Source organism: Paenibacillus tarimensis (assembly GCF_021532315.1).
GTDB lineage: Bacteria > Bacillota > Bacilli > Paenibacillales > Paenibacillaceae > Paenibacillus_I > Paenibacillus_I tarimensis.
In genome coordinates, this window is sequence record NZ_JAKGAO010000024.1 from 1 (window position 1) to 57,671 (window position 57,671).

The window sequence follows — 57,671 nt, forward strand, 5'->3', positions numbered from 1 at the left end:
TCCGGGACACCAGTCCCCATGCATCGTACTCGTAGCGTGCCGCTACCTTCCCGTCCTTGTCGGTCAGCGCCGTGACATCGCCATGCCCATTGTACACGTACCAGAAGGTCTGGCCCTTGTACGTTATGGACAGCGGCCGGCCGCTTTCGCTGAAGGTATAGGAGGCTGCCGTTTCCCCCGCACTATTCTTCTCATCCGTGATGACATACGTATCGCCCTTGTAGTGATACTTCGTCGTTTCCTGGATGCTGCCCGTGTGGTTGAACTGTGACTTGGTCATCCGGCGGCCGAACATGTCGTAGGTATACGACTCTCCGAAGCCGTCCGGGAACGTGACCTTCATCAGCTGGCCGCGCGCATTCCATTCATACTTGCTGCGCCCGTCTGTCAGCAGGTTGCCGTCTACGTCATACGTGTAAGCATAATCCTCCAGCCGGATCAGGTTCTCGCGCTTCTGGATTTCGTTCTTCTCGTTATACGTCCAGCGCGTACCGACGATGGTGTAGCCTGCCCCGACTTTGCGGATCCGCTCAAACAGCTTCGGATGCTCGCCTGCTGGCAGGTTTACTTCTCCGTTGACGACCTGGTCGATCGCGGCCAGCACATTCTCGAGCTGTCCCGTTTCCTTGCTGCCTGTTACGGACGAGCCATTGGCGGAACTGCCCGATCCCGATGCCGTACCCAGAACTTCGCCGAACTTCTTGTACAAACCATGCTTCTTGCCCTTGCCATTATTCAGGCCATTGCTGCCGGCATTGGTGGCGCACTCTCCGCTCTCCTTGTTGTGGCCGTTCGCATTACCTTTGCCATTGTTGCCCGGGCCGGAGCCATTATTGTCCTTGCTCTCATTCTTACCATTGCTGAAATTCGTGATTGCAGGGCTGCTGAGAACAGAGGACATCGAATTGCCTTTGCCTTTGCCATTACCATTACCGTTACCGTTACCGTTATTGCCATTACCATTACCGTTACCGTTATTGCCATTACCATTACCGTTACCGTTGCCATTGTTGCCATTACCATTACCGTTGCCGTTGCCATTACCATTGCCGTTTCCATTGCCGTTACTGCTTGGCGCAGTACAGCCGCTGGACGGACTGCCTCCTGCCTCTCCCGGCTCCTCAGGAGCTGTGTCCGGGGCGGTCGTCATCGGCATGCCGAGCACCAGCTCGACAAGCTGCTCAATGGTAATTTCCTGCTGCTTATCCAGCTTGGACCCCTGAATAACTGCCTTGCGGACCGTACGGTTGCCTGCCCCGTCGTACTCATAACGGATCAGATCGCCTTCGGGAGTCGTGACCTGCTGCAGCTGCTCGCGGTCATCATAAGCATAGCCCGTTGCATTCTTGTGTGTGCTGACTCCCGTTACGAAGTCCCGCTCGTTATGCTCATAAGCGCTTGAATCGAGCACCTCGCCGCCCGCTTTGGTCCGCGTCTGTCTGGTGCCGATCACATGGCTTGGTTTGAAGACCGTATCCGTTACCGTTCCATTCGGGTACTCGAGCGATTTTACATACCCGTCTGCATCGTAAGCATACGTATAGGTGTAACCCCTCGTATCCGTGTACGTTACCGGACGGCCTGCGGCATCCCGCGTTACTGCGGTTGACTTGCCGTTAATAAGCTCGGTCTCGATATCTCCGTTGGCATCATACGTATACTCGAGTGTATCGCCATTCGGATAAGTCGTCCGCTTCAATTGATTATTAGGATAATAGCTGAATGTGATCGTGCCTTCCGGCCCGGACTGCGTCAGCAGGTTGCCCGCTTTGTCATAGGTGTACCGGATGACGGTGCCGTCGCTGTACGTCTCGGAGATTCTGCGGTTCATGTAATCATACGCATACTCCGTCTTCAAGCCGCCCGGCTTCAATTCCATCGTCAGATTGCCGTTCGCGTCGTATCCGTACTTGAATACATCCTCTACCGTGCCGCTCGAACCCTGACGGGTAAATACCTCGCGGATCTTGTTGCCCGATTCATCGTATTCTATGGTCGTCAGCTGACCGTTCGGGTCCTTCTGGGAGGTCTTATTGCCGACCTTGTCATACGTATAGGTTGTAACAAGCGCCCCTGCGCCGCTAATATTCTCCTCCACGGAAATCAGGCGGTTACGGGTATCGTAATTGTACTTGACCGTTCCATACACCGGACGGCTCGCGGACCGGACATTGTTAACCCCGTCATACTGGTAAGTCGTCACGCCGTCTGCCGGACTCGTCTGCCGGATCAAACGGCCGTCCGCATCATACACATTTACCGTCGTGCCGCTGCCTTCTTTATCCGTCTCCGTCAGCAGGTTGCCTTCAAGGTCATACGTATACCGGATTGTGCCGCCTAATGCGTCGCTCTCGGTCAGCACCTGCCCACGGTAATTGTACGTCCACGACATGTCCCGTCCAAGCGGACGGCGTTCAGAGAGCATATAGCCCGCCGGGCTGTAGCTGTATGTGGTCCACTGGCCAGACGGGTCCGTCTTGCGGACCAGCTGCCCCTCGGTGTCATAAGCGTACCGGGTAATATGCCCGTTGCCATCCTTCTCCGAGATCATCTGCCCCTGCGGGTTGTAGACATAGGATACCGTAACCGACTCACCCTGCAGATCCGGGCCGCTGCGCGTCTCCGACACTGCCTGCCCCTCTCCGTCATATACGAAGCGGACCAGGTTGCCGTTCGGATCTCGGGCCAGCACCACATCCCCATTGGCATTGACCGTATAGTACGAGTGAATGGCTTCATTCGCCGCCGTCATGGCGGTGGCGCCCTTGCGGTATTGTATCAGCTCCGACATCGGTCCGCCCTGCTCGTAGACCATCTTCGCCGCATGGCCTGCCGCATCAATCACGATTACCGGATTGCCGCTGGTGTCATAGACCTGATACTCCTTGCTGCCATCCGGCAGCGTCCGCTGCACCTCGCGGTCCATCGAGTCATAACGATACGACGTCACGCGCAGCTCTGTCATCGCCCCGCCAGGCAGCGGGTTCTGTTCCGTCTCCTTGATCACCCGGCCGAATTCATCGTACTCGTATGTGATGACGAGCCCGGCAGCATCCTTGGACTGCAGCATAACGCCATCAGGTGTAAACTTGTAGGCATTCTCCGCCCACTTGCCGTCAGCGAGCTGGATTTTCTCATGAGTGGTATTGCCCCATGCATCCGGCGTGAACAGAATCTTCTGGGTCACGCCCGCCTGCACCTGCTCAACCTGCCCGATCAGCCTGCCATGCTTGTCATAGTCATAACTGATCCGCTGCCCCTCTTCGTTGACCCGTTCCTTCTCATTGCCAAAAGCGTCATAAGACGAGGTCACCGTCTCGCCCGCCGCATTGACCGTCTGAATCAGCCTGCCCTCGGGATCCGTCTTCTCCACAGTAGTAACGGTGGCTGGATGGCCGTTCTCGTTAAGCGTCTGCTCGGTTATGGTCGTCGAGTCGCCTTCATAGCGGTAAGTCGTGACATACCCGTTCCCGTCTGTGCTGCTCGCAATCCGGCCCAGCTTGTCATAGGAGAAGCTGCGTGTAACGACAACTTCATCACCGGCATTAACGCTGTCACCCGTTCCGGTCGGGAGAGCGGTACCCTTGTAGTGAGGAACAGGACCGCCGACTGTCTCCTTGACCCGGCTGCCGTTCTTGTCATAGGCATATCTCTCCCATGCACCGCCCGGCTTCGTCTCTTCCACCAGAGCGCCCAGTGAGTTGTAAAAGAAGGTGGTAACAAGCTGCTGCTCGGGCAGCTGTCCGGCTTGTACAGGCAGATCTGCCGGGACATTAGCTTTCACGGTTTCCGTGCGCTTCACTACCCGGTCCCGCAAATCATAGGCAAAAGCAGTCTTGCCGCCGTCAGGAGCCACCACAACGGTCTGTCGTCCGGCACTGTCATATTCAATCTGTGTTACGGAAGGATTCTGCTCCGGCGATTCGACCTGCTTGATCATGTCTCCGGCTTTATTGTAATACGTGCGGGTTACAAGCCCGCGGGCATCGGCCGATTCGGTAACGAGCCCGCGGCTGTCATAGACCGTCGTCTCCTTCAGGGTACCGCTTGTGCCTGCACCCAGCGGCTTGGTCTCCTGCGCCAGCACGCGCCCTTCGCCGTCCACCGTATAGACGGTCTTCGTCAGCTCGTCCTCTTCGCTGATCAGATGGCCCCCGTCATTATAAGCCATCGTGGTCGTACGCTTAACCGATGGATCAGCCTGGTCGAACTCTACACGCTTCGTGAGACGACCGAATATATCGTAGGCAAGAATCTCTTCCAGCCCGACAGCCGATACCTTGTGCGTGACCCGGCCAACGGCGTCATACTCGTTAACCGCCTCAGCTTCATCCCCGGTATCCGGATTGGTGATGATTCGAACGACATTGCCATTCTGGTCATTCTCATAACGGACAGGGGTGCCGTCCGTTACAAGATAGCTGTTGTCGTCATACGTGTACTCGAAGGTATGGCCTTCTCCGTCCGTACGCTTCTGCAGCAATCCGTTCTCCGTGAACTCTTCCTTCGTGACAATATCATATGGCGCATGAATGCCTGCCGGATCGCTGACCTTCTCGGTCTTTGTCCGGCTTACAATATGCCGGTTGTTCTTGATATAGCTGTAGCTTACTTCATAACCGCCCGGACCGGTCTCACCGGTCAAGTCTCCCTGCGCATCGTAGCTGTACGACAGAATTGCCCCGGATGGGCGGAGCTCCGCCTCGAGCCATCCCTGCTCGTTATAGCGGTAGGCCCGCTTGCGTCCGAGTGGGTCTGTCTCGGCTATCAGACGGTTGCGGTCATATTCATAGACCGTCTCCGCATCTGCTTCCTCATCACCGTCCGGCACCTTCTGCACGCGTGCGGCAGGACGGTTCGCTACATTCCAGCGCAGCGTATACGCACCGGAAGGACGCTCCACCTTCGCTTCCCGCTGTCCGTAAGCGATGCGGACGAATTCCTTCACATCATCCTGCTTGCGGGTCATGGATGCCTGCTCCATCCGGTTGGCATCGTCGTAAGACCATGCCGTTACAACCGACTCCTCCGTCACTCCGGTCTCTGCACGGTTGTTGCTGCCGTTATCGATGACGCGGTCAACCCGCTTCATGCTGTCGTAAGTGAAGCGAGTGATCTTGAGCGACGGATCGCGGAAGCCGACGAACTGGCCTTCAGCGTCGTACATGAAGAAGAACTTCCGCTTCTCCCCCGGTTCATTACCGATGCCGTCCAGCTCCGTAACGACGGTCGAATAGAGCTCTCCGTCCTGCTTGTACTGGAATTCCACCTTATGGCCAGCCGTGTCGGTTACCGATTTAATCCGGTAATCATGACCGCCGTGATAGTTCGGCCAGCTGATCCAGGAGAAGAATACCTGGTTATTATTGCGGTCTTGAATCAGCCAGAACCGCCCGTCATTCTTGAACCGGTAGCGGAGCTGGTCCGGCCACTCCATGATGAAGGCGTTCAAGTCCTGCGGGTTGGACGCATTCGGATCCAGCGTCAGCTTCGGATAATCCGTCTTCTGACCGTCCGCATAGCTGGTATATCCGCCGTTCTCTTCCTTGAACCAGTAGGTTGTTCCGTCAAAGCCCGTCCAGGTGATATCCCCGCCCGGCCACTTGTTCAATCTGGAATCCAGACTGAAGCTCCATCCGTACCCCAGCATGCCCTTATGGCGGTTCTGGTGGTTGTAGGTGAAATAGATATCGAGATCAATACCCGGCCCCTTCTGGGAGAAGCCCTGGAACACCTGATGGCCGTTGCCTGTATCCAGATTGATCGTCACTTCATTGCCGCCGATATCAGCCTTGGCCTGCGGCCGGTAGCTCTGATCGCCCCCGCCCGGAAGCAGCGGCTGCAGCGGAAGTGTCTCCGTCGATACATTGCCTGCCTTATCCGTCAGCTTAACGGTAAGCTCCTTGCCCTCTCCCGCGGTATAAGCGTAAGCAATCCGCAGCGGAGTGGAAGAGAAGGTCCGCTCAGCCGGCTGCGAACCGCCGCTGATCTCAAGCTTCTCCAGACCGCCTACCATATCCCGGGCTTCCACTGCTATTCTCCGCCCGTCAAGCGGATGAAGCGCCACAAGCTCGGGAGCTGTGCGGTCAATTAGAATGCGCTGATGCTGCCCCGGATACGCCGGGATGGTGCGAGTTACAGGCGCAGGCGCGGGTCCTGAGCCGGAGGCAGGCATGTTGTACGTGACCGTACCGCTCTCGGCACTTAACATCATGTAATAATAGCCTTCCGGCAGTTCCTTCCCCTGCGCGTCCTTGCCGTTCCACACGTATTGATTCGTTCCCGAGCGGTCCCGGTAGCCATCCAGCAGCGTGTAGACCGTACCCTTCTTGATATCCTTCAGCTTAACCGATACCGTATAGCCGGCCGGCGGGTTAACCGGAACTCCTGACTGCGCTGTTATCCATGCGGACAGATTATCCGTCCACTTGATCGTCATGCTCCCCTGTTCGTTATTGAATACGGGATCTATATCCTGCAGGCTGATATACGCCCCAGCCGAGCCGCCGCTCTCCTGGCCAGTGGCAGGCTGCTCCTCCAAGACCTGCAATCCGTTAAAGGTATAGTATTTGGGTGTCTGTGTTGCGTTCTGACTACTCTCCCACGCCTGCAACTCTTCCTGCACCTCGGCACTGCCTGACGCTTCTCCACTTGCCGTCAATGATACAGCAGCAAATCCCCCTACCACAGACGCCACACTCACAGCTGCACGTTCTGCAGCTGAGGCCGTCATCTGGCCGATACTAATCCATGTCGGCGCAGGCGCAAGGCCTGTAAACATTGATGCTGCCAGCAGGGTGGATATCCGGCGTTTCCATCTCTTGTTGAACATACTCTCTCCCTCTCCCTGCCGAAAAAAACAAAACCGCATGCCTGAACTAGGCATGCGGAGGAGCAGCGGCAGAACCATCATTCATGGTCCGGCCGCTTCATCTATGCAGTGTCTTCGTCTTCGGCAGTCTGGCAATCCATCAAGTTCAATGGACCCATGACTTTGCGTCCCTGCCTTACGACAGGTTTGCCCTTTTCGGTTTTTATGCGCCATTATGCCTAGCATAATTGGCTATTTGCACCAATTATACTAGTCATAGGCCCAGAAGAGTATAGTTCTATAGTCCCTTATTCACACAACAAAGATTAAAGTTTCCCGGTTGCATCCAGATCACCAATCCAGAGCCTGTTCGTTACCCCGGGCTTCGGCTGCTGCGTATAACCCCTTCGCCAGTTGGAACACTAACTTCAGAGGAGGGACTTTATGGATATCACCTGGCACATTGTATGGAAGAGTGCATTCATCGTTCTGTTCGGCATTCTGATGCTGCGGTTCTCAGGCCGCCGGTCAATCTCGCAGATGACGGCAGCCACAACGGTTATCATGATCTCAATCGGCAACCTGCTTGCCCAAGGCATTCTGGAGAAGGCCGTCTGGCGCTCCGCTGCCACAGTTGGACTCTTCCTCCTCTATTTAATGCTGCTTGAGTACCTGGAGTTTAGGGTTCCCTGGTTCGAACGGCTGGTGACAGGCAGAACGATGGTCGTGGTTCGCGATGGCATAGTGGATGACAAGGCACTTCGGAAGCTGCGGCTTACCCGTCACCAGCTGGAGATGCGGCTCCGCCAGCTTGGCGACCTGCAGATACCCGATCTGAAGAGAGCTACCATTGAAGTTAATGGGAGTATCGGATACGAGCTGATGAGGCATGCAAGGCCGGTAACCATCGGGGAGCTGGAACAGATGCTGCAGGCCCTTAAGGAATCCGGCAAGCAGCCTTGACCGCCGCGCTGCCTGTACGTCCCCCCTTTTATACTGGAAGTATATAGCCATTTATTCTGCACTAGGATGGACAAGTCTCCTGCGGGAACCTTCCACAGCATCACCGGGTATGCTTCTCCAGTGATGACCTGTGAATGCTGTTCTGAATTCAAACTGCCGCCGCGCAAGAAAAAGAGGGCCTCCGGGCCCTCCTTTGTGAACGCTGTCAATTGTTGAAGTTAAAGGTTACCGCAGGATTGCTCGCCGATACAGTGTATGCCCGGTTCGCTCCGCTCCCCCATACTACATTGTTATTAGCGTCCTTCTTAATCGCTTTAAACTCGATGCTCGTTCCCTTCGGCAGCGGGATGGTGATCGTCCAGGTTGGATAATTGGCGCTGCTGGCCGGACCAACTGCATTCGCCGGGTTCCAGCTGCCAAGCTGAGGGATGTTGCCAACGATGAAGACATTTTGTCCCACTACCGTAGTTGCATTCTGGATATTGAAGGTCACGTTTACCATCTCGTTCTCATTTCCATTGCCCGGCTGGTCTCCTGCGCCATACAGTACTGCGATTTGGCCTGCTCCCAGTGTTCCCGTGAGGCGGCCGTTCGCTACTGTGAACGTTCCGCCTCCGCTGGCTTTGTTCGTATATGTGCCGCTTGCGAGAGCCGTAGGCGAGTTAATCTGGGCTGTGCCCCCGAGGTTAACGATCGTCATGCCTTTCGTGCCGCGCTCGATGAGCATAATTTCATTGCCCTGCGTTCTTAGATACTCCGGCTGTCCAACCATAGCATTGCGGAATTTGTTCACCGCTGCAATGTCCGGATCCTTCCACCAGTCATTCCCGGGAGCACCGAGCGGGCTTCCGAATTTTCCGCTGCCAGCCGGACGGTTGAAGTACAGCGATGTCGTCTCTGATCTGCCGGCAATTAATGCCCAGCCCATCTCGATCTGCCACTGATTCATGTTCGTTGACTCTGCCGAATCGTTCGCGTATGTGTCATGCGACTCCACCCAAGTCACCAGCTTGGAGGGGCTCACACTGACGCCGTAGTGCTGTGCATAATTCACGTTCTTGCTGCTGTTGAAGCCGACCGCATTGCGAACTTGATGGCCGTAATTTGAAGGCGTTACGTTCATATAGTTGGCATAACCCGCGAAATTGTCTGCGCCGCCCTGTAGTACCTCGCCGTAGATATAGAGGTTCTCCTTGTTCTGAAGCGAACCCAGCACCCGTGTCCAGAAATTCGAACCGCCCGTCTCGTTTGGAAGCTCAATGTGCTTGGCTGCATCGAAGCGGAAGCCGTCCGCCCCGAGCGACACCGCATCGTTCAAGAAGGCAATGATCATGTCCTGGAGCTGCTGATTAGACGTATTCAAATCCGGAAGCCCGATGCCCCACTGTGTTACCTGCCAGCGGTTGCTCCAATCCTCAACACCTCTGGCTTCATGCCAAAAAGACGGATTATTCTTAATTGCCGGGTCGACATTGGCTGCTGGCTGATACTGAAGACTCCCTCCCCCTGCATTCCCGGTATGGTTCGCGACCACATCCACAATGATGTTAATCCCGTACTTCTCCGCCTCCTCGCAGAGTCTGCGAAAGGCTTCACGGTCCCCCAGCTGTGCGTTCCCAATCTTGAAATTAACGGGCTGATACAGCACCCACCACCTGCTGCCTTCCATAAGCGGCTCCTTGCTTCCCTGAATCGGAGACGTCTGAACCGATTTAAAGCCTGCGGCCGCAAGTGCCGGAAGATTGTTCCGGATGCTATCAAACGACCAGTTCCACGCATGAAAAATCACCCCATCCTTCGTCGCAGCCGGCAATCCATACGAATTCGCAGCACTGGCTTGCGGTACGACAGCGGCACCCACAGCCTGCAGCAGCAGCGCAGCAAGCAGCACATACTTCCACAACGGTCTTGCCATGTTTCTCATTATTACATCTCCTTTAGGATTATATTTTTACAGCATATCGCTGTAAATAACGAAACTCCGATAAACACCCGCTTCCCTTGAATGCGCTTGCATAACGTGCAGTAATGAAGAACCTCGGGATACATCTATGGGGCTGTATAATTCGTTGGCGGGGCAGCGCTGCGGCCGTATTTTTTGCATCATGGCTTAGAAGAGTGAGAATTCCATTCGCTGAGGAAGAGTTTATGTATGTACCGGATGTGCTGTGCAACATCAGTGCAAACGCTTGCATTTATAGGTACAATTATGGCATTTCTGTGAACATTCTGTCAACGGCTTTTGTTTAAGAAGCTCTGTGACGGCAGTCAGGCTCTTTGCGCTTATCATCCATACCCCGTGACACAGCACCTTCTGGCCTGCCTCTCATGTGGCGTGACACAACCGTTAGTCCCAAAAAAAGAAGGGGCTTTTGCTTGATAAAAGCAATAGCCCCAGCCCGTTAACAGTTGTCCTCCAGCCTTAGACTCACCCCTGACAAAATACTTCTGAGCCGGCAGGATATCTGGCGCTTAATCCCCGCCGCCTCCGCCTCCGTCACCTCCACCGCCGCTGCCGCTGTCTCCGCTGTAGCCGCCGTCTCCATAAGAGCCGCTTCCGCTATCTCCGTAGCCGCCCCCGCTATCTCCGTACCCGCCTCCGCTTTTTTCAGCGGATAATTTGCGATTTATGTATTTCCAGGATTGTATAAAGGCATAATCTATTGCAGCATGTGCGGCAGGATCAAACAATGGGGAAACGGGATGGAAGACGGAAACCTCCTGATTCTTCCTAATATGCGCTAAGAAGCGAGGCCCCACGCCAAGCAGCAGCGCATTCTCCAGCATTTGTTCGCAGCGAACCGGGGCGCACTCTCCGATACCCTTGCCTCTTGCCAGCTTCCGGCGATAACGCTTGATGGCGCTCCGGTATGCTTCAGAGGCTTGATCCGCGACTTTACCGGGGAGAAGCCATACAAGTAGGAGCGAAAGCAGCACAAAGTCGAAGTATCCCGAGACAACCGGTTCGTGTACAATCTGGACGACCACAAAAAAACAAGCCACCAAATATGCGGTTATGAAGCCTTTGCCACGTGGGCGAACCGAGAGCCAGACCGCACTGCCTCCAAGAACGAGGGCGAGTATAATGATCCATCCCCAAGGCTGTACATCCGCCAAATGCAAGTAAACCAGCACGGCCAGATGGGTAAAAGCCAAGGCAGAAATAATGAACCTTCCCGGCGCATAGTCCCGAGCCTTTCCAGCTTGTCCATTCTGTGCTTCCATTAGCTCCATCCACCCGGTGAATGCCCTTTTAAACCGCCGTATTCGCTGTATGTATTTATTCATCGGGTCCTTCTGTCTCCGCTCAGTTGCCGTCGGTCCGGAAATGCTCTCCACATTAAATACGCCTGCCCCGCGGAACAGCCAGCCGACCAGGTTCCGCTCCGCTTTTCCAAGACTAGAGCGGTGGCCCTTGAATTTAAACTGCGGCAGCTGCTTCGGCGCTTTACGGTCCTCCTGAAACCGTGGTCCTGCCTGAATCATGGTGACATCGACCATTCCTCTGCGGCGCAGTGCAAACACGCCGGCGAGCACATCCGGCATTCTGAGCCTTCCCTTCCTGTAAAGATACACAAGTCCGATCGGGTCCATCTGTTCGAGCTGCTCCAACGGGACTTGCCTTCCTCTCCACCAAGCTATAAGCCTGCGCAGCGGGATCGCATAGAGTATAGCACCCGCAGCTGTGATACAGGTGAGCCAGAGTATCGCCTGGCGTCCGGCATCCAGCAAGCGGTCCCGCTTTGCGAATTGCTGCTGCAGCGCCGTCTCCTCCAGCATCCGCTCCTCCAGTGGTGTAGAAGCTGTCACTTCCATCTCCGGTACCGCTTCCGGAGGGAAGAACACCTTCAGCCTGACGGTGTCCTCTTCCGGCAGCAGCTTGTTTTCATACCGGATCTGATGGTCTGCCGCCTCCACTAAGGAACCCCCGGAACGGTCATAGGCATAGCCGATAAGAGGCTCATTCACACGCTCCCGGGCAAGCACGGTAACGGATACGTTATGATGATCCGCCTCGTTATACTCCAGAACGGTCCAATCCAGCTCTGCCCCGTCCGGGTATTTCACAGCTTCACGATCTAGCCGGTAGCGGTAATATACCTGCACGGTTTCATCCTTTGCCTGTAAATCGACGTAATAGGAGCCTCTCTTAGTACTAAGGGAAACCGGGTAACGCACCAGTTCCTCATAGCCAAAGTTGCCGAGCTCCCTGTCAGTTGGGGGAGCATAAGCTTCGAAGAACTCAATATTCGAATCCCCGTAGTTATCCATATAGCGGCTAAACCTGTCGTACTCTCCCCGGACCGTATAGGTGTACAGCTCCTCCACATACAAGTCGCCGTCCGGCATGAGCACGGCCACAATGTCTGCTTTATCAATTGTCAATTCATTAGAGGCGCTGCACCCTCCCAGGAGCATCACCAGCAGTGATTCCGCTGCTGCAAGCATCACAGCTGTCAATCTCTTTCTCATCGACGTCCCCCCCATTGGCTAGGAAAATTATAACAACACATGAAGGAGAGCGCAAAAAAAAAAACCTTGCAGGCCACCTGCAAGGGGATTGAAATTACAGATTATAATAAGCCCAAGCCATTAATGACAAGCTCCTCTTACACTCATACGGACGCAAGGTCCGTATCAATGCGCGAAGAATGCAAGCTGGACGGCGAACAGAACGGCGAACAGATAGAAGATCGGATGGACATCGCGCCACTTGCCGCGGACCGCCTTCAATACCGGATAAGCGATGAAGCCGACACCGATCCCTGTTGCAATGCTGTAAGTCAGCGGCATTAATACGATGATCAGGAACGCGGGAAAAACAACCTCAAAATCGCTCCAGTCTATCTTCTGCAGCGTGCTGATCATCAGGAAGCCGACGATAATGAGTGCCGGCGCCGTAATTGCCGGGATAGCGGCCAATACGGAAATGACCGGCGTGAAGAACAGAGTCAGCGCGAGCAATACGCTCACGATTACTGCCGTCAGTCCTGTCCGGCCGCCTACCGCAACGCCCGCGCTGGATTCGATATAAGCGGATGTCGGGCTTGTGCCCAGCATGGCGCCAGTCGTCGTCCCCACCGCATCCGCCAGCAATGCGCCCCTTGAGCGCGGGAACTTGTTATTCTTCAGCAGTCCGGCCTGCTCGGCCACGCCCAGCATCGTGCCTGTCGTATCAAACAGCGTAATCAGCAGGAAGGTAAAAATAACCCCGTACAGGCCGTTCGAGATTACACCGCCGATATCCATCTGCATAGCCGTCGCGGACAAGCCGGTCGGCAGGCCCACCCAGCTGGACGGCAGCTCCATAAGGCCCATGAACCAGGCAATAATGCCTGTAATCAGCATCCCCACAAACAGGTATCCCTTGACCCTGTAAGACATCAACACTACCGTGATCGCAAGTCCGATGATCGTAAGCAGCGTCATCGGTTCCGTCAGATTGCCGATCGTGAGCAGCGTAGCGGGTGAATCCGCAACGATACCGGAATTTTGCAAGCCGATGAAGGTAATGAACAAGCCTATGCCTGCCGTGATGGCATGCTTCAAGCTTGGCGGTATTGCATCCAGCAGCATGAATCGGAAGGATGTAAGCGACAGCAGGACGAAGATAATGCCGGCCACGAAGACGGCGCCCAATGCCGCCTGCCAGCTGACTTCTCCTCCCCCTACTACCGTGAAGGCGAAATACGCATTCAGCCCCATCCCTGGCGCAATAACAATCGGGTAGTTGGCCCAGAGTCCCATAATAAGCGTGCCCACAATACTGGCAAGCACCGTAGCGGTAAAGACGCCGTTAAAATCAAGGCCCGCCTGGCTCAATATACCAGGATTCACAATGACGATATACACCATGGTAAAAAAGGTCGTTATCCCAGCCAGCACCTCGGTTCCCACCGATGTGCCGCGTTCCTTAAGCGCAAACCATCTGTCCATTTGTTCCCTGCCTCCATATTCTGAAATAAAAAAATCCCAACTACTGTATAGGATGCGTTAAAATACACGGATCCCATACTCGTAGTTAGGAATTATTGGCTCCTGGTAGAAACCCTCAAACCATATTATTGAGGATATACGAGTTTTTTCATGCCTTTGATAGAATACTGGATTAGTGGCAGGCTGTCAATGATTTTTCCGAACTTCCGAGCCATTTTCCCGAACTTTTGTAGATATATTAGACCGAATGTTCGCCTTTATTTAAGGAAAATAAAAAAACACATACTGCCCAGGACGTCAGATAACCTGCTCCTGTCCTGGCCAATATGTGAGTTGAGAATTCGGCAGCTAGCGAGCCCTGCCTAATTATTCTTGTCCTGCTTGTACTCTTCCTGGTCGTCATATTTGTTCAGATGGGAGGTCATCGCTTCCACAGCTTCGTCCGAGTCTGTGTTGGTGGGGACCTTCTTCACGGTATCATCCGTCTTGTCCAGAAAGTTCTGCTGGTCAGCCTTGATTTCCTCAATACGGTTGCTCATATCGGTATTCCCTCCCTCCGTCTGAACTCCCGTTACTATTTCCCAACCATCCGCAGGCTATGCTTCGGCCGTTCTCCGCTAAGGATTAATCGACAACTGCATATCATACTCGTGCATATAAACCACTCGCGGCATTGTTATCCACCACTTGGAGCTGCGGGAATCGCGGGCTCTGCGGGAGCTCCGCTCCGTGGTCGTCCCATGCCGGCACCACCGCCGCGGCCTCCGCCGAAGCCGCCGCCTCCCGGCCCCGCTGCCCGGGCTTCCGTCTCCCCCGTCTCCGACATATAGGTGACCGGCTTCGATATCGAGAAGCTGACGACCTCAGTGCCCGGTTCGTAGGAACCGTCTGCATATAAACCACTCGCGGCATTCCCCGATGCCGAGCCTCCGGTATAGATCATATACGTTTCATCCTTGCTCAGCTCTGGTGATGATATCATGATGGACTGATAGTCCTTTGACGGCGCGAAGGTCATGACCGTATCGCCGCCTGCATTTTGCACATGGGTGATCGTACCTGCCGGCTGTACCTGCGTGAATGTCATCAGCACGGAATACTGGCTGGATGCTTCGGAAGGAGCCTGTGTCATGCCCGAGCTGCCAGCTGCGATAAGCGTCCCCCCGCTGACCTCGAATACGCCGTCATAATCAAGAGCTCCATTCCCGCTATTAGTTGGACCATTAACGATAACCGTCCCGCCTGACATATACATAGAGCCATTCGCATCAAGCCCGTCTCCGCCTGCATCTACAGTAAGGCTTCCTCCGCTTAAGTAAAGCGCCGCGTCTCCGGTAGAACTAAAGCTGTTCTGTCCTGTACGGCCGTTCTGGGAGGAACCGTCTTTGCCGCCTGCCACATTAACACCGTCATCGCTTGCCGTGACATGCACCTCTCCACCTGTCATGCTCACCAGCTTGCCTTCTATCCCCTCGTAGCTCTTCGTAATGATTGTCCTGCCGCCGGCAATGATAACCTGCGAATCCGCGTGAATGCCATCATCGCCCGAAGTGATCGTGAGCGTGCCGTCAGTTATATGGGCCGTGCCATTGCTATGAACCGCATCATCGGCGGAATCCATTATGAAGCTGCCTCCGCTGATCGTAATATCCGAGGCAGCCTTAATCGCCTTCGCACTCGTGGAATCCGTGGTACTGGTCTGCGCCTGTGTGCTTTGCTGTACTTGTGTGCTCTGCTGCGCCGGCTGATCCTGCGGTTTCATTATTCCCGCTTGGCCCCGGTCGCCGCCCCACTGTCCCGCGTCTGCCTGCTTGCTGCTGTTCACACTGCCGCCGCCGGTAATCAAGGTATACTCCCCGCCGGTTACCAGCACCGATGTCTCGGCCTGAATGCCGTCTGCGCCTGCTATTACCCGGTAGGTGCCGCCCTCCAGCAGCACGAAGCCTTTGTCCGCATCCTTATCGTTGGTGGACTTCATCCCGTCACCGCCAGCATTAATTTCAATATCCGCTTCCGTTACCGCGAGAACGTCCCGCCCGACGATTCCATCATCGACCGCATGAATAACAAGCGTTCCGCCGGTGATTTTCAAGTCGTCCTTGCCCACGATGCCATTGTTATAGCGGCCTTCTACGATCAGCGCGCCGCTGCCGTTAATCGTCAGGTCATCCTTGCTGAAAACAGCTGCGTTCGGCTCGCCCTCCTCTGCATCGTCTAGCACATAATTTTCCCCGTCGGTTAACCTATTGCTTGTGCCCGGGGGGAGGGAAATAACCGTCTTATCCGCCTGCTTCACATAGATCGGCGCACTTGTTGAGCTGTTAATCTCCGCACCGTTCAGCACAATTCTAACCAGTCCGTCCGACTCCAGATCAACAACGATCTGTCCGTCATTCAACTGCCCGCTGACAACATAAGTACCCGGCAGCGCAATCGTTATCCTTCCTCCCATCATTACTGCTCCTTCCCCCTGAAGCGCTGCCGTATCACCCTGCAATTGAATGTAGCTCGGGCCGCTTCCCTCCCAATCGCTGTACTGATCCTCTTCTTCATAGGAGACCATATCCTCTGTAACGAGGAACGTACCGGATATTTCAGCTGCCGTCTCGGCCCCTTCCCTACCTGTCGCGGCTGTCTGTGCTGCCTCCGCAGTCGCTGTGTCAGCTGCCTCTTCAGTCACCGTGCTCTGCACGCCGCTGTTATCACTGCAGGCTGCCAGCAGTATAACCGCCAGCAGCGCTGTGCCAAGCCTCATCTTAATACCTTTGCTGTTCATTGCTGCTTCCCCCTTATAAATACGCTCCGCCGCGAATGCCAGGCCGCTTGAAACGTTTACTTTAAAACTAGCTCCACTTTATCAACCAAAACTGAAGCTGCCCTGAAGCATATCTGAAAGAACACTGAATGTTCATTGCGAAGACCTAGAATGCGGGGACCGAGGATTGCCAAGTAGGACAGGCAAACAACACCGAGCAAGCAGACCCAAGGAGTTATATACTGCTGCCGGAGGTGTTAAACGCATGTTAACGAATAACGGCGCTTCTTCCAGCAATACCGTCTGGATCGAGGCAGCCGCAGGTGAAGTATGGCGGTACGTCGCTACCGTGTCCGGCTGGAAACAGTTTCTGGCCGATATCTCCTCTCTGTCGTCACCGCGGGACGAGATCAAGGTGGGCGATACGGTCGTTCTGGTCATTGGCGAGCTGACTAACAAGGCTTCCTGCGTGGAGAAAGTGGAGCAGGAGCTGATTGTTTTTGATGAACAGTATGAGGTTGTGATGCCCGATGGCAGCCTGTGGCCTTACACCCTGCAAACATCCTTTCACTTCCAGGAGCTGGACGGCATGACGAAGCTGACTGCTGCAGTGGATGGTTATGGGCCGGATGAAGCGATGCAGTGGATCAGGGAATGCGGGGAGATGGGGTGGAGGCAGTCCTTGTTCCATCTCAAGACAGTTATAGAGCTGGGGATGGACCTTCGCAACGAAATTTTCAATTATCCCCGTCTCGGAGTCATGAATTATACCGCAGCCGCCGAACAACTGCGCAAGCAGGGTCTCGATTCCCGGCAGCCGGGCGGTAACCATATCGCGACCGTCTACTCCGGCGGACCCGCCTGGAAAGCCGGACTGCGGGACGGTGCGCTCATTGTAGAGCTGGGGGGACGGGCAGTTCCGACCTACCGGGACTTTGTTGTGGCTCTGGGACAACTGTACGGCAAACCGTCTGTTTCCGTTGAGGTGGTGTATTACAGGGACGGCCAGCGGTGCATAACGTACATCGAACCGACCTATGATGACCAGTTTACCGGTATGGTTGACCCTGAAGCCGAGCCGCTGAGTGAGGTGGCAGAGCGCCGGAAGAGACAGTCGGGGGTGTAAGGCAATTTCCCGGCTGTATCCTGCGAACAGTAAACAGACAAGATCTCATGGATCTTGTCTGTTCTTGTATATATGAATAGGGGCTGAGATGCGACTAATACCCTCTCGAAACTATAGGCACTTTATTCCCTCAGATGCCCTGCAAGCTTGTCCAGACAGTCAAATTCCAGCTCAGTCAATTGATTGATCATTCCCTTGAGGGTCGCCTTCTTGGTACTGTCCCTGACCGATATCTGCTTGAGGACAAAGTTTCTGATCACCGCTGCCTTCTCCTCTACCTTTTGGAACTGTACCCCGTATTGCCCGTCCAGCAAGCCGGCTTGATCCAGGAAGCCAATACGTTTGGACATCACCTGCTTATGCTCATATATAATATGAACCGCTCTCAACAACAGTAAATCAAACTCTGCCAGCTCACATAATGCGTCATATATAGACATGCCAAACTTAGGGTTAAGGCTTCCATGCAGCTCGGGTCTCTCCACAGGTATCCCCTGAATGGCACGGTATCTTGAAGCCGTGTTGGTCGAGCTCAGGTAATCGCCTAATGTCTGCCGGAAGTAGGGCAGATCAAATGAAAAGGATTTTAAGCCGTTGATCCCTATGAACTGCACACCATATACACTGTCCCAAGAATCATTCGTGTGATCAATCTCCAGGGATAATCCTCGGTGTATATCATGAAAGGATGCTTCTGATTCCGAATACGAGGGATAGGGAAGGGGAAAGAAGTCCGCAACGAGAAACACCTTTTTATCCGCATCATATCCATAGATAAACAAGTCATGCGGTGTACTTTCTTTCGTATCATAAGCAGGTATGTACTGTTTATCTACCAGCACAGATATGTAGCTGCCTGAGTCAATCGCTTTCATAAACAGATCACACACATCAATATTGGATAAGCGCAGCATCTGCTTTCTGATGCTGTGTATGTTGAGCAGGGGATGATATCCCCGCATGAGCGGCTGATAGAACTCTACAAAATAACGGTCACTCGGGATGAAATCCGGTCCTTCATATATATCCAATCTTAACTGCGTGTAATTTGTATATAGCCAATCCTTATATGAAGGATGCCCGGGAAGAATGGAGGTCATGTTGGCATGGATAGGGTAACCCGTTAACTCAGGTCTTTGTATAGGTAGAACTTTCTGCATATTTACTGAATCCCCCAAAGTTATTCTCTCGATTAATTCGCATACCAGTTCAGCTTAAAGCCCCAGCGCCCGATATCATAAGCAAATGCCAGGCCCCAGTAATAGATGAAATACGCTCCGCCGATCATTAGCGCCACGCTGCTGATCAGGCGAAGCTTCTCCGGATTGGCCGCTGTCCACGAAGAAAGCTTCCTGCCAAAGCCTCCGATCAGAATGGCGAATACGAGGATCAGGCCGACCGATTGTCCGATCCCCTGAACCACCATGGCCGCCATGACATAGAAAATGCTCCCCGATTCAGCCGCGTAGGCTAGAAAATCCCGAAAAACCGGATACGGTCTGCCAATCGCAAAGAAACCCGACATCAAGCCCATTAATCCGGCCTGGGTCATCGGTGAAGCAAAAAAACGTCTGATAGAAGCCGGCAAGCAGGATATAACACGATTCAAGAAGCCAAAGGTAATCAGGCTCCATAACACCATCATAGACCCCAGTATAGTAAAAGTAGTTTGGGCCTGGAATATCCGGACTGCCCGCTCATTGTACTGGCTAAGCTCCCCTGCCCCTAAAGCTCCGATGTACATGCCATACACCGCGCATACCACCATAACGCCTGCCAGAAATACGAGCAGCGCTCGCACGGCTGTGAAACGGCTCGCAGCCTTGGAGCAGGTCAAGCCGGGCAGCATGCTGAAGACAACACAATTACATGCCGTAAAAGTTGCCGCAAGCCCTGCAACCGCCGCAAACAAAAAGCCGAACCCTGCCCCCTTGTCCTCATAGCGCGCTGCAGCCGAGTCCCCGCCGATGATCGGCGCGGCTACGACATTTTTGCCAAAATCATCAACCACGTGGTAATTCCAGAAGCCGGCGGCCACGATTCCAATGATAACCGCTGCTGCTGCCCAGCTGATGCGCCTTCGTAAAGAATACGGTTGTTCTGCCACGTGCATCATCACTCCGTCTCCTGCATAGTCGTGTTCGCCGTCAGCCTGAATCTCCGGTAATGCTGCCGGTTTCCTGTCCGGGAACGGACGGTTCGCCACTCCACGAGGACGCCGCCCGCCTTCCCCCGCTCATACTGTCCAAGCATCTGCTTGAGGCGGTTCTCTGCCTCTGTCTTCCGGCGGAAAGCCGCTTTCTCCTCCGCTTCAGCCTCTCTATACTTCGCAATCCAATCCTCTGCCTCGCGCGGCAGAAGCTTGCAGCTGTCCATGCAGGAATCATCAGCCGGGAACTGCTTGCGCAGCAGCCTGACAGCCCCTTCGCTGCCGTCAAGCTCCGGTGGATGCCCGGCTTTGACATGGCCTTCCCAAAACTGCAGGCCCTGACGAATGATCCGCTGAATCGCAGCCTCATCCCGCTCAACACGTACGATCTTCAGCTTATTGCCGCCAACAAGAGCCGCCACCCACCAGTGATCGGCCCCCATGACAGCCATATAATGCTGGCATTGAAGCAGCGTTACAAGAGGAACCTTGCCCCCGTCCCATTCAGGATTGCTGTACTCACCTGTAGATTTACAGAGAAGACCCGCACCGTCACCAACAACCCAGCGGTCAACCGATGCAATTAAATGCCTGTGCTGCGAATGGGCATAAATCATATTGCGGCGAAGCGTCCGAAGTCCCGTCTGTTCGGAAAACTGCCGGGCAATAACCCCTTTCATTGAAAGGCCCAGCTTCATCTTCTCAGTTGGTTCTTCCCGCTGAGATTCGCCGATCTTCTCAAGATACACTTCCAGAGCGGTCTTCCACGGGTTCATTCCTAATACTGCAGCTATATCGCTGCCTCCAATTCCTGTCCTTCTCCATGCGGCCCGCTCTTCAGCAGACATTAATCTGGTGTGGGTCACAATGCTTGCACCCATCGTATCCCTCCTATCTCATAACGAGCTGGCGTGATTGGCGGCGATTATAAAGCCGATATGGCAGGCCGACGAACAGAGCAATCAGGAATGCTGAATAAAACGGGGAATTCGTGACCTCCATGACACGTAGTGCTGCATCTACGGCGGCGATTCCAAATGCGAATAACACCCTGGCCCTGCGCGTTGGCGGTGTGGTCTGAGGGTCCGTAATCATGAAGAAGCAGAACAGCTGGAAGGATGCACCGAGCATAGGCCCGAATGCAAAAAATAAGGGGGCTCCGAAGAGGAAGGAGCGGACTGCCGCAAACAGCGCAAATCCCGAGATAAAGGCAAGCACCGTGTCCAGTCTTCCGGCTGAATAAGCCGCGACAGCGCCGAGAAGCAGGATAAACGCCATGATTTCATACCCGTTCGTCCACTGCTTGGGCGTGCTGACAGCATACTGGGGGAGAAACCAGAGCATGAAGCACATGGCCACATTGTTGGGGTTAAACAAGTGCTTGCCACCGATCCGGACCGTATGCTTAATGCCGATAGACAGGACAGATGCCAGCGCATAAGGCCACAGCAGGTGGGAGCTCAGCAGCAGGCTCACGCCAAGACCGGTAATGAGGGCGCTGAGCGGGACGATCCATCGCCCGCGCAGCATCCGGGTCAGCACCAGTTCGGCCGCTACCGCCGCTGTAACGGCGGTAATCATAGTGTCCCACTGCTGGAAGAAACCAAGGAACAGCTGGCCTGCGGCTACGAAGCTTGTCAGAAATAAAAGGACATAATAGCGGGGATCTATCCGTTTAAGCTGCATGATCATTCAGCAGCAGCCCCTTCAACAATCGTCGTGATTCGGTCAATCGGCACTTCACTCAGCTCTTCCACCCGGCCGCTCGGCCACTCAATCCGGATGCTGTCCACAGCTGTTGCATCTTTCAGTCCAAAATGTATGCGCGGATCGCTCTGCCCTCCGTGACTGTTCCCGCCATCGCGTTCAATAACGGTGGAAACCCCGTTCACGGTAAATATCACTTTCGCACCGACAGCATCCCGGTTGCTCGGCGGCGTTCCGACTAGGTGCAGCTTGATCCAGTGATGGCCGGTTTCATTTTGATTCTTGTATACGCGCGCAGAGCCGTTCTGCACGGCGAAGACGAGATCGAGATTACCGCGGTTCCACAGATCGACCGCCGAGACACCGCGCGTATCCTCAGTAAACGTGAGCCCTACATCCTGAGCTACGTCCGTAAAGGTTGTGCCGTCGTTCAGGAACAGCTTCTTCTGCTCATGTCCCGACATGGACTTGTCCTCAAAGTCAGGCCAGTTCTTCGTATCTTCCACAATGTCACCAGGCGTTGTCGCCAGGATGCCCATGTCATACCAGTAATCTCGCTTCTTGCTGGCGGATATAAAGCCGTTGGTCACCATTAAGCTCATCTCACCGCTGTTGTTGACATCCAAAAATCTGGCCCCCCATGAGAAACCTGACTGCTTGAGTCCGAGGTCAGGCGCCCGGTCGCGGTACACCCCATCCTCGCCTTCATGCCACAGCTGATTACCTTCAAGCAGATACGTTTCCTTGCTGATATTGCTCACATAGAAGGCCAGCCTGCCGTCATGGAATAAATCTGCGAAGTCGACGTTCATTCCCTTGAAGGTATCGTCGCCAATGCCGCGTTTCTGGACAACTTTCTCAAATCCCTTACCCTCCTGATTCAGCAGCAGGGAATCCGGTCCAAAATCATTGGCATTGTACAGGTCCGGCCAGCCATCACGGTTCAGGTCAGCAGAGCCGGTTGCGAGTGTCCAGCCCGTATCGTCCACCCCAAGCTCAGCCGATACATCCGTAAAGGTGCCGTCTCCGTTGTTCCGATAGAGAACATTAGCCCCGCCATTGCGTGCTCGTTCGAAGTCGCTGTGCATGATTCGGGTAGAGTTCAGGTTCCATAGATCATCCGTTTCTCTGAAATAGCATCCCAGATAGAGATCCAGGAACCCGTCACGGTTATAGTCCAGAGTGATGACCTTGTTCACATACCCGTTATAGCCAACCCCGGCAGTGTCTGTTACTTCCGTAAAGGTGCCGTCTCCGTTGTTCCTGAACAGCTTGCTCTTGCCCCAGCTGCCGATGAACAAGCTTGGATAACCGCTGTTATTGTAGTCAAACCACACCACCGACTCGGACATCCCGTGCGTGTTAACATCCGCCACTCCCGCCGCTGCCGCAACCTCCTCAAAGGTGCCGTCTCCCTTATTGCGATAGAGGGCGTTGGGTTCCCCCCGCTTACTATTGATGAAGTAAAGGTCCATCCATCCGTCTGCGTCATAATCAGCCGCTGCCACACCTGCTCCAGTGGAAGCCAGCCACTGGAATATGTTCGCTACCTTAGGATCGAAGGTATCCTTGGCATGAACGAAGGCGATGCCCGATTCCTCCGTTACATCCTCGAACGAGAAGCCATGGGATACCGGCTTGCTCTGGCTTGTACAGCCGGAAATCAAGACAGACAATAGGACAACGGCGGCATAAACGACTCTCTTATTCCTGTTTAACAGCATGCTTCTTTTTCACTCCCATCCTGCGTCCCCCGCTGCTTAAGCAGCATTCTCATCTGATCCATCCACCTCGTATAATAAGAGTCGGGGTCCTCTGCTCTATGCTTCATGAGAACCTCCGCTTCGCGCACCCAATCTACATACCGCTCGGCACACTTCGCATATCGGTCCGTGAAGCTCTCCAGCTGCTCATACCAAAATCCCTCATTCTGCAGTTTCCTGGCTTCCCAGCCGAAGGCCATACCTTGACAGTAGGAAACACGGTGAGCGGACGGAATTCGGGCTTGCGATTCGAAGCCAAACGGGACGCGGTCGAATAAGCTGTAAGCAACCGCCAGACCCAGCCCGCTGTATGCATCCTGGCGGTAAGAGGCAGGCAGCTGTTCAATTGCCGCCATTGCAGCTTCCAGATTGAACTGGCTCACGAACCAAAGCCCCCTTCCGTAACCCTGAAGACACACCCGGCGGCAGTCCATCGGGAAATTCTCAAATTGCAGATGGACCGACGGGTCTTCCTGAGATTCAAACAGCGCAGCTCTAAAACCCACCCCATCGAACACAATATGGGCATAACGGGGGTCTAGCGTCTCCATCCATCTGCTATATCCGGCAAACCGGTAACGGTAGCGAATATGCAGCCACCAGCCAAGCCCGACATAATACTGATACAGGTATAGAGGGTCCAGCTCCCGGATATAACGTTCGAACCTGCGGCCTCTGCCCGGCCACAACGAAGCCTTAGCCCCGAAGCCCATACCTGTCCCTTCATAGGCAAATCCCTTGTAAAAAGGATCCTCCGATTCAAGCGATGCCCGGACCTTCTGCACACGCAGAAACGGTTTGATCACCCGGTTATTGCCGCTTAGAAAGGCACGTAGAATAATTGGAAACCGTGTACTGTACAGAAGATCCTCCGGAAAATGAAACCTTCTTGTCATACGGGGAATGTTGACTTGGAACAAACGGAGATACAGAAGCGGAGCAATAATAGCGAGTATTGCGGCCAGTGTCAGCCCTGTCACCAGCGTGGTAATCATTGATTGTGTCTGCCTTCGGCTTTGTCAACAATATCAGACAGTCTCGTCAAAGAAGCGAGTTCGTCCTCCTCCAGCCGGATTCCGAATTCCCGTTCTAGATGAACGGCGAGCTCCAGCGCCATTAACGAATCAACACCCAGCTCCTCCAGGGGGCGGTCAAGACAGGAAAGCTCCCATTCTTCACCCGTCAGCTGGTTTACCAGCTCAACCAGTCTTGTACTAAACTTATTGATATCCTGCTTCATATCCAATCCCCTCTCATCAAGATAGTGTCAAACCGCCATCTACGACCAGCACATGTCCGGTTATATAAGAAGCTGCATCCGACAGGAGAAATGCGGCGGCCGCAGCGGCCTCTGCCGGCTGTCCGAGCCTTCGCATCGGAACAGCCTGCTGAGCCCGCTTCTGCTTGGCCTCCGGCATGTGGCCAAACATATCTGTGGCCACATAGCCCGGAGCTACGGCGTTCACCCGTACGCCAAGACCCGCCGTTTCCTTGGCCATCGCCTTGGTGAGTCCGATAATCCCCGCCTTGGCTGCTGAATAGTTGACCTGTCCGGCTGCACCAGTAAGACCAGCTACAGAGGTCATATTAACAACGCTTCCCTGTGCTGTGGAGAGTGCGCGTATTAGACCCTGCGTCATCGTAAAGATCGAGGTGAGATTCGTATTCAGCACGCTATTCCACTGTGCCGATGTCATACGAAACATCGGGTTATCAGCGGTAATCCCCACATTGTTGACCACATAATCGAGGCGGTCATCCCACTCCTCCGCAATGACATCCCTGAAGCGGCAAATCTCGTCTTCTTCAGCATGATTGCATGGAACCGCCCGGACCAATGGGCCATGCGGGGCACATTCTCTCTCCAGGCTAATGGCGGCTTCTCTGCTGCTCCTGTACGTAAACATGACTTCTGCGCCTGCCTGGGACAGCAGCTTAACCATTTCCCGCCCAATCCCTCTTGAGCCTCCTGTTACAATCGCCCGCTTGCCTTCAAAGTTCCATTGGACTCCCAAGCACCCATCTCCCCCTTATCTGTCTACCTGCTCGAATACTGCCGCTGCCATGAAACCGCCGTATGCGGGAACAGCCTTCATCACCCTATCCAGCCTGCAGCTTCTGGCCTTTGTTACGACAGGGAGCTCAAGCTTCGGATCAGGCTCATCACAGCCGGCCGCTGCGGGTATCAGACTGTCTCTCATGCAGTGCAGAAGCAGTATGGTCTCAAGCAGGGCATTGGCACCCAGCGTATGGCCAATACAGCCCTTGAAGGCAGTTACGGGGGGAACAGTCCCGAACGCTCTGCGCAGCTGCGCTGCCTCATACTTGTCCCACAGCGCATTACCCGTGCCATGCGGAGCAATCAAGTCGATCGGCTTACCGCTGCCATCTTCCGCTGCCAGCCTGATCGTCTCCGCATAGGTATGTGAGACGGCATCCGGCAGGGTCAAGTGCCAGGTATCCTGCCTGAAAGCAGCACCGGCATAGCTTGCTATAATGCGGTCAGGACGCAAGCCGGCCTGTGATCCTGCTTCAAGCACAACTGCAGCGGCGCCGTCACCAAGGACCGACCCGTCGCGGTTGATATCGTAGGGCTTCAAGCTGCCGCAGGCGGAGCCGAAGCTCTTGCCCTCCAGCCACAGGTGCTCCGTAAGATGCGCATAATCGGAACAAGTTACAACCACCCTGGCAGCCCGGCCGGAACGTATCAGCTGACTGCCCGCTTCCAAAGCATACAGCCCCGTTGCACAAGCATTATTGATCACAAGTGTCATACCCCTGATCCTCAGTGCCTTGGCCATATAGAACAAGTAAGGAAAGGATTGCAGCCGGTAAAAGGAGTCACGGTACTCGGCGAAGGCCCCCTCCGGGTCCGTCGAGAGGAATGGCGAACCGGACTCGGCATAGGTTGAGGAGGTTAGGATACGGTCGATCAGACGGTTAACGCCAAGATTCTCATGACCGAGAATAAGCCCCGTATCCTGGCGGTCACCTTCTGTGAGCCCAGCCTCATCCATCGCCATGACGGCTGCCGCTACAGCCATGACAAAATCCCGGTCCTCATGCAAGCCCTCCCCGGACAGCCATCCATAGTCAGCCGGCAGCACCCAGTCACGCAGATCAAGCTCGGGGGCGGAATAAACCGGATACCGCCTCTCATTACCGTCGCCCATCAGATAAACACGGTCCGAACGTTCAATTCTGCCATCCCTTACCGATTCCCAGACAGCAGATGAACCGACTCCCGCGGAAGCCAGGCTGCCTGTTCCTGAGATGACCACCGAGGGATTACGCATGAACCTGCTCCCCCTTGTTCTTCAGACCGGCCATACAGAAGGAGTAGTACCCTTTCGCCCGGCCGCTTACCGTCCACCGCTGCTCCTGCAGCTTCCCGCTTATTACACCGTGATAAGCGGAAGCGGCCGCCAGAAATCCGTCAGCCGGTCTTACAACAGGCCCGCTGTCATCATGCATGCAGATGTCAGCAGCTTCCCAGCGGAGAACAGCACTTGTCGGTCCCGCATCACTGACGCGCCGGAACAAGAGTGCCACAATGGATTCAGCACCCGGTCCTTCTTCTTCCTGATACGTCACTTGGGCCATCATAGAGGGAGGATGGAGAGTGAGCATACAGCACATCACCATATCGGCTTGATTCGATGATAATAAGTCAGCGGCATACAAAAATGCGGATGGAGCGGAAGGAATTGCGTCGGAGAGAGTTACACTGGTACCTGTAATGCGGAAATAGATGGAGAGGTGGCCTGCAAAGGCATTCATGACCGTCTCGGGAAATAATCCGGGATTCACACGGCTTGCTCCGTATTGACGGGCATCCTGATACATGGCTACAATGGGCTCAAGATTGGAGTGGCTGGAGCAAACCACCAGACTGGTGCGCTTACTGGCCTCTCCTTCAAATGGAGTTTCGAAGCCCCCCGAGCGGAACGCTTCCCCTACAGCCAAGCTGCCATACTTTACGACTCTGGACATCCGTTTGAGTCCCGTCCAGCCGTAGTCGGCAGGATCAAGGTCGGGGAGTTTGGAACTGCCCCATGATGACAGACCGTCCGGTCTCGGCAGGAAAGCCGTTCCTACGCCGGAAGGGCTGATAACGCCTGCTCCCGTTAATGCTATGATACTCAACAGGCTTCCTCCTCTCTAGGCTGCTGCTGTAATTCATTGCCGGCTTCTGTCTCTGCCCTTCCAATAATAATGGAAGAATTTACGCCCCCAAACGCATAAGCGTTCGACATAATATAGCTCGTATGCATGGCAAGCGGTTCATTCGCAATGACACGAACCCGACAATCCGGGTCCTGCCTGCGCATGTTTATGGTGGGCGGCAGCCAGCCTGAGGCCAGTGCCTTGACACAGACTACAGCCTCAATAGCACTTGCAGCCCCCAGAGTATGGCCGATATGTCCCTTAATAGAGCTTGTAATGATCGAATCCTTGAATACGGAACGAAGGGCTACTGATTCCATGCGGTCATTGGCTTGTGTACCCGTACCATGAGCACTCACATAGCCGATCGCCCCCTTGTCAATACCTGCCATCTCAATTGCCCGTTCCATAGCCCGAATTGAGCCCTCTGCCCCCGGATCAGGCTGTGTAATATGGTGAGCATCACTGCTGAGGCCATATCCCATCAACCTGGCCAGCGGCCTTGCCCCGCGCCGCCGTGCATTCGATTCACGTTCCAGAATAATGGCTCCGGCTCCTTCACCGAGCATTAGCCCTCTGCGGTCAGCGTCAAAAGGACGGCACAAATCAGGTGTCATTGCCCGCAAGCTGGAAAAACCGGTAAATGCCACCCAAGACATTGCGTCCACACCCGCCGCCACCATCACATCGGCCCGGCCGGCCATGAGCTCATCCATCGCACGGGCAATAGCCAGATTACCTGCAGCACAAGCATTCGTTATCGTCCAGCAGCTGCCGCCGAAGCCAAAATAATCTGTCATGTGCTCCGCAATGATGCCTGGCCCCCCCGGACTTCCCGGCAAACGGCCGTTCATAACCTCCTCATAGGGAGATATCTCTCCCATAGTGGTGCCAATACAAATACCGATTCGGCGTTCAGCCTTAATTAATCCTTCCATGCTCAGGCGTGCCTCGTGGAGAGCGTCTTCAACAGCCGGGAGGAGCAGGCGCGTTGCCCGCCCTCCAGGTGCCGGGTGTAACGTCAGGTGTTCAATGTCATCCACTTCACACCCAATTTGGCAAGCATGCTCTGACGGATCAAAAGCTTTAATTCTTCGAGCTCCCGACACTCCCTGCAGCAGTGCCTGCCAGGTGCTCTCGGCCGTCATCCCCACAGGGGTCACTGCACCGACCCCTGTAATAACAATTGCTTCGTGGTTACCCATGCGGATTCTCTCCTAATTTATGTGCTTGTCCAGACAATACTTAAATCCGATATGGATGGATCCGGCCGGCGGAACTCGTCAATACCTCTTACCGCCCTAACCTCATCCAGGGCGCCCTGCTCATCCAGGGAGGCTCGCCGCTGCAGTTCCTTGTCCTCTGTGTACCTTGCGGCTCCATCCTTCCAGACCAGAATCCCTTCCTTCACCTGGCCGTCCTTCACGAGAGCGTCCCCATAAGCCGTATAGATAAGCGGCCACAACGGCAGGTCCATCGTCCCCTCAAGCTGCTTGGCCACGGCGAGGCAGTAACCCAGATCCTGAATCGCTTTGCCAGTACGCTGCAGGCCGGATGGCCAGTAAAGATTGTTTAACCCTCTTGCATAGTGGGTAAATAAATCATAAGGCCTGTCTTCCAGCAGGTTGTTTAGAACGGAGATAGAACGGGAGGAGATTTGCCCAAGTGCGGCTGTGCCAAGATCCGGGTTTTGGAGCAAGTCTACATAAGCCAAAGCCTGCTGCAATTTAAGCGCATCCGTAAGAGTTTCGAGGCTATCGATATATTCCAGGAACTGCTCCGTCTCTCCCCGTTCCAGCATGAGGATCCGCAGTTTATTCGAATATGCCATCATACCGGGTTCCTGTTCAATGGATTGCTTTAGCTGCTCAACCTCGTCTCCGGCCGGCAGGGCGTTAATGGATTGCTGGGCCTGCCGATTGGCTGACATATCAAGTCCATATTGTTCAATCGTCAGATCCTTGGAGATTTCCGGCAGATCATATGGGGCTGTCCACCATTGATACAGTGCTGCGGCAACGCCGGCTGCCGCAACTGCAGCGGCTACGCACAAGACTTTAGTCTTACGTTTCATACCATCACTTCCTTGTCCATTTTTGGATATTCATGCTTCAACCGGAATGCTGACGGACTGCCGCCAAATGTTTTCTTAAATACCCTCCCAAAATGTGTAATATCGTTATACCCGACTGCGAAGCAGACCTCCGTAACTTGATGCCCTCTCCTCAGCAGACTCATCGCCTTCTGCATCCTTTTATTGATGACGTACTCCTTAAACCCGCTCCCTATGTACCGCTGGAAAATACGAGAGTAATGATACTTGCTGACGTAGATCTGTGCAGCCACCATCTCCAGTGTGAGCTGATGATCGCATAAGTGCTCCTCGATAAAGGCTAGTGACTCCGAAAAGGCATCGTTCACCTCCGTTATCCGCAGGCTGTCCTTCAAGCTTTCAATCATCGCGACCAATGCGGGGAAGTTCGAGCTGTTGAGGCCGCTCATAAGAAAAAAGGGACAAGGCAGCAAGGTTTCAACTTGCTTCCAGTCTGACGGGAACGTGCTGTCCATTGTGATAACTGCCACCAGACGGTAAGGCTTTTGCCGGATCAGCCTGAGGAGGGTGTCATAGTCTTCTGGATAGGCAATGTTAGAAAGCCGTGACAAGACATCCGATTGGTCGGCGGGCAAAGCCCTTTTCCGGTCATGAAAGATACAAATCAGGACGTCATCCATCGATGCACCACCATACTGTTCTATTCGTTTCCACCTGTCTACTAACCACTCCCATAGTAACAAGTTCAGCAGCAAATAAATCTGCCAAAATTGTTCATCATTTTGTTTTTTTTGACCCTTGGTAGCAGGAAAGCAGGTAAGTTACGTTGATTATAAGCGCATATGCGTTTATAATCAACCGCATATAAGGTTAAATTATCTCTAAAAAGAGGCGAAATATACTCTATGCAGCCGTTCAATAGTTTGTCATAATGATAGAACATATGTTTGATTATAAGAACCTCCCGGAGGAACATTGATGCACAATATAAACCGTAAAATTCGAGAATTGCGGCTTAGTCATCAGTTGACAATGGCTCGAATGGCCGAGTTGATCGGCGTGTCGCCAGGCAATATCAGCGACTGGGAAAGCGACAAGAAGAAGTCGACTCCAACAGCCAAAGCTCTGATCGCCATCGCCAATCATTTTCAGGTATCACTTGACTGGCTTATGGATAACAGCGAGCCCCGTCATTCCGGCCCACCCGCCCTTAACCCCTACATTCAGCAAATTAATCAGCTTGCCCCACAGTTGACCGTTGAGGATCTCCGTCTACTCCAATCCTTAGCCGAACATCTGGCCAGCAAACAGAAGCAGCCGGAGATGAAGCCAATCTATGCAGGTAACGGGCCCAGTGATGAAGGTCTGGTCCAGGAGAGATCTCTGGCTGCTGAGTACTTCACCAAGCTCCCGCTGGTCGGCAAGATTACGGCCGGTACACCTATTTTGGCTATGGAGAATATAGAGGAGTACATCAGTGTGCCCAATCATCTGGTCGGGTCGGGGAACCATTTTGTGCTGCGCGTGCAGGGGGACAGTATGATTGATAAGGGAATCCTGAGCGGGGATCTGGTCGTCGTCAGGCAGCAGCATACAGCCGACAATGGTGAGATTGTCGTTGCTCTGGTAGATAGAGAAGAAGCAACCCTGAAGACCTTCTACCTGGAAAAGGAGCATATCAGGCTGCAGCCGGCCAATAACCGGTATTCTCCGATCTACTCGCGTAAGGTCAATATACTGGGCAAGGTAACCGGCATTATGCGCTCTGCAGATAACGGAGCAATGAAACCAGACCACAGCGCAACGAAAGAGGAGTGAGCAGGCTGGAGCATGACGTATGCTGAATTCAACACAATTGTTGAAGGAGGAACACCTGATGCCAGCCTTTGATCGGTTTGAATTTGGTCTGTCTGACTCCCAGGCCGTGGAACCGCAGCCGCTCTGTGATTGCGCATATGACCGCTGCCGGAATGCTATTTACCGCGGGGAACCCAACTGGAATTACTACGGGGAATGGCTGTGCAGCGCACTCTGTCTGGCTAAACACGCCGGAGCTGAGAAACGGTATGCGGAATAACACCATTACGTTCAACAGCAGGGAATATACGATTCTCTATCAGCATGATGCAGCAGGCTTCTGCTGGACCAAGGCATACCGCATGGATGAGAATCATCATATCGAGCTCCTCCAGCTGACCGAGAATCGTGAGGATGGACGCGTGCATGCCGAGACGATTTATGTGCATCACACCGATATTAAGCGAATCATGCTTGATATCCTGTTAGCCGAGACCTGAATACCAGACGCGATTCAAGTAAAGGCGAAGCCCCGCTTCGCCTTTTACCGTTGTTACAGGCCATTGGTAATCTTTACGTACCCGTCATGTGTATGGCCTGGCCTGGACTCACCGTCCACGCGGGTCCCTCCAGCTATAGACTCATACTTCCGCAGGCTTATCCTGCCAAGCATGAAATCCAGATACCGGCTTACAGCCACGTCTCCAGGATATTTGGCCGCAAACAGAGCATGGCTGCTTGTTAGCAGCGACACATATGATCGCCCTGCGCGCGGATGAGCAATGTGAACGTTAACGGCTTGAGCCTCGTAATGAAAATTTCCAAACATCCTCATCAGACGGTATCCGAGCTCCATGTGCTCGAATCCCCATTCCTTGAAGAGATCATCAAATCCTCCTGCGTCACGGAGCCAGCTGAGCGGCACCGACAGGTTGCCGCTTAAGGTCGCAACCCAAGCAATAGGGGAGTTTGTATTACCATCCGGGCCGAACAGCCCATAAACAAGATTGCAGTACTGGGGTGTCCTCAGCATCCGGTCATTCTCATAACGCTTGAGAATGAGGCTCCGGTTAGCTTCTGGGTTTGACACATACATTTCCCGTACATGTCCTACCGTAACACTACCGCCTATCTGCTGCTGGGCACGGGCATGCGCGCTTATAAACCCCGGCTGTGGAATCCTGTCCGCATCACAAAACACAACAGTGTCGGCATCAGCTGCTTGTATCCCGGCATTGCGTGCCGCTGCCCGTCCAGACCTGGGAAGACGTATGCAGTTAATATTAAGCTCATTGGAATAGGCCTCTACAATAGCGTCAACCGGCTCATCTGACCCGTCATCCACCACGATAATCCGGCACTTGTTATATGGCTTGGTCTGTCTGGTGAACCCGTATAACGTCTGCGCAAGCGCAAACGATTGGTTATATACCGGAATAATGACATTTAGGCGCGCCGCTTCCGCCTCATGTACCATAACACTCACCCCCAGCTGTCTTCTTTCCGCTTCATGGTACCATTAGCAGCAAGCAGTTACTCGGCTCCGATTGAACAATTTGCACGCCTCCCCTGGGCGGACTATGACTCTGACGCAACGAACCCCCTAGTAACAACCTAGGGGGGTTCGCTTTCACTACATCATGCTGCCCATGCCGCCCATGCCGCCCATACCGGCATTCATACCCGGAACCTGTGACGCTTCCTTCTCGGGCTTGTCCGCTACAAGCGATTCCGTCGTCAGAATCATGGCAGCGACTGATGCTGCGTGCTGAAGGGCAGAACGGGTAACCTTCGCCGGATCGACAATACCTGCTTCCAGCATGTCTACCCATTCGTCAGTAGCAGCGTTATAGCCCCTACCGGCCGCTTCCCCCTTCAACCGTTCCGCAATTACCGAGCCTTCCTTCCCTGCATTGGACGCTATAATGCGAACAGGTTCTTCAAGGGCCCGCAGAACGATGTTTACGCCTGTTCGCTCATCGCCTGGCACCTCAAGATTCGCTGCGGCTGCTACGGCACCGGACACATTCATTAAAGCCGTGCCTCCGCCTGCCACGATGCCTTCCTCAACAGCCGCCCGGGTCGAGTGGAGAGCATCCTCGATACGCATTTTGCGCTCCTTCATCTCTGTCTCGGTCGCCGCACCCACCTTGATGACAGCTACACCTCCCGACAGCTTCGCCACACGCTCCAGCAGCTTTTCCTTGTCAAAGTCTGAGCTTGTCTCTGCAGCCTGCGTCCGGATCTGCTGTGCTCTCGCACTAATATCTCCCCGGCTCCCGCTGCCGTCCACAATAACTGTATTCTCCTTCGTAACCCGTACCGAGCGGGCGCGGCCAAGCTGATCAAGACGAACCGACTTCAGTTCAAGGCCGATCTCTTCACTGATCAGCTGACCGCCTGTCAGAACAGCAATGTCCTGCAGCATGTCCTTGCGCCGGTCGCCAAAACCTGGCGCTTTGACAGCTACACAATTGAAGGTCCCGCGCAGCTTATTAATGACAAGCGCCGCCAGGGCCTCCCCCTCTACATCTTCAGCGATTACCAGCAGCGGCTTGCCATGCTGCATGACCTGCTCCAATACCGGTATCAAATCCTGAATTGCGCTGATTTTCTTATCGGTGATCAGGATGAAGGGGTTATCCAGCAGCGCCTCCATCTTCTCCTGATCGGTTACCAGATACGGGGAGCTGTATCCACGGTCGAACTGCATTCCCTCCGTAAGCTCCATCTCGGTGAGAAACCCTTTGGACTCCTCTACCGTAATAACCCCATCCTTACCGACCTTCTCCATTGCTTCGGCAATCAGCTCACCCACACTTTCGTCTGCAGCAGAGATAGAGGCCACCTGAGCGATGGATTGCTTACCCTCTATCGGCTTCGAAATTCTCACCAGCTCATTAACCGCTGCCTTGACTGCCTTCTCCATTCCTCTGCGGATCACCATGGGATTGGCGCCAGCAGCTACATTCTTCAAGCCTTCGCGAACCATAGCTTGCGCCAGTACTGTAGCTGTTGTCGTTCCATCGCCTGCAATATCATTGGTCTTGGTCGCAACCTCTTTCAGGAGCTGGGCGCCCATATTTTCATTCGGGTCCTCCAGTTCAATCTCCTTGGCAATCGTTACACCATCATTCGTGATGAGCGGGCCTCCGAACTTCTTCTCCAATACCACATTCCTGCCCTTGGGACCAAGGGTTACCTTGACGGTATCCGCCAAAGCATCCACTCCACTAAGCAGAGCCCTCCGCGCTTCTTCCCCAAACACCAATGTCTTCGCCATTATAGTTCCTCCCCTTTGATTAAGAAATCACAATGCCCTTAAGAGATGACAGCCAGAATATCGCTCTCATGCAGAACAAGCAGTGCTCTGCCCTCATGTTTAATCTCTGTACCCGCATACCTGCTGAACAAGATGGTGTCGCCCGCTTTCACTTCCGGTTCCACCCGCTGGCCATCTCTGAAGAGACCGGAGCCTGCCGCAACAACCTTCCCTTCCTGCGGCATCTCCTTGGCCGTTCCCGGGAGCACAATCCCTCCGGCCGTTTGCTCCTCCTGCTCAATCGGTTCGATAATGATCCGGTCCCCTATCGGTCTGATCATGTCTGTTCCTCCCATACTGTCATTCATATTTTATTGCTTCAGGACACTTCTTATTTTGCTTGAATCTCTCGTTTATTTCTCTGCTTAACTTTCAGGAATTCGGCTAAAAGAGCCGGGATACACGCGGGACAGCTCCAAAAAGATAAGGGCAAGCAGGAGATATCCCGCTTGCCCTCATTTTACACTGGTCCATTGCCTGTTCCCGCTAAGCCGGCTCCGCCGGGTTCTCAGCTGCAATGGGTACTAATTGGTGCTTATTCAGGTTGTAGTCAATAAAGATAAAGAAGGTGCAGCCCGTCTCCGTATAGACATCATGCGCCTCGTCAGCCACCGCAGTCAGAAAATCACCTGCTCTCATGACATCATCATTCAGCTTGCACTCCCCTTCCACCAGGAAAGCCACTTCGCGGCGAGGATGGTTGTGGAAAGGAATGGAGCAGCCCGGCGCCACCTTAACCAGGAAGACGACCCGGCCTGTATCCTCCTCCTCCCACAAGTAAGTCATCTCGGTATCGGGATACATACCGTATTCCCATTTCATATCCTCTTGGCGAACGATCAAGTGCTTACCTGTCTCTGTCATATGTGGTAGCCCCCTCCTTATTCGTCTTCCAGATCAGACCGGAGGCCGATCTCTCGTTAGCTATCTGCTGCCTTCTGGCCTTCTCAAGCTCCTGAACATCGGCATCCCCATCAATCAACCCGGTAAACTGATCCTCAATAGACGCATTCACACACGTGCGGCATTCCTTACCGTCCCGCATATACGTAATCTCAAGCGGCATGCTCGATCCGTAATAACGGGACACTGTCTTAACGTAGGCCCGGTAATCGGGCACCTGAATGTTATCTATAGCTACAATAACATCACCTGCTTGTAAGCCGGCCTCATCCGCAGGTCCTCCCGGAAAGACATCAAGCAGGTAGTTGCCCTGCCCTTCCCTGACACCTGTACGCACGCCCTGCTCGGCATTAACCGTGCAGTTGGTTATGCCAAGACGGGGATAGCTGAACAGCTCCGTACGGAGATCCATCCCGAGCTCCAGTACACTCTTCAAGTTGGCCAGCGACCTGCGCCAACCCATCTCGAGGCACTCCCTGAACCATTGGCCATGGGTATTGTCAGCGAATCCCATCACTTCGAGAACCAGCTTCGTGAAAGGCCCTTCGGCTTCAAAGGTATAAGTTGTCCGTACACGGAAAGGGTCCACTGTACCGTCCGGAGCCATGGATTCATAGGCATCTGCCAGCACAAACTTTTTAAGCGGTTCAACTTCCATGACGTAAGCTCTGTTCGTTATATCCCCGTAGTACAAGGTCAGCAGATCTCCTGCTTTCACATGGTCTGCGTCCCCTGTCGTTTCAACTTGATTGGTTAAGTAGCAGTCACTCCCGCGGGGAGTTGCAACTGCCTGCCATACCGTTTCAAGAGGAGCTTCGATATACGTCATATTGACTGAGCGGTCTTTGGGACATTCAATCATCTTTACCGGGTCACCTCTTCCATTAAAGCTGAATAAAATTGTTGCGCATGGGCCCCAAGACCATGGACAAGGCTGGGAAATGTACAGATCGTTCTCAAATAATGTTCTTCTTCAGAAGGGACAGCTACGGAAGCCCGGGCCAATGTCTTCAATGCCGCTTCATATTGCGGGAGGACTCTCTCTTTTACTTGAGCGGCATACTCCTGCAGAGCATCCTCCCATAAAGCCTCACCTGATAAATACCGGTTCAAGGATTTAGCCAGGTACTCCGCACCGCAAACCGCATTATCAATCCCGACACCTGCCACCGGGTGCAGGTTGGCACAGGCATCACCGACCAGGGCCCAGCCTGGGCCAAAACACTCTCTTATATAGCCTTGAATATGAGGCGTTCCCCTAACGGGGCCAACAACCCGTATATGTGAAAGGCGTGGAGCCAGCATACGAATCTGCATCAGCCACCCCATCAGATTCGGCAGCAGCTTGGAGCCCCACGCCTGAATCTTCGCTTTTGGCAGCATGGCTGCAATACAATGGCGAGAGCTGTCAATCGGATTAACAAGGACAACCGAACCATCATGCCAGTACCACTCCAGCGCCGGTACTGCCTGTGGTCCAATATTCTCAGCATAGACATACAGTACGCCGTGCGAGTAATCTTCACTCATCTCCACACCGGCGTTAACCAGGCCTGCAATCGTCGATTCCCGGCCGTCCGCTCCCACAACTACCCTGGCCTTAACCGTCTCCTCATGGCCCCTGCGGTCACTGAGCACAAGGCCTGCGGCCCGTCCATTCACAAGTATCACCCGACGGGCAGTTCTCTCTAACTGTACGGTTACACGGGGACCGGCAGCCGCTTGAAGAAGCATTGGATCAAGCAGTTCTCTTCTTAGGCCGATTACTCTTGTAGTTACTGTCAGGTCCGACTCAAATACGGTACCGTTGAGGTCTACCCGCATACGTGTGATAGCTGGCGCACCCGCACTCTCCATCTTATCCCTGATCCCGAGCCGTTCATAAACATCTGTCTCCCCGATGATATGGGTAGATAGAGTCGCTCCAGGACGGGTAAAGCGGTCAATTAGCAGCACTCGGTGGTTCAGCCTGCCCAGGAAGGCAGCCAAAGCCGCACCTCCGCAGCGCGCGCCCACAATTGCTACATCATACATGCTCACACCTCAGATTGGCTGGGAATAAACCAAAGAGACCAGGGGATGGTCTCTTTGGGTCTTGCGGGGTTACTTAAAACGGGGATGGTAAATGAGGATTAGTTGGACTGCAGGCAGCCGTACAGCGTGCCAACTTGGTCTTCCTTCTCGTCATAGATGGCAATTGTGCCTTCGGAGTGGAACGTGGCATTGCGTGGAGGAAGTCCGGTAATCCGGCCCTTCATGTGGATTGGCTGGTTATTGTGGAAGGTGCCCTCAGGCGTCTCGATAACCCAGTAGAGGAAGGACTCAGCTTGAACGCCGTCCGCCATTTTCTTGCCTACCGGTACAGCAGCAGACGCTTTAATAGGCTGGCCTTGACCGTTTACACCGCCGCGAACCCGGACTTGCTGTCCTGGCCACAGCACTTCCGACGTGGCAACAAGCTCTACGTTCTCGATCTCGAGGTCAACGGTTACACCGGACTTCAGGCTGAATTCCGAATCGTTAACGGTAAACTTCGTCGGGTTTACCTGTGTGAATTGCAGTTCCTCAGAACGGCCATCCATCAGTTCCAGATACGTCTTGCTGTTCGAGCTTGGCAGCGTCATTTGCACTTGCTTTGCGGACAATAACTTCATGTTATGCCTCCTAATTGGTGGATTGTCTCCCGGGGACATCTTTATTATCTCACCATGCAATTTATGGCGCCCTGCGTTTCCTTCTGCGTTATTCGTTTTTTATTACCTTCTCCGTTTCATCCTTTAGTTCTAGCACAATCTGGGCAATTGAGTAGTCACCGGAGTGAGAAATACTTACCCAAATGCTCCACTGGCTGAGCGGGTAATCCTCCCGCGCCTTACCATGCAGCACAACACGCGGCTGCCCTGATTTCTCATTCACCGTCTCCACATCAATTAATCGGTATCCGCCGCTCAAGCCTGCGGATGCTGCTTTAAGAAATGCCTCCTTGACAGCCCAACGGGCCGCATAATGCTGTTCAGGGCTACGGAAGCCGTTGCAGTAATTCCTTTCATGCTCCGTGAAGATCTTCGCTAAGGAAAGTGGAGGGTGCCGCTCAATCATCTCTCTTATCTGGGTAATAGACTGAAGATCAATGCCAACTCCGTGAATCACCTCATTCCACCCGCCTCCAGCCTTATTAAGGACCTTCCCAGCCGATAAGCATGCTTGGCTCCGCCATAAGCGCGCCCCCTGATAGACTCACGCAGCATCTCCAGGTTACGTCTATATTCATCCTCCATAACATATCTCGCCAGCTCGTAAAAATGCCCCGACGTACAGGTATCCGGCAGCACATACTCACAACCGCCCTGCTTCCATAGATTACGCGCATTATATTCTCTCTCGGAATGAGTGGGAACGATGAGGGAGGGAACCGCATGGAGCATCGAAGACAGACAGCTTCCATGGCCGCCGTGGTGGATATACAACTTGGCTTTGGAAAGCCAGCCGGGATGGAAGCGCTCGACCCGGACAATTGAAGAGGGCATAGTCCTGGCCTCCTGCACCGGAAGCTTGCCCGAGTACACGATGGCAACACGCTCCGGCTTGCCCCGGAATGCCTCCTGCACAATCCTGACTAGCCGCAGACCGGAATCGCCAGCCGTATCGGATACCCTCCCTGCATATACCAGCACATCCGGTGAGAGGTCAGCAAACTCACGGGTTGCCGGGTTAACCTTCTGCTCTTCCCCTATTGGGCCTACATAGTGAACAGCTTCACCTCTAATAGGGTCAAGCTCCGGGATGCTGGGGACAACTGTTATATCGCCGGTGGTGAGCTCTTCCATGCGGCTGACAGGGCTCAGTCCGAGTTCCTGAAGCACCCGGTTGACAACGGGCGTTACTCTAGATACGTTGCGCGGAGGCCGACTCCAGTAATGAAGGGGAAGACCGGCAGGATGGAAGCAGGCCTGTGTAAGACTGACAACAGGAATGCCCAGGTAACGCGCGGCTATAATAGTATGGGGACTTAAATCGGCATAAACCAAATGGGGAGCAATTGACTTTAACATGGCAATACGGCTCAGAATCCACGAACGGACGAATGTATAGTCAGCAAGCCCAAGACCGGCATAATAGTGATCCAGATGATAAAAGGTGGAGCCCCTCGAGACAAGCAAGCCCGGATTGGGCACAGTGGGGTCTTGATCCGCCACATGCCGGTAGCCATTGTTCTCCAGATACCGTGCCGCCTGCTGATCATAAATGCTGAACGACACGGTATCACCGGCCTGCCGGTGCTGTTCTGCAATCGGCAGGGTGCGGAGAACCGGCCCCAGGCCTCCACTCAGTCCAAAGAAAATACGCCTCAAGGCATTCCCCCCTGACTCTTCTGTAGATTAATAAAGGTATTCATCTGCAACGGTGTGCCAAGCGGGTGACAGAATAGAGCCTTGTCTATGCCGACCTGTCCCCCAGCCCTAATTAATCGGTTGTAAATCTCAGATACATACCATTCTCCTGCTTCTACCGGTACCTCCTCTTCCACTGCTTGCGATACAAGCTGGAGGTATTCAGCAGCCGAGCGGAAATAATAAAGTCCGGACGTGGCCCAAGGGGAAATAACCCTCTTCTCCCTGACCGACCGGACCAATTCATTAGCATAAAGCTCTACATAACTGAAAGAATGATCTGATGATGCAAATACATTAATTAGACCATCGAGTCTGGCTAAATCCCCCGATAGAGTCCTCCCAATATCCGTTCCCACATACGTATCGCCATTAAAAATAAGAAGAGGGTCTGATTGGCACATAACCGAGCGCGCTTCCCATACACTCTCCGCCTGTCCGCGGGTCATGCGGTCAATAGCAACGACTGCTGCTCCCGGGCAGCGGCGGTAAATCACCTGCTCCAGATCAGTATGCGTGAGATGAGCCTGCTGTACGACAAAAATGAAATGCTGACCCTGAAAAAAGGGGAGCAAGCTGTCGAGCGCCCAGTACAGCATGGGACGGCCCATCACTTCAATCAGCATCTTCGGAACATGAAATCCTGCCTCGCGAAACCGTCTGCCTTCTCCGGCCAAGGGGATAACGATATTCATGCTTCATCGCCTTTTCGCTGAACAGCCGTTAATGCATGCTCCCACCCGTTAAATTGATGAGCAAGATCGTCAATGTAGATATCGCCGTAAGGTTTACCGAATACCAGCTCGTCGTACGGTATATTGAAGCGTTCCAGCCACTGCTGTGTGATTTGGCCAACATTAGCGATAACTCTTCCTACATTGCCTCCGGCTGTCCTCATATTGCGCGCAGTATGGATAATTACCGTGTGCCCTTCCGCCTTTAGCTTCTGCATCGCTTCAACAGCCCCCTCAAGCGGAAGCACGTCGGCATAAGTCTGTTCCCCTTGCTTTAACCCGCACAGCGTACCATCCAAATCAACTACAATACGCATTAGTCTCCCCCTACCCCTCCAATATTTCTTCCAAGAGCTCGGTTCCAATCGCGAACAAAGCAAGCTGCCGCATGTGATCTTCCTTGTGGAGGGGAAGCATGGACAGGAACAGCAGGGCTTCAATTACACGCACGGACCGCAGACGTTGCGGCGGCATCCAGCTGTCCAGCAGATTTCGCATCCACGTTATGTCAGGATCCTGCTTCATCTTCAGTTCAATGGAACCCGGGTGGATGGCTGCCTCGTACCGGCCCCTGACAATATGCTCGTAGCCTGTTAAGCTATGGCGCAGCTTGGCCCAATCGTAGCGATGGTCACCATAGATGGTTTGAATACCAAACCGGCCTCTTGGATCGATAGCCTTAACACTGCCTGATTCAGCCGAATAAAAGAGATTGGACAAACAGAAATCACCATGCATAACTGTAATCTCAGGATTGTCCAGAAGCTTTATCAGCTCCTTCATACCTTTTTGCAGCATGACAGTGGGGCTCATCACCGGTCTGCCATTCAGATAATAGTAGCCCTGTTTATGCGCTTCCCTGGCCCATTCGCTCTGCAGAAGAAAAGTATTAAGCCGCTGATGCGTCTTGCCTATGTACATCGTATACAGATGAAGCCTTGACAGACTGCCGGTATACGCTGCGAAACTGCCCAGTACAAGACGCAAGCTTTCAAGAATTCCGCTCCATTCATGCCGGGTCCGGCTGCCTTGAATTAATGACTCCCCAAGCGTACCTCCCGGCACGTAATCAAGTGTCAAATAGGCGCGCGGTTTGCCAAGTGAGAAGGATTGCAGCAGGGGCGTATATGTCTTAAGATCCTCCGGCAAGTCCAGGTACCAGACGATTTCATCGATCAGCTTGCTTGGATGGTCGCTTGTCTTGGTCACCGACACGGCATCTTCCGATATCTCGACATAGTTAAAATATCTCGTCTTCACAATCATCCCCCTCTTATGCTGTATGGGAACCGTGGCGGGCATTCTTTCTGCGATAGTCGGATGGCCTCTCCCCTACCAGCCGTTTAAAGACCCGGCCAAAATGCGTCAGATCTCCATAGCCAACCGCATAGCATACATCCGTAACCGGAATTCCTTCCTGCAGCATGACCTTCGCCTTCTGTACCCGCTTATTCATAATGTATTCCTTAAATCCGATGCCAAAATGCTCCTTGAACATTCGGCTGTAGTGGCAGCGGCTGACAAAAATACTCGCGGCAACCGTTTCAAGGCACAATTCATTTTCACACAGGTTTTCCTCAATGTACTCAATCGATTTGTACAACAATGGTGGCGGCTGCTGCTTGTCTGCCGCTTCAGCTGAAGATTTGGACAACAGCCCGACAGAGTCAAGAAAGGAGTAGAACACGAATAAATCCAGCTTATTAACCTTCAATAAAATCATTACAGGGGTTTCAAGCTTCAAATCTTCAACTTTCCAGGATGGAGGCAGTGTATCCTCAAAGCTTAGCAGGACAATAAACTTGTAGGAATTCGTCCGGATATGCCGGGATACGGCAGCGAAGTTGTGCTCAGCTAAAATATTCATGTTGGCAAACATCTGTTGGACACGGCGATGCTCGTCTTCCTTTAATTCATGACTGATAACCAGCAACACATCCATTTAGCTTACCTCCCAGTTGTTGTTCCAGGTAAGTTAATGGTACCAATGGATATCTTTTTATGATCTGTATCTATTGTGCAAGAATAGGAGTTAATTGCTCATTACAGGAACATGTGTTCCCTTATTATAGCATCTAAATGCTTCTGACATAAAGAAAACATTACCTGTCCAAATCCGCCGGAGGGATCTGGGCCAAGTAATGCTTATACGAGAATCTTATATATACCTTCCCGGGATAATGATACGCGGTTGGTCCTGCTTGGGGAGCGAACGGTAATACTCCAGCTCCTCCGCCGACAGATAGTATGTCTTCACCTCACTGTTTGGAGACAGCCGTTCTTTCTGAGGACGCGGAACTACCGTCCTTTTGAAAATATGCATTTTGGCCAACCCTATCCCTCCTAATCCGACTTCAACTCATCTATTAAACATGAAGTATCCATTGGAGCTCCCGTACAAGCCCTAAGGAGTTCCTGCCACCCTGCTGACGCTCCCGGCTTAAAGAGCTTATCATCCAGCCAATCCAGGGAAGCCTGGTTGGCCACTGCTCCATATTTGAAGAATAAGGCGTGCTGGATTTGCGAAGCGGCCACCTCGCCCCAAAGATAGTTATAGTAATAGACCGGCAGCGTGGTTAGATGTTCCTTAGCCGCCCAGTACGGGTAATCCCATCTGTCCGGGCGGTGGATCAACTGTGTATTCCCCACAATATCCCACCACTGTTCATTCAGACGGCCATCGGGATTATGGTATAGTTCCTTCTCAAACTCAACTACGGCCAGGGTAGCATACAATTTCATTAAGAGATGCTTCCGCAGCCAATTCTTCCTCTCCCCGTTACACTGATCCGGCATCACGAATCCCATTTCGCCCAGCCATTCTGGATCAACGGTTAACCGTTCAAACAATAGAGCCGTCGCCTCGCTAAGGAAGGTATGAGCCGGCTGCCGGAGCAGGAATGGAAGGGAAGGGTCAAGCCCTTGCTCATACAAGGCATGTCCTGTCTCATGAAGCAGAACCTGCAGACCTCTCCAGTCCTTGGACAAGCTGCACATTACCCGTATATCCTGACCCCGGTTAATATTGAGGCAGCAGTTAGCCTGGCTCTTGCCCATCCTCCCCAGCAGATCGGCTTTCGTGAGAAAGTCCGTCTTCACCCCCCTTAATGCGAGCCAGTCTGCCAGCTTCGGAAGAATGACCGAAGGCTCCCACACCCCTGCAGTAGAGGGTGCGGGATAGCCTTGCAGCATCAAGGTGTTATAATGCCAGGGACGCAGCTGACCCGGCTCTATCCCAAATGATTCGCTTATACCCTCATCAAGCTCTTCCTTTAAGCTTCTGTAGGTCTGATCCAGCCCGGACTTGATGCTATCTATACAATGGTTCAGCTGTGCTAAGGTGACTTCTTGAGCAGCCAGCTTCATGACAAAGTAATTGTCATAGCCCTGGTTGACCGCCACCTGGTTTCGAAGCTTCACCAAATTCAGCAAATCAGGAGCCAGCTTCCCGCCCAGCTGCATACCGGCCTCCCAGATCCTCTCTCGTGGTTCTTGTTCCCTCTCCGTTTGCAGCAAAGCTGTAAGCTCAACATTCGAGAACAGCTTCCCCTCTAACGAAGCCCGGTGCGTGGCGATCCGGTAATGCAGCTTATTCCATAGCTCCAGCAGGTGGTGCTGCTCATTCGCTTGGCCTTGATGCTCCAGCAGCTCATTACGCAGCAGGGTGATCTGGCGTGCATCCTGTCCGCCGGCCGGCAGGCGCTCCCTTCTATTCAGGAAGGCTTGTATTTCAGTGGAGGAGAGCAGCTCGTATACCTGCTGCTCGCAACGTGTATGCTCCTCCGCCCACCACTCATCGCCGGTCGCCATAACATGCCACAAGGCGTTCATCATCGGCGTATAAGCGTCAGCCAAGACTGCATTTAGTTCGTCAAACCCCTGAAACTCCAGATTTGAAATGACCATGGTTATGATCCGGCCGCTGCAGGACGGGAACCGCCACCTTTAACGGCGCGAATGATACCGTCAATCATAAAGTCCAGCTCTTCCCGTTCTGCTGTTAACGGCGGATATAGGATTAGCGTGCTGTTAAACCAGTTACCCAGCACTCCCTGGCAGCGGAGAGCCGCCGACAGATTCTGCCCGAACCCATAATCCACGCCTTCCTTGCTGGACCTGTCCGAGACAAACTCGATGGCGATCATCAAGCCACGGCCCCGTATATCTCCCACATGAGCGTGATCCGACAGCCCTTGCTCCAGTCTGTCGATAATATACTCGCCTTTGTTCTCCACCTGTTCCACTAGCTGGTTGTCTTCCAGGAAGCTGAGTACAGCCAGCGCAGCCGCACATCCTACGGGATGTCCGCTCTGTGTGGAGCCGTGCAGAAAGACTCCTCCGTTATTAAACAGCCCTGCAGCCACCCCTTCCGAGATCAGGGTTGCACCCATTGGAAAGTAGCCGCCTGTCAATCCTTTGGAAACAGCTAACAGGTCAGGCTCCACGCCCAGCTGCCGGGATAAGGTCCAGCTGCCCGTCCGGCCAATCCCCGTCGCTACCTCATCCATGATGAGGAGAATTCCGTACCGGTCGGCCAGTTCCCTCACCTGACGGATATAATCCGGTGATATTTCCACCACGCCATTAACGCCTTGAATAGGCTCGATGAGAATAGCCGCAATTTCATCCGGGCCATTCTCAAAGATTGTCTCCTCCAGCATATCCAGGCAAAATTTAGCCACCTGTTCAGGTGTCCCGCTTATAGGCGGCCGGTATCCGACAGGAGCGGGCACCGCGTAACATCCCGGCATGCCTGGCCCGAATGATTCTGCGATGCCCATATGCGTGACAGAGCCGCTGCCAAATGTCGTTCCGTGGTAGCTGCCCTCCAGGCTGATAAATTTAATCCGCTTTTTCTCACCTATTGACAAGAAATATTGGCGGGCAAGACGCATCGCGGTCTCTATTGCTCCCGAACCGTCATTGCTGTAGAACACTTGGCCAAAGGAGCTCCCGCATAGTGCAAGCAGTTTCTGGGACAGCCTTTCTATGAGAGGATGGGTCTGTCCGCAGGTCGAAGCAAAGTGCAAGGTATGATATTGCTCCATCATACGGTGGATGACATACCGGTTGCCGAGGCCCACCGAAGGAACGGCAGTCGTGGCATAAAAGTAACGGTTGTCGTTATTGTCATACACCCAGACACCTTCTCCCCGGGTCAAATACGTATTGTAAGCGTGAAAGTCCTGCTCAGTCATGGAAGAGAAGCCTGACATATAAGTGAAGGGATGAAGCGTGGCATAAGGGCCTTGTACAAAATTATTAGCTTCCAAGGGGTATTCCCCACCTCCTGAGGTACGATTGGCGTTATTATAGCGAATCGGAGGCAGGAAACACTCTGCTTTTGTAGGGTGAAACTTCCTTGCGCTTTGGCGGCAGCCTCTTGGCAGGCTACAGCCACGTGTACCTCGTGTAACCCCTGCGGAACAATAGACGGGAGTCGAAGTGATCGTATTTCTTATTCAGATACGCCTGTTCAGACTGCTGCTGCCGTTCTGTCTTGCTGCTGCCCGCCTTTGCTGTACCACATGGTCTGTACCCGCCAGGCATGCTGCACGATTGACAGCAGCGTCCGTCCTTCTTCTTCATTCGCTGGCTACCACCTTTCATGGTCTTAAGACCAAGCATAGGCCAGCACAATGAGCGAAGACTCGGCGATCATTGTGAAGGGAATATAAGGCAGGCAGCTCTAACGTCCAGCCCGGCTGCCTTGGGGGTGGAAACTACCGGCTATAAGCGCATCTGTAAGCTCCGTGTCCCGCAGAAAAATGTTCACCTCAGGCATCTCAACTGCGTATTGATCTTTGCCGTAATGATATTTCACACAGGCCTGCCTGTTGATGGCGTAAATTGTAACGTTCTGCTTTGTTAATCTGGCCAGTCGCCTGATCTCGTATAATAGGCCATATATTGGCCCCCAATGGGGCAGGTATGGCTTTTCTCTAACCAGATTCAACTGGTTAAGAAGCTGCGCTGCCAGATGATCTATGCTCATTCCCCCACACCCTCTCTCTGTTGTATAGAGCGTACAGCCGTATCGGCGAATGCTTCAGTTCCGAGTCTTGGGTAGTATACCCAAATCATATAACAGACGCAACAGATAGGCGCCCCTTAATAAGGGAAAGCCCGATCGCATGATCGGGCTTAACTTCACTTACTATTCAACTGCAATCGTCACAACGGACATCGCGGGAAGCTTAATGGCCAGCTTATTGCCCTGTACCGTAACTCCGTCGAACGCAGCAGGCTTAACAACATCCGGCTGCTCGAAGGTGTTATGGGCATTCATCGTATCAGCCGTAATAATCGTGCCGGAAACCTTCGTATCGGCCGCATTGATGCCGCGAAGATCCAGGTCGAGTACCGCTCCATTCTGATGGTCAATGTTACACAGGCTGATGTGTACCTTGCCGCTGGCATCCTTGGATGCCGATACGGTCACCTGAGGCAGCTTCTCGCCATTCAGCTCATACGTGCCGAACGTGGAATCAACCGCGAGCAGCTCCGCATCCTGGTGAACCTTGAACATATCGAACACATGATACGTCGGAGTAAGAATCATCTTCTCCCCTTCGGTCAGAATCATCGCCTGCAGCACGTTGACGGTCTGTGCAATGTTCGTCATCTGAACACGGTCGCTATGGTTATGGAAAATATTGAAGTGCAGACCCGCCACCAGGGCGTCACGGATCGTGTTCTGCTGGTACAGGAAGCCAGGGTTCGTGCCAGGCTCGACATCAAACCAGGTACCCCACTCATCGATAATCATGCCGACCCGCTTGTCTGGATCGTACTTATCCATGATGGTTCCGTGCTTGCGAATCAGCTCATCCATATGCAGGGCCTTCTTCATCGTGATGAACCACTCATCCTCAGGGAAGTCCACCGCCGAGCCTTTACCAAGCCAGAAGTCACCTGGAATCGTATAATAATGAAGGCTGAGGCCATCCATCAGACCGCCGGCATTCTTCATCAGCACTTCCGTCCAGTTGTAGTCATCAATGTTGGCGCCGCCGGCAATCTTATAGATCTTGTTATCGCCGTAATTACGGACATAGGTTTGGAAACGGCGGTAGAGATCCGCATAATATTCCGGACGCATATTGCCGCCGCAGCCCCAGTTCTCATTGCCAACACCGAAGTATTTCAGCTTCCAAGGCTCGTCACGGCCGTTCTCACGGCGCCAGTTGGCCATAGGAGATTCGCCTTCGAAGGTCATATATTCAACCCACTCGGACATTTCCTGTACTGTCCCGCTGCCTACGTTGCCGCAAATATAAGGCTCGCATTCCAGCAGCTCGCAGAGCAGCATGAACTCATGCGTACCAAAATGATTATTCTCCACTACGCCGCCCCAATGCGTATTCACCATACGCTTGCGGCTCTCTCTTGGTCCAACGCCGTCCTTCCAGTGGTACTCATCGGCAAAGCAGCCGCCCGGCCAGCGAAGAACCGGCACCTTGATCTGCTTCAAGGCTTCCAGGACATCATTACGGATTCCCTTTGTGTTCGGAATGGAGGAATCTTCGCCTACCCAGATCCCTTCATAGATACATCTGCCCAGATGCTCAGCGAAATGACCATAAATATTCTTGTTAATTACACCTTTACGAATATCCGTATTCACAATAACCTGATTAGTCATCGTTTCCTTACACCTCCATAGATAGATGTGATGCTATTAAAATTATGGACATGAACAAATTTTCCTAGCCCTTGATACCCGAGTTCAGGTTGATGGACTGGATGAAGTATTTCTGTGCGAAGAAGAAGAGCAGCAGCGTCGGAATAATAGCCAGCATTGCCGAGCCCATCAGCTGACCGATCATCCGGTAGTTGCCGTAAATATCCTGAAGCAGAAGCAGCCCCGCTGTAATCGGCATCTTATCTACATCCGTATATACGATAACCGGCCAGAGGAAGTCATTCCAGGAGCCAACGAATGAGAACAGGGCACATACGATCAGCACCGGCTTCATCAGCGGCAAAATAATGGAGAAGTAAATCCTGAAATCTCCGGCGCCGTCTACACGCGCAGACTCATCCAGCTCGTGCGGAATACCAAGCATGAACTGCCTGACGAGGAAGATATTACCCATTCCGGCGAGACCGGGTACAATCATAGCCCATGACGTATTCACCCATCCAAGCGCGTCGATGATTTTGTAGGAAGGGATCAGGTTAACGACCGGCGGGAAGAAGGAGATGCCAAGCAGCACGAAAAACATCGTGTCTCTTCCTCTAAACTTCATGCGGGAATAACCATATCCTGTGAGCGAGATTACCACGACAACGAAGAAGGTATGGAGTATCGCTATATATAGCGAGTTACCAAGCCAGCGTACAATCGGCGCTGTTGACGTATTGTCGAGAATGGCCCTGTAGTTATCCATGATCCATTCAAGCGGCAGCAGTCTAAAACCGGAGTTGATGACCTCTGTCTGTGAACGGAATGACGTTGTCAGACCAAATATAACAGGGATGGCCCAAGCTGCACAAATAGAGATCAAAAATAGGTAAGATATATATTTTGATATCGTCATATTTTTTGACATTTCGCTACACCTGCCTTTTCCGTTTCCTTAATTCCTGAACTTCTTAATTGTTATGCTTAGTTAGCGTTGCGGTTCATAACGTAATACTGGAGCGCCGAGATTACCAGGATAACCACCCCGAGCAGAACCGCCATCGCAGATGCCATACCGGCGATAGAATCCCCGTGGCCAAAGGCTAACTGACGAATGTACATCATCAGAACGGTTGTACTCTCGCGCGGACCGCCATCGGTCAGCATCAGCGGCTGGCCGAATACGTTAAAGGCCCCGGCAGTCGTCATAACAAATGTGTAAATAAGCGGAAAACGGATAGACGGAAGCGTAATGCTGAAGAACTTACGGATCGGTCCGGCACCATCAATGTCTCCGGCTTCATAGAGATCCTTGGACACGCCGTTAATCGAAGCGCGGTAGATAATCATATTGCCGCCCACGCCGCCCCAGATCGTCAGGATAATGATGATCATCCAGGCATAAGGCTGGGTGGTGGACCAGACCGCATCCGATCCGAAGACGTTGCTGCTGACGCCTAGCTGTTTGTTGAAAATCAGGGACCAAATCAGGGCTGCAGCTGATATTGAAATAAGTCCCGGGACATAAATGATCGCCTGAATCGTGCCTTTCATCTTAACCTTCTTATGCTCGAGCGCGACTGCAACCATCAATGGAATAATAATCAGCAAAGGAACGCTCAATGCAACGAACAACAGCGTATTCTTCAAGCCATTCCAGAATTGGCGGTAGAAGGTTGACTCGCTGTCAAACAGGATTGTCCTGTAATTATCCAAACCTGTCCAGACCGGATCGCTATTCAGGTTCCACTGTGTAAACGAGGCATAAATACCGTATACCGTTGGTATGAGAACAAAGACAATGAACAAGATAAGATGCGGTCCCACAAAGAAAGCAGGCATTAATTTTCTCTTCATAGCCATGCAATCCTCCCTCATGAACAATAATGTCGGAAAAGTAATGTGCCGCTAAGGACACATTACTTTTCACAATGGTTTGCTTTCTCTATTGGGCGCCGCTGCTGCCTTGAGCGATCTTATCCTCAACCTGCTTCTGCATTTTGGCTAACGTCTCATCCATATCTACGTTGCCGCGGACAAGGTCTGCCGCATTCTGGTCAATGGCTTCCTGGATATATGGATAATGCTCATAGGTATAGATGTAAAGGGACTTGATCTGCTCTTCGTTCGATGTGAAGAAAGACTGCATGTATTCCTTATACTCTGGACTTTCAATAACTTCTTTACTTGCTACGATCTGACCCGCTTTAGCCCATTCAAGAGAATTCTGGCGGATGAACTCCAAGAAGTTACCAATGCCAGCTTCCTTCTCATCCGATCTGTCTTTATTCGTCAGCATGGCGAACAAGTGGGAGGAAGCTCTGTTCGTGTACTTCTCAGGCGTTGCAGAGTAGACATTGGTTACACCGAAGTTCAAGCCTTCTACGCTGGCGTGTGCCGTGGAGCTCCACGTACCGTCAGTCGAGAACAATACATTGCCGGATTGGAACTGCAGGAATCCATCTTCGCCAAACGGTGTCATCAGGCCAGCGTCAGCGACCTTCTTAATTTCCTCAAAAGCTTGCTTCATAACCGGTGTGTTGACAGCAGGCTTACCGTTCTCCTGAATGTCACCGCCGAGGTTCTGAATTTGAGCCAGGATAACCCAACCAATCAGAGCATCGTTCACTACATAATGGCCGGTTTCCAGCTTGCCTTTAAGCGACAGCATTTCATCGATCGTTACAACATTGTCATCCAGGAACGACTCAGCGCCGTATTTAGCGAGCAGGTCCTTGTTGTAGTACATCACGTTACTGTGAATATCAAGAGGAACCGTATATTGAGTTCCGTCTACCGTGCCCGTCGCCCAAGCTTGCGGCAGGTAGTTCTCTTCTTTGATTTCTGGCTGAGCGGCCAGTATAGTTGTCATCTCTTCCAGCAGTCCTTGTTCAACATAACCCGGTACACGGTCTGCGTGGATGATTGCAAGATCAGGTACGCCCTTGCCTGTATTGAGTACAGTGGACAGCTTCGTGTACATGTCCGCTGTAACGATATGCTTAACTTTGAATTCAGGATTAGTCGCATTATAATTCTCAACCAGCTGGTTCATATAAGCGCCATCCTCACCGGTGAGCGGTGTCCAGAACGTAATCGTATTCTTGTCTTCGCCGCTGCAACCCGACAGTACTGCTACTGCCAAAAAGACGAGCGCCAATGGCAATGCCAACTTTTTCTTCATTATGTTTTCCTCCTGTTATGTGATTGTGAGTAAATGGACATATCGGCTTAACACACACATGCTGACTGGTATGAAAGTCTTTTGTAAACGCAACCACTTTGGATAATAAATAAACTTGCCTTGTAGTTACCTGTCCAACGATTTTGCATACTCTAGATGTACGGACATGCCGCTATGGTGACAACATCCCCCCTCTTAGTTAAACCCTATCCCTTACGGGAATTTGTCCTAATATAATGCGGGAATCTTCTCTACCCCTCTTCTGAACATTTCCTTTAAAAGGATTGAAAGCGTATTCTATGTACCCAAATACTAATATAGTTGTTCGTACATGTCAACCATTTTGTTATAAAATTCTGGTTAATGTACGGACGAATTTGGAAGTAATGCGCTTACATTTGTAAATTAAGTGGGAGTGTGCTATCTTTTTTGATGCAGTAGTTTTAGGTGCTGTTTATTGTACGTACAAGTGTTTGGGAGCGAGTGTGAGCATCATTCTGAACCTATTTGAAAACGCTTAAGATTTTTACCATTATCAATAGAAATGGTGGTAGCATGATACAAAAGACAAAGTATATGCTGGTTAAGGAGCAGATAACAAGCTGGATAAGAGACGGGAAGGTAAAGCCTGGGGATAAGATATATTCCGAGCATGAACTGGTGCGGTTATTCGGAGTCAGCAGACACACGATCCGGCAAGCTGTAGGGGATCTGGTGCATGAAGGATGGCTATACAGGGAGCAGGGTGCCGGCACCTTCTGTTCTTTCAGACCCGAGGAGCCGTTTCAGGAGCCAACCGGACAGCCTTTCCCTCCGCCGCCCGCCGCTTCCCTAAAAACGATTGGAGTGATGACTACCTATATATCAGACTATATTTTCCCCTCTATTATTAAGGGAATCGAATCTTATTTAGCAGCCAAGGGCTATTCTCTAACACTTGCTTGTACGGATAATGATGTTGAAAAAGAACAGCAGTGTCTGCAATCCATGCTGAGCCGGAACATCTCTGGACTGATTGTAGAACCTACCAAGAGCAGCAGCTACAATCCCAACGTCAATTACTACCTCGAGCTCGAGCAGCGCAGGGTTCCTTATTTGATGATAAATCAATACTATCCGCAGTTAATGCCGCCCTTCATGATTGTGGATGATGAAATAGGCGGGCGTCTGGCCGCTGATCACCTGCTGAAGCTGGGTCATAGGCAGATCATCGGAATCTTCAAGACCGATGACCTTCAGGGCATCTATCGCATGAAAGGATTTATCCGCGCCCTGCGGGAAAACCAGGCTGCCTTCTTCCCCGGCATGATTGTTTCCTACACTACGGAGGAGCAGGATATCAGTGTTCTGGATAAGCTGGAGTCCATCTTCCTGTCGCCCGTTGAAATGCCTACCGGTATTGTCTGTTATAATGACCAGATTGCTCTGCTTGTACTGGATATGCTGCGAAATCGGGGTCTGCGGGTACCGGAAGACGTCTCCATCACCGGTTATGACGATTCCATCCTCGCTGAAGCGACAGAGGTCAAGCTAACTTCCGTTACCCATCCCAAGTCGGAAATGGGACTCGAAGCAGCCCGGTGGATTGTCGGCGCTGTCGAAGGCCGAAGCAGCCAGGAAGGGACGATTGTGTACGAACCTCGGCTTGTTATCCGGAGTTCTACTGCCCCGCCCAGAGAAGTATCTTTTGTCCATCATGTATGACACAGGCAGGCGTCACTTCTGCTTGGATTGTTAGCAGCAGAAAATAGAAAAACACGGGCCACTACCCGTGTTTTCTATCGCTATTAGCACATTCAATTCAAGACAGCTATGATCTGGCTACGCAAATCTGGTCCCTGCCATTATCCTTCGCTTGATAAAGCGCCTGATCGGCTTGTTCTATCATAGGTTGAATATCGAAGTCGGAGGATTGCGTCATAATCCCAAAGGATGCCGTAACGCTGAAAGAACCAAAATCAAGTGCTTTTATCCGCTGCGAAATACGCTCCGCGACATCTACTGCCCCGTCCTCGTCCGTTTCCGGCAGCAGGAGCGCAAATTCTTCCCCGCCGAACCGTGCACAGTAGTCCGTTTGTCTAACCTCCTGTTGGATGGCAGCGGCCACTTGTTTAAGAACCATATCGCCTGCCAGGTGACCATGTGTATCATTTACTTGTTTGAAATGATCCAAGTCAATCAACACTAGGGACAGCGGATGAGCGAACCGTTCGGACCGAATCGTCTCTTCCCTGAATTTTATATCAAAATACCGCCGGTTATGAAGCCGGGTTAATTCATCGGTAACCGACAGCTCTCTAAGCTGCCGTTCCATCTCCTTGCGCTCGGTTATATCCCTTAACACAACCATTCTTCCACTGAGCAAGCCGTCATCTTGAATCGTATAGGAGTCCAGGATGTAGTATCGTTCCTCCCCATCCACCAGCAGTTCCAGCTCTTCGTTCTTATGCTCCGTTCCATCACGCAGCACGTGGAAGACTTTCAAGGCATCCTTATTCTCCACGATCTGCTCCACCTGCCAGAAATATTGGTCAAAGACTGACTTCCCCTCCAGGTTCAGCACATCCAGCATTCTCTTGTTACATAAATCAATCCTGCCAGCACTGTCCATACCCATCACCATCGAGTTGGATTCCTGAACCAGCAGATTCCGTTTGTTAAAAATCGCATCCCGCTGCTTGATAGCCTGCATGGTTATAACAACCATCAGTCCGAAGGTTACGAAGATCAAGAGGCCTGTAACAATAAACTCAGTCCGGTATCCGAGAATTATTATGTTGACCAAGACATGGATAAGTGAAGCAGCGGCTGTTATCGTGATTCCCGAAGCCATAGTAAGGAACAGGGAAGAAATTATTATCGGAAACAGATATAACTCAATACTGAAACTCTCGGCAAAGAGATAAGTACTCTCAACATTCCATAACACGGCCAGCATAAACGTAACCAGGACTACAAACTGAATAAACTGTCTCCTGTGCTTCTGGAACTGTCGGATGTAGGTCGGCTTTACAAACAAGCAGGTAAACAAGATAGCTAGGAGATCGAGCAAGAAATGCAATAAGTAAGTGAAAGTGTAGAAGAATCTGATTTTTAGGTAACAAACCAGCACATATATAACAACGGCCACCAGGCTTTTTCCTATTAAGTTTATCATACTTAATTTATCGGCTGTCTCATGCAAAAATGTAGATAAAAAACGGCTAAACCGCGCAGCCTTATATTCCAATATTATGTACATCTACAAAGGGCAAGCCTTCGCTTTGATGATTCTACAGCCCCTTCGCAAGTCTGGATGGAAACCCCTCTAAATCCGGAGTTAACCAGAATAGAGGGGTTCCTTTAGAATTCTATAATCCTTCTTAGAAGCCTTCTCAAAATGAGACGGGCCTCCGCCAGATAATCTTATACCTTCCTGAACTCCATCCATTCGATCTGCAGTCCCGGCTTAATAAAGTCCAGCTTCATCTCATAAACACCTGCGCCTAGCGCAACCTTCGCAAGCTTCTGGTTCACCCACTTGCCTTCCGTACCGTTAGTCTGGATGGTCACCAGCTGCCGGCCGTTCATTGTTACATTACAGGCGCTTTGCGCCAGCTTGCTCTCCGTAGACATAATATGCACGAAGATCCGGTATTCGCCAGCCTCATCCACCCTCACATAAGTCGGCTCCTCTGCAGCAGGCTTAACCCGGGCACCGCCCGATATGCTCTGCCCATGGTCAGCCGTGAGCGACGGGTCTGCCTCGAACCTCTGGACGATTTCCCCGGTTTGCTGCTCTCTCGCGAACACCGGCGCATGCATCAGGAACTCACATATATTCTTGGCGCTGCGCTGCAGCTCGCCCCGGGTTAGAGTGCCGTTCTCTAGTGATTCAATTGTATTGTCTTCCGAAGCATTGGTTTCCGCTCCGTAATTGCTGACGACCATATAGAGGTCATTCTGCGCCCGGACCATCCAATTCGTAAGCTTGGTATCCGAAGGGCCCCCATGAGCGGTATCATTCATTCTAGCCCACCAGTCCGTCATTACAATACCTTTAAATCCCCATTCTCTCCGCAGGATAGTGGTATTGAGATCATAATTGGAAGCCGCCCAGTGCCCGTTTACCGGATTATAAGAGGTCATAACAGAGTTCGCACCGGCCTGCTTTACCGCCATCTCGAAGCCTTTCAGATAAATTTCCCTTAAGGCGCGCTCCGACACCACGGCATCCACCTTATTCCGGTGCTTCTCCTGATTGTTGCAGGCAAAATGCTTAAGCGTCGCATTCGAGCCGCCCTTCCTAATTCCACGCACACAGGAAATCGCGAATACACCTGTCACCAGCGGATCCTCTGAGAAATACTCAAAGTTCCGCCCATTCAGCGGGCTGCGCCGGATATTCATCCCGGGCCCCAGAAGTGTGTCTATCTGATTGCGGACCAGCTCCTGGCCCTCCAATACGTAGAGCTCTTCCACCAGCTCCCTGTTCCAGGTAGCGGCCAGCAGCGTTCCAATCGCTACCTGTGTCGCCTTTTCCCCGCTGTCCATCCGGATGCCCGACGGCCCGTCCGCCGTACAGCCTACCGGAACGCCATAGCCCAGCAGGCTGTCCGTCACGCCCCCGAAGGCGGAAGCCGTGCCTGGCGTAACAAGCGGACTGCTCATGCCTTCTCCCCGCACAATTGCCGCCAGATCCTGATCCGAAAGCTGCGCGATAAAATCATCCATACTAACTTTTCCGTCATGCACATCCCGCAGCGTATACCCGCGGTTCCCGGTTTGCTCCAAAGCTGCAGGAAGGTTCTCCTTAATCCGGTCCTCCAAGGAGATCTTGCGTCTTGGCACTTCTTCGTAGAGGAGCTCGTAGGACCCGTCTTCCTTACGAGCCCCCGGCCGCATTCTGGTGAAGGTCTCCGTTGGCGCCAGCGCCTCTTCCAGCTGCTCCACGACTTGCAGCTCCTCCACGATAAAGCCGCTCTTGCCCTCCACACCGATTTGAACAAGATTCCTTACACTATTACCAGCATACAGAATATAGGTCCCAGCCTCCAGCACGTAAGCGGAAGGATAACCGGTCACACCGCCGTCATCGTATGATGCCAGGCTATTCACCGGAAAGCTCAGCGTTAGCCGCTCCGAGTCACCCGGCTGGAGCAGCTTCGTTTTCCCGAATGCCACCAGCGATTTGGCCGGCTGGCCCAGCTTGCCCTGTGGTGCTTCCGCATAGATCTGAACGACTTCCTTGCCCGCATAAGTGTTCCCCGTATTCGTAACCGTTACCTCAATCTCAATGTAAGTCTCACCATCTCTTGTCCGCAGCTTCGCTTCCCCGGGATCCAGCTTAAACTCCGTATAGGACAATCCGTACCCGAATGCGTACTGTACCTTCTCCGGACAGAATGTCTCGAAATACCGGTAGCCTACATAAATATCCTCCTGATACAGGTTCTTATGTTCATTGCCGTAATTGACGGTGGACGGGTAGTCATCGATTGAATACGCAATCGTATCCGTTAACTTGCCGCTAGGCGTCACATCACCAACCAGCACATCGGCAATCGCGTTGCCGCCTTCCATGCCGCCCTGCCATGCATAGATGACACACGGAACCGGATGGGCATAAGCTTCATCGTCTACCCAGCTCATATCAATAATATTGGATACGTTCAGCACCACAATCGTCTGCTCAAAATGATTGGTCACCAGCTTCAGCATCGCTTGCTCGTCAGCCGTCAGCTGGTAGCTTCCCGGCTCATCCGCATTATCCTGATCTTCACCTGCCGTACGGCCGATGACGACAATCGCTGTGCCGGATTTACGCCTTGCCTCTGCCACCAATTCATCGGTCAGCGGCATTTCCTTCTGATGCCAGGGCTCTGCCGCCCAGCCGCCGCCTCCGTTATCAAACGGGTTCTCTTCAATCCACTTCTCATAAACAGCCGCCAGTTCTTCATTAACGGCTATATCCTTCTTGCTGCGGAGACCATCCAGCAAATTTGTTGTATAGGTGACGTTAACACTGCCGCCTGATCCTGTACCGCTGCGGTAGTAGTTAACCTGTATTCTGCCGAATATTGAAACGCTTTCACCCTTCTGAACCGGAAGAGCCTGTCCTTCATTCTTGAGCAGTACCGCACCTTCGGCAGCAACGGTCCGGCTGAATTCCGCAAAGCCTTCAAGTGGAATGCCAATCTTATTCTGATTCAATTGAATCCCCCCAGAAAAGTCATCTCATACAACCAGTATAGCAAATGCTTTAAGGGAAAATAGCGGAAGCAGAAGGCCTAAAAGTATGCG

General features: G+C 52.8%; 49 protein-coding genes and 2 riboswitches. Of the genes, 6 read left to right on the forward strand and 43 right to left on the reverse strand.

The features are described 5' to 3' along the window. Window positions 1-6,832: DUF6531 domain-containing protein (locus L1N82_RS18385; RefSeq protein ID WP_235288928.1), on the reverse strand; the 6,832-nt coding region annotated here is incomplete at its 3' end. A gap of 119 nt (window positions 6,833-6,951) precedes the next feature. Next, a riboswitch (cyclic di-GMP riboswitch) is annotated at window positions 6,952-7,033 on the reverse strand. A 222-nt stretch (window positions 7,034-7,255) separates the two neighbouring features. Between L1N82_RS18385 and L1N82_RS18390 the strand changes: the two genes are divergently transcribed. Next, window positions 7,256-7,774, forward strand: coding sequence for a DUF421 domain-containing protein (locus tag L1N82_RS18390; RefSeq protein WP_235288929.1), 519 nt, complete (start codon window positions 7,256-7,258; stop codon window positions 7,772-7,774). A gap of 205 nt (window positions 7,775-7,979) precedes the next feature. Here the strand turns inward: L1N82_RS18390 and L1N82_RS18395 are convergent, their stop codons facing one another. From L1N82_RS18395 to L1N82_RS18415, 5 genes are all read right to left on the reverse strand, one after another. Further along, window positions 7,980-9,698, reverse strand: a complete 1,719-nt coding sequence (locus L1N82_RS18395) for a carbohydrate-binding module family 20 domain-containing protein (RefSeq protein WP_235288930.1) — start codon at window positions 9,696-9,698, stop codon at window positions 7,980-7,982. A gap of 548 nt (window positions 9,699-10,246) precedes the next feature. Continuing rightward, the gene (locus L1N82_RS23320) at window positions 10,247-12,247 is read right to left on the reverse strand and encodes a DUF2207 domain-containing protein (RefSeq protein ID WP_268822053.1); all 2,001 of its coding nucleotides are present in this window, start codon (window positions 12,245-12,247) and stop codon (window positions 10,247-10,249) included. Between the two features lie 165 nt (window positions 12,248-12,412). Next, complete coding sequence (locus L1N82_RS18405) at window positions 12,413-13,711, reverse strand: NCS2 family permease (protein ID WP_235288931.1); 1,299 nt, start codon at window positions 13,709-13,711, stop codon at window positions 12,413-12,415. Between the two features lie 62 nt (window positions 13,712-13,773). Further along, window positions 13,774-13,873, reverse strand: a riboswitch (purine riboswitch). 200 nt (window positions 13,874-14,073) lie between these two features. Then, a complete protein-coding gene (locus tag L1N82_RS18410; RefSeq protein ID WP_235288932.1) occupies window positions 14,074-14,250 on the reverse strand; it encodes a hypothetical protein in 177 nt (58 codons plus the stop codon). Between the two features lie 137 nt (window positions 14,251-14,387). After that, the gene (locus L1N82_RS18415) at window positions 14,388-16,487 is read right to left on the reverse strand and encodes a carbohydrate-binding domain-containing protein (protein WP_235288933.1); all 2,100 of its coding nucleotides are present in this window, start codon (window positions 16,485-16,487) and stop codon (window positions 14,388-14,390) included. Window positions 16,488-16,731: 244 nt separating this feature from the next. Here L1N82_RS18415 and L1N82_RS18420 point away from each other — a divergent pair, with 244 nt between their 5' ends. Continuing rightward, a complete protein-coding gene (locus tag L1N82_RS18420) occupies window positions 16,732-17,592 on the forward strand; it encodes a PDZ domain-containing protein (RefSeq protein WP_235288934.1) in 861 nt (286 codons plus the stop codon). Between the two features lie 122 nt (window positions 17,593-17,714). Here the strand turns inward: L1N82_RS18420 and L1N82_RS18425 are convergent, their stop codons facing one another. From L1N82_RS18425 to L1N82_RS18485, 13 genes are all read right to left on the reverse strand, one after another. Next, complete coding sequence (locus tag L1N82_RS18425) at window positions 17,715-18,623, reverse strand: hypothetical protein (protein WP_235288935.1); 909 nt, start codon at window positions 18,621-18,623, stop codon at window positions 17,715-17,717. Window positions 18,624-18,784: 161 nt separating this feature from the next. Beyond that, entirely contained in the window at window positions 18,785-19,708 is a 924-nt protein-coding gene (locus tag L1N82_RS18430; protein ID WP_235288936.1) for a hypothetical protein, read from the reverse strand. Continuing rightward, on the reverse strand, window positions 19,708-20,622 hold the full coding sequence (locus L1N82_RS18435; RefSeq protein ID WP_235288937.1) for a YqaJ viral recombinase family nuclease: 915 nt from the start codon (window positions 20,620-20,622) through the stop codon (window positions 19,708-19,710). Before L1N82_RS18435 ends, L1N82_RS18430 begins: the two co-directional genes overlap by 1 nt. Window positions 20,623-20,632: 10 nt before the next feature. Then, window positions 20,633-21,433: an RnfABCDGE type electron transport complex subunit D gene (locus L1N82_RS18440; protein WP_235288938.1), complete on the reverse strand. Its 801-nt coding sequence runs from the start codon at window positions 21,431-21,433 to the stop codon at window positions 20,633-20,635. Beyond that, complete coding sequence (locus L1N82_RS18445; protein ID WP_235288939.1) at window positions 21,430-23,124, reverse strand: CRTAC1 family protein; 1,695 nt, start codon at window positions 23,122-23,124, stop codon at window positions 21,430-21,432. The genes L1N82_RS18440 and L1N82_RS18445 overlap by 4 nt, the downstream gene beginning before the upstream one ends. Window positions 23,125-23,162: 38 nt before the next feature. After that, window positions 23,163-24,206 (reverse strand): DUF1702 family protein, encoded by a 1,044-nt coding sequence (locus tag L1N82_RS18450; RefSeq protein WP_235288940.1) that lies wholly within the window; start codon window positions 24,204-24,206, stop codon window positions 23,163-23,165. Next, window positions 24,203-24,451, reverse strand: coding sequence for an acyl carrier protein (locus L1N82_RS18455; RefSeq protein WP_235288941.1), 249 nt, complete (start codon window positions 24,449-24,451; stop codon window positions 24,203-24,205). Before L1N82_RS18455 ends, L1N82_RS18450 begins: the two co-directional genes overlap by 4 nt. A 16-nt stretch (window positions 24,452-24,467) precedes the next feature. After that, window positions 24,468-25,226: a 3-oxoacyl-ACP reductase FabG gene (gene fabG / locus L1N82_RS18460; RefSeq protein ID WP_235288942.1), complete on the reverse strand. Its 759-nt coding sequence runs from the start codon at window positions 25,224-25,226 to the stop codon at window positions 24,468-24,470. A 15-nt stretch (window positions 25,227-25,241) separates the two neighbouring features. Further along, window positions 25,242-26,507: a beta-ketoacyl synthase N-terminal-like domain-containing protein gene (locus tag L1N82_RS18465; protein WP_235288943.1), complete on the reverse strand. Its 1,266-nt coding sequence runs from the start codon at window positions 26,505-26,507 to the stop codon at window positions 25,242-25,244. Next, a complete protein-coding gene (locus L1N82_RS18470; RefSeq protein ID WP_235288944.1) occupies window positions 26,500-27,357 on the reverse strand; it encodes a beta-ketoacyl synthase N-terminal-like domain-containing protein in 858 nt (285 codons plus the stop codon). The genes L1N82_RS18465 and L1N82_RS18470 overlap by 8 nt, the downstream gene beginning before the upstream one ends. Then, window positions 27,354-28,583: a beta-ketoacyl-[acyl-carrier-protein] synthase family protein gene (locus L1N82_RS18475; RefSeq protein WP_235288945.1), complete on the reverse strand. Its 1,230-nt coding sequence runs from the start codon at window positions 28,581-28,583 to the stop codon at window positions 27,354-27,356. Before L1N82_RS18475 ends, L1N82_RS18470 begins: the two co-directional genes overlap by 4 nt. A gap of 17 nt (window positions 28,584-28,600) precedes the next feature. Beyond that, window positions 28,601-29,452, reverse strand: a complete 852-nt coding sequence (locus L1N82_RS18480; RefSeq protein ID WP_235288946.1) for a hypothetical protein — start codon at window positions 29,450-29,452, stop codon at window positions 28,601-28,603. After that, window positions 29,449-30,174 (reverse strand): helix-turn-helix transcriptional regulator, encoded by a 726-nt coding sequence (locus tag L1N82_RS18485; protein WP_235288947.1) that lies wholly within the window; start codon window positions 30,172-30,174, stop codon window positions 29,449-29,451. The genes L1N82_RS18480 and L1N82_RS18485 overlap by 4 nt, the downstream gene beginning before the upstream one ends. A gap of 235 nt (window positions 30,175-30,409) precedes the next feature. Here L1N82_RS18485 and lexA point away from each other — a divergent pair, with 235 nt between their 5' ends. The 3 genes from lexA to L1N82_RS18500 are packed head-to-tail and all read left to right on the forward strand — an operon-like array spanning window position 30,410 to window position 31,728. After that, window positions 30,410-31,249: a transcriptional repressor LexA gene (gene lexA / locus L1N82_RS18490; RefSeq protein WP_235288948.1), complete on the forward strand. Its 840-nt coding sequence runs from the start codon at window positions 30,410-30,412 to the stop codon at window positions 31,247-31,249. Window positions 31,250-31,307: 58 nt separating this feature from the next. Further along, window positions 31,308-31,508 (forward strand): hypothetical protein, encoded by a 201-nt coding sequence (locus L1N82_RS18495; protein WP_235288949.1) that lies wholly within the window; start codon window positions 31,308-31,310, stop codon window positions 31,506-31,508. Continuing rightward, window positions 31,498-31,728 carry a hypothetical protein gene (locus L1N82_RS18500; RefSeq protein WP_235288950.1) on the forward strand — a complete coding sequence of 77 codons (231 nt, stop codon included), beginning with the start codon at window positions 31,498-31,500 and terminating at the stop codon, window positions 31,726-31,728. Before L1N82_RS18495 ends, L1N82_RS18500 begins: the two co-directional genes overlap by 11 nt. A 53-nt stretch (window positions 31,729-31,781) precedes the next feature. Here L1N82_RS18500 and L1N82_RS18505 read toward each other — a convergent pair whose 3' ends face one another. From L1N82_RS18505 to L1N82_RS18610, 22 genes are all read right to left on the reverse strand, one after another. Continuing rightward, window positions 31,782-32,705 carry a glycosyltransferase family 2 protein gene (locus L1N82_RS18505; RefSeq protein ID WP_235289033.1) on the reverse strand — a complete coding sequence of 308 codons (924 nt, stop codon included), beginning with the start codon at window positions 32,703-32,705 and terminating at the stop codon, window positions 31,782-31,784. A gap of 156 nt (window positions 32,706-32,861) precedes the next feature. After that, the gene (gene groL / locus L1N82_RS18510; protein ID WP_235288951.1) at window positions 32,862-34,511 is read right to left on the reverse strand and encodes a chaperonin GroEL; all 1,650 of its coding nucleotides are present in this window, start codon (window positions 34,509-34,511) and stop codon (window positions 32,862-32,864) included. Between the two features lie 38 nt (window positions 34,512-34,549). Beyond that, window positions 34,550-34,831 carry a co-chaperone GroES gene (groES, locus tag L1N82_RS18515; protein WP_235288952.1) on the reverse strand — a complete coding sequence of 94 codons (282 nt, stop codon included), beginning with the start codon at window positions 34,829-34,831 and terminating at the stop codon, window positions 34,550-34,552. A gap of 205 nt (window positions 34,832-35,036) precedes the next feature. Then, complete coding sequence (locus L1N82_RS18520) at window positions 35,037-35,414, reverse strand: cupin domain-containing protein (protein WP_235288953.1); 378 nt, start codon at window positions 35,412-35,414, stop codon at window positions 35,037-35,039. After that, the gene (locus tag L1N82_RS18525) at window positions 35,398-36,315 is read right to left on the reverse strand and encodes a PDZ domain-containing protein (RefSeq protein WP_235288954.1); all 918 of its coding nucleotides are present in this window, start codon (window positions 36,313-36,315) and stop codon (window positions 35,398-35,400) included. Before L1N82_RS18525 ends, L1N82_RS18520 begins: the two co-directional genes overlap by 17 nt. Window positions 36,316-36,317: 2 nt before the next feature. Next, window positions 36,318-37,487 carry an FAD-dependent oxidoreductase gene (locus L1N82_RS18530; RefSeq protein ID WP_235288955.1) on the reverse strand — a complete coding sequence of 390 codons (1,170 nt, stop codon included), beginning with the start codon at window positions 37,485-37,487 and terminating at the stop codon, window positions 36,318-36,320. Between the two features lie 98 nt (window positions 37,488-37,585). Continuing rightward, entirely contained in the window at window positions 37,586-38,107 is a 522-nt protein-coding gene (locus tag L1N82_RS18535) for a hypothetical protein (protein WP_111146934.1), read from the reverse strand. Between the two features lie 88 nt (window positions 38,108-38,195). Next, window positions 38,196-38,603 carry a holo-ACP synthase gene (acpS, locus tag L1N82_RS18540; RefSeq protein ID WP_235288956.1) on the reverse strand — a complete coding sequence of 136 codons (408 nt, stop codon included), beginning with the start codon at window positions 38,601-38,603 and terminating at the stop codon, window positions 38,196-38,198. Further along, complete coding sequence (locus tag L1N82_RS18545; RefSeq protein WP_235288957.1) at window positions 38,600-39,805, reverse strand: glycosyltransferase; 1,206 nt, start codon at window positions 39,803-39,805, stop codon at window positions 38,600-38,602. Before L1N82_RS18545 ends, acpS begins: the two co-directional genes overlap by 4 nt. Continuing rightward, window positions 39,802-40,539 (reverse strand): sugar phosphate nucleotidyltransferase, encoded by a 738-nt coding sequence (locus L1N82_RS18550; RefSeq protein WP_235288958.1) that lies wholly within the window; start codon window positions 40,537-40,539, stop codon window positions 39,802-39,804. The genes L1N82_RS18545 and L1N82_RS18550 overlap by 4 nt, the downstream gene beginning before the upstream one ends. Continuing rightward, window positions 40,536-40,895 (reverse strand): HAD hydrolase family protein, encoded by a 360-nt coding sequence (locus L1N82_RS18555; protein ID WP_235288959.1) that lies wholly within the window; start codon window positions 40,893-40,895, stop codon window positions 40,536-40,538. The genes L1N82_RS18550 and L1N82_RS18555 overlap by 4 nt, the downstream gene beginning before the upstream one ends. Before the next feature lie 10 nt (window positions 40,896-40,905). Next, the gene (locus tag L1N82_RS18560) at window positions 40,906-41,838 is read right to left on the reverse strand and encodes a hypothetical protein (protein WP_235288960.1); all 933 of its coding nucleotides are present in this window, start codon (window positions 41,836-41,838) and stop codon (window positions 40,906-40,908) included. Between the two features lie 13 nt (window positions 41,839-41,851). Continuing rightward, window positions 41,852-42,520 carry a helix-turn-helix transcriptional regulator gene (locus L1N82_RS18565; protein ID WP_235288961.1) on the reverse strand — a complete coding sequence of 223 codons (669 nt, stop codon included), beginning with the start codon at window positions 42,518-42,520 and terminating at the stop codon, window positions 41,852-41,854. A gap of 216 nt (window positions 42,521-42,736) precedes the next feature. Further along, on the reverse strand, window positions 42,737-42,910 hold the full coding sequence (locus L1N82_RS18570) for a hypothetical protein (protein ID WP_235288962.1): 174 nt from the start codon (window positions 42,908-42,910) through the stop codon (window positions 42,737-42,739). Window positions 42,911-42,921: 11 nt separating this feature from the next. Next, window positions 42,922-44,484, reverse strand: a complete 1,563-nt coding sequence (locus tag L1N82_RS18575; protein ID WP_235288963.1) for a M3 family metallopeptidase — start codon at window positions 44,482-44,484, stop codon at window positions 42,922-42,924. 2 nt (window positions 44,485-44,486) lie between these two features. Beyond that, window positions 44,487-45,851, reverse strand: coding sequence for an aminotransferase family protein (locus L1N82_RS18580; RefSeq protein WP_235288964.1), 1,365 nt, complete (start codon window positions 45,849-45,851; stop codon window positions 44,487-44,489). A gap of 118 nt (window positions 45,852-45,969) precedes the next feature. Next, window positions 45,970-46,167 (reverse strand): hypothetical protein, encoded by a 198-nt coding sequence (locus tag L1N82_RS18585; protein WP_235288965.1) that lies wholly within the window; start codon window positions 46,165-46,167, stop codon window positions 45,970-45,972. Window positions 46,168-46,267: 100 nt separating this feature from the next. Beyond that, window positions 46,268-46,573, reverse strand: a complete 306-nt coding sequence (locus tag L1N82_RS18590; protein ID WP_235288966.1) for a hypothetical protein — start codon at window positions 46,571-46,573, stop codon at window positions 46,268-46,270. A 162-nt stretch (window positions 46,574-46,735) separates the two neighbouring features. Further along, window positions 46,736-48,223 (reverse strand): alpha-N-arabinofuranosidase, encoded by a 1,488-nt coding sequence (locus L1N82_RS18595; RefSeq protein ID WP_235288967.1) that lies wholly within the window; start codon window positions 48,221-48,223, stop codon window positions 46,736-46,738. A gap of 64 nt (window positions 48,224-48,287) precedes the next feature. Next, window positions 48,288-49,133, reverse strand: coding sequence for a carbohydrate ABC transporter permease (locus L1N82_RS18600; protein ID WP_111146924.1), 846 nt, complete (start codon window positions 49,131-49,133; stop codon window positions 48,288-48,290). Between the two features lie 56 nt (window positions 49,134-49,189). Then, window positions 49,190-50,062 carry a carbohydrate ABC transporter permease gene (locus L1N82_RS18605; protein ID WP_235288968.1) on the reverse strand — a complete coding sequence of 291 codons (873 nt, stop codon included), beginning with the start codon at window positions 50,060-50,062 and terminating at the stop codon, window positions 49,190-49,192. 88 nt (window positions 50,063-50,150) lie between these two features. Next, on the reverse strand, window positions 50,151-51,389 hold the full coding sequence (locus tag L1N82_RS18610; protein ID WP_235288969.1) for an extracellular solute-binding protein: 1,239 nt from the start codon (window positions 51,387-51,389) through the stop codon (window positions 50,151-50,153). A 555-nt stretch (window positions 51,390-51,944) separates the two neighbouring features. Here L1N82_RS18610 and L1N82_RS18615 point away from each other — a divergent pair. Continuing rightward, complete coding sequence (locus tag L1N82_RS18615) at window positions 51,945-53,093, forward strand: GntR family transcriptional regulator (protein WP_235288970.1); 1,149 nt, start codon at window positions 51,945-51,947, stop codon at window positions 53,091-53,093. Window positions 53,094-53,199: 106 nt separating this feature from the next. Here the strand turns inward: L1N82_RS18615 and L1N82_RS18620 are convergent, their stop codons facing one another. Both L1N82_RS18620 and L1N82_RS18625 read right to left on the reverse strand, forming a co-directional pair. Beyond that, window positions 53,200-54,222 carry a sensor domain-containing diguanylate cyclase gene (locus tag L1N82_RS18620; protein ID WP_235288971.1) on the reverse strand — a complete coding sequence of 341 codons (1,023 nt, stop codon included), beginning with the start codon at window positions 54,220-54,222 and terminating at the stop codon, window positions 53,200-53,202. A gap of 572 nt (window positions 54,223-54,794) precedes the next feature. Beyond that, on the reverse strand, window positions 54,795-57,581 hold the full coding sequence (locus tag L1N82_RS18625; protein WP_235288972.1) for a glycoside hydrolase family 3 C-terminal domain-containing protein: 2,787 nt from the start codon (window positions 57,579-57,581) through the stop codon (window positions 54,795-54,797). Window positions 57,582-57,671: the final 90 nt, after the last annotated feature.

What these genes read in the sequence shown, in the direction of transcription:
- L1N82_RS18390 (WP_235288929.1), top strand. Translation starts at nt 7,256, where the DNA reads ATGGATATCACCTGGCACATTGTATGGAAGAGTGCATTCATCGTTCTG.
- L1N82_RS18395 (WP_235288930.1), bottom strand. Translation starts at nt 9,698, where the DNA reads ATGAGAAACATGGCAAGACCGTTGTGGAAGTATGTGCTGCTTGCTGCG.
- L1N82_RS23320 (WP_268822053.1), bottom strand. Translation starts at nt 12,247, where the DNA reads ATGAGAAAGAGATTGACAGCTGTGATGCTTGCAGCAGCGGAATCACTG.
- L1N82_RS18405 (WP_235288931.1), bottom strand. Translation starts at nt 13,711, where the DNA reads ATGGACAGATGGTTTGCGCTTAAGGAACGCGGCACATCGGTGGGAACC.
- L1N82_RS18410 (WP_235288932.1), bottom strand. Translation starts at nt 14,250, where the DNA reads ATGAGCAACCGTATTGAGGAAATCAAGGCTGACCAGCAGAACTTTCTG.
- L1N82_RS18415 (WP_235288933.1), bottom strand. Translation starts at nt 16,487, where the DNA reads ATGAACAGCAAAGGTATTAAGATGAGGCTTGGCACAGCGCTGCTGGCG.
- L1N82_RS18420 (WP_235288934.1), top strand. Translation starts at nt 16,732, where the DNA reads ATGTTAACGAATAACGGCGCTTCTTCCAGCAATACCGTCTGGATCGAG.
- L1N82_RS18430 (WP_235288936.1), bottom strand. Translation starts at nt 19,708, where the DNA reads ATGATGCACGTGGCAGAACAACCGTATTCTTTACGAAGGCGCATCAGC.
- L1N82_RS18435 (WP_235288937.1), bottom strand. Translation starts at nt 20,622, where the DNA reads ATGGGTGCAAGCATTGTGACCCACACCAGATTAATGTCTGCTGAAGAG.
- L1N82_RS18440 (WP_235288938.1), bottom strand. Translation starts at nt 21,433, where the DNA reads ATGATCATGCAGCTTAAACGGATAGATCCCCGCTATTATGTCCTTTTA.
- L1N82_RS18450 (WP_235288940.1), bottom strand. Translation starts at nt 24,206, where the DNA reads ATGATTACCACGCTGGTGACAGGGCTGACACTGGCCGCAATACTCGCT.
- L1N82_RS18455 (WP_235288941.1), bottom strand. Translation starts at nt 24,451, where the DNA reads ATGAAGCAGGATATCAATAAGTTTAGTACAAGACTGGTTGAGCTGGTA.
- L1N82_RS18465 (WP_235288943.1), bottom strand. Translation starts at nt 26,507, where the DNA reads ATGCGTAATCCCTCGGTGGTCATCTCAGGAACAGGCAGCCTGGCTTCC.
- L1N82_RS18475 (WP_235288945.1), bottom strand. Translation starts at nt 28,583, where the DNA reads ATGGGTAACCACGAAGCAATTGTTATTACAGGGGTCGGTGCAGTGACC.
- L1N82_RS18480 (WP_235288946.1), bottom strand. Translation starts at nt 29,452, where the DNA reads ATGAAACGTAAGACTAAAGTCTTGTGCGTAGCCGCTGCAGTTGCGGCA.
- lexA (WP_235288948.1), top strand. Translation starts at nt 30,410, where the DNA reads ATGCACAATATAAACCGTAAAATTCGAGAATTGCGGCTTAGTCATCAG.
- L1N82_RS18495 (WP_235288949.1), top strand. Translation starts at nt 31,308, where the DNA reads ATGCCAGCCTTTGATCGGTTTGAATTTGGTCTGTCTGACTCCCAGGCC.
- L1N82_RS18500 (WP_235288950.1), top strand. Translation starts at nt 31,498, where the DNA reads ATGCGGAATAACACCATTACGTTCAACAGCAGGGAATATACGATTCTC.
- L1N82_RS18505 (WP_235289033.1), bottom strand. Translation starts at nt 32,705, where the DNA reads ATGGTACATGAGGCGGAAGCGGCGCGCCTAAATGTCATTATTCCGGTA.
- groL (WP_235288951.1), bottom strand. Translation starts at nt 34,511, where the DNA reads ATGGCGAAGACATTGGTGTTTGGGGAAGAAGCGCGGAGGGCTCTGCTT.
- groES (WP_235288952.1), bottom strand. Translation starts at nt 34,831, where the DNA reads ATGATCAGACCGATAGGGGACCGGATCATTATCGAACCGATTGAGCAG.
- L1N82_RS18520 (WP_235288953.1), bottom strand. Translation starts at nt 35,414, where the DNA reads ATGACAGAGACAGGTAAGCACTTGATCGTTCGCCAAGAGGATATGAAA.
- L1N82_RS18525 (WP_235288954.1), bottom strand. Translation starts at nt 36,315, where the DNA reads ATGATTGAATGTCCCAAAGACCGCTCAGTCAATATGACGTATATCGAA.
- L1N82_RS18530 (WP_235288955.1), bottom strand. Translation starts at nt 37,487, where the DNA reads ATGTATGATGTAGCAATTGTGGGCGCGCGCTGCGGAGGTGCGGCTTTG.
- L1N82_RS18535 (WP_111146934.1), bottom strand. Translation starts at nt 38,107, where the DNA reads ATGAAGTTATTGTCCGCAAAGCAAGTGCAAATGACGCTGCCAAGCTCG.
- L1N82_RS18550 (WP_235288958.1), bottom strand. Translation starts at nt 40,539, where the DNA reads ATGAATATCGTTATCCCCTTGGCCGGAGAAGGCAGACGGTTTCGCGAG.
- L1N82_RS18555 (WP_235288959.1), bottom strand. Translation starts at nt 40,895, where the DNA reads ATGCGTATTGTAGTTGATTTGGATGGTACGCTGTGCGGGTTAAAGCAA.
- L1N82_RS18565 (WP_235288961.1), bottom strand. Translation starts at nt 42,520, where the DNA reads ATGGATGTGTTGCTGGTTATCAGTCATGAATTAAAGGAAGACGAGCAT.
- L1N82_RS18575 (WP_235288963.1), bottom strand. Translation starts at nt 44,484, where the DNA reads ATGGTCATTTCAAATCTGGAGTTTCAGGGGTTTGACGAACTAAATGCA.
- L1N82_RS18585 (WP_235288965.1), bottom strand. Translation starts at nt 46,167, where the DNA reads ATGAAGAAGAAGGACGGACGCTGCTGTCAATCGTGCAGCATGCCTGGC.
- L1N82_RS18590 (WP_235288966.1), bottom strand. Translation starts at nt 46,573, where the DNA reads ATGAGCATAGATCATCTGGCAGCGCAGCTTCTTAACCAGTTGAATCTG.
- L1N82_RS18595 (WP_235288967.1), bottom strand. Translation starts at nt 48,223, where the DNA reads ATGACTAATCAGGTTATTGTGAATACGGATATTCGTAAAGGTGTAATT.
- L1N82_RS18600 (WP_111146924.1), bottom strand. Translation starts at nt 49,133, where the DNA reads ATGTCAAAAAATATGACGATATCAAAATATATATCTTACCTATTTTTG.
- L1N82_RS18605 (WP_235288968.1), bottom strand. Translation starts at nt 50,062, where the DNA reads ATGAAGAGAAAATTAATGCCTGCTTTCTTTGTGGGACCGCATCTTATC.
- L1N82_RS18610 (WP_235288969.1), bottom strand. Translation starts at nt 51,389, where the DNA reads ATGAAGAAAAAGTTGGCATTGCCATTGGCGCTCGTCTTTTTGGCAGTA.
- L1N82_RS18615 (WP_235288970.1), top strand. Translation starts at nt 51,945, where the DNA reads ATGATACAAAAGACAAAGTATATGCTGGTTAAGGAGCAGATAACAAGC.
- L1N82_RS18620 (WP_235288971.1), bottom strand. Translation starts at nt 54,222, where the DNA reads ATGGCTTCGGGAATCACGATAACAGCCGCTGCTTCACTTATCCATGTC.